Annotated in this window: 51 protein-coding genes (2 of these 51 running past the window's edge); 12 read left to right on the forward strand and 39 right to left on the reverse strand. The window is 48.2% G+C overall.

Annotated elements, in window-relative coordinates; genetic code table 11:
- From fabF to HP552_RS14265, 9 genes are all read right to left on the reverse strand, one after another.
- On the reverse strand, window positions 1–960 hold the 5' portion of the coding sequence (gene fabF, locus HP552_RS14225) for a beta-ketoacyl-ACP synthase II (protein ID WP_175396095.1). It extends 279 nt beyond the left edge of the window; the window shows 960 of its 1,239 coding nt (coding positions 1–960); it begins with the start codon at window positions 958–960; the stop codon falls past the left edge of the window.
- Between the two features lie 178 nt (window positions 961–1,138).
- The gene (gene acpP, locus HP552_RS14230) at window positions 1,139–1,372 is read right to left on the reverse strand and encodes an acyl carrier protein (RefSeq protein ID WP_024630176.1); all 234 of its coding nucleotides are present in this window, start codon (window positions 1,370–1,372) and stop codon (window positions 1,139–1,141) included.
- 151 nt (window positions 1,373–1,523) lie between these two features.
- Window positions 1,524–2,273 (reverse strand): 3-oxoacyl-[acyl-carrier-protein] reductase, encoded by a 750-nt coding sequence (gene fabG, locus HP552_RS14235; protein ID WP_175396096.1) that lies wholly within the window; start codon window positions 2,271–2,273, stop codon window positions 1,524–1,526.
- Between the two features lie 37 nt (window positions 2,274–2,310).
- On the reverse strand, window positions 2,311–3,243 hold the full coding sequence (fabD, locus tag HP552_RS14240; RefSeq protein WP_175396097.1) for an ACP S-malonyltransferase: 933 nt from the start codon (window positions 3,241–3,243) through the stop codon (window positions 2,311–2,313).
- Between the two features lie 27 nt (window positions 3,244–3,270).
- Window positions 3,271–4,260: a beta-ketoacyl-ACP synthase III gene (locus HP552_RS14245; protein ID WP_175396098.1), complete on the reverse strand. Its 990-nt coding sequence runs from the start codon at window positions 4,258–4,260 to the stop codon at window positions 3,271–3,273.
- Window positions 4,261–4,268: 8 nt separating this feature from the next.
- Window positions 4,269–5,264 carry a phosphate acyltransferase PlsX gene (gene plsX / locus HP552_RS14250; protein WP_175396099.1) on the reverse strand — a complete coding sequence of 332 codons (996 nt, stop codon included), beginning with the start codon at window positions 5,262–5,264 and terminating at the stop codon, window positions 4,269–4,271.
- Window positions 5,261–5,809, reverse strand: a complete 549-nt coding sequence (fapR, locus tag HP552_RS14255; protein ID WP_239299296.1) for a transcription factor FapR — start codon at window positions 5,807–5,809, stop codon at window positions 5,261–5,263. Before fapR ends, plsX begins: the two co-directional genes overlap by 4 nt.
- Window positions 5,810–6,225: 416 nt before the next feature.
- The gene (gene rpmF, locus HP552_RS14260) at window positions 6,226–6,399 is read right to left on the reverse strand and encodes a 50S ribosomal protein L32 (RefSeq protein ID WP_090923906.1); all 174 of its coding nucleotides are present in this window, start codon (window positions 6,397–6,399) and stop codon (window positions 6,226–6,228) included.
- Window positions 6,400–6,464: 65 nt separating this feature from the next.
- On the reverse strand, window positions 6,465–6,971 hold the full coding sequence (locus HP552_RS14265; protein WP_175396100.1) for a YceD family protein: 507 nt from the start codon (window positions 6,969–6,971) through the stop codon (window positions 6,465–6,467).
- A gap of 450 nt (window positions 6,972–7,421) precedes the next feature.
- On the opposite strand from HP552_RS14265, the gene hmpA reads away from it, so the two are divergent.
- Together hmpA and HP552_RS14275 are read left to right on the forward strand one after the other, a co-directional pair.
- Window positions 7,422–8,660, forward strand: coding sequence for an NO-inducible flavohemoprotein (hmpA, locus tag HP552_RS14270; protein WP_175396101.1), 1,239 nt, complete (start codon window positions 7,422–7,424; stop codon window positions 8,658–8,660).
- Between the two features lie 251 nt (window positions 8,661–8,911).
- Window positions 8,912–10,144 (forward strand): nucleotidyltransferase, encoded by a 1,233-nt coding sequence (locus HP552_RS14275; RefSeq protein ID WP_175396102.1) that lies wholly within the window; start codon window positions 8,912–8,914, stop codon window positions 10,142–10,144.
- Window positions 10,145–10,277: 133 nt separating this feature from the next.
- On the opposite strand, the gene HP552_RS14280 is transcribed toward HP552_RS14275, so the two are convergent.
- Entirely contained in the window at window positions 10,278–11,318 is a 1,041-nt protein-coding gene (locus HP552_RS14280) for a SepM family pheromone-processing serine protease (protein ID WP_175396103.1), read from the reverse strand.
- Between the two features lie 206 nt (window positions 11,319–11,524).
- On the opposite strand from HP552_RS14280, the gene HP552_RS14285 reads away from it, so the two are divergent.
- Window positions 11,525–12,781, forward strand: a complete 1,257-nt coding sequence (locus HP552_RS14285) for a nucleoside recognition domain-containing protein (protein WP_175396104.1) — start codon at window positions 11,525–11,527, stop codon at window positions 12,779–12,781.
- On the opposite strand, the gene coaD is transcribed toward HP552_RS14285, so the two are convergent.
- The 14 genes from coaD to HP552_RS14355 form a co-directional block, all read right to left on the reverse strand.
- The gene (coaD, locus tag HP552_RS14290; protein WP_175396157.1) at window positions 12,759–13,265 is read right to left on the reverse strand and encodes a pantetheine-phosphate adenylyltransferase; all 507 of its coding nucleotides are present in this window, start codon (window positions 13,263–13,265) and stop codon (window positions 12,759–12,761) included. The two genes, HP552_RS14285 and coaD, sit on opposite strands and share 23 nt — an antisense overlap.
- A gap of 1 nt (window position 13,266) precedes the next feature.
- Window positions 13,267–13,875, reverse strand: coding sequence for a 16S rRNA (guanine(966)-N(2))-methyltransferase RsmD (gene rsmD / locus HP552_RS14295; protein ID WP_175396105.1), 609 nt, complete (start codon window positions 13,873–13,875; stop codon window positions 13,267–13,269).
- 516 nt (window positions 13,876–14,391) lie between these two features.
- The gene (locus HP552_RS14300) at window positions 14,392–14,676 is read right to left on the reverse strand and encodes a hypothetical protein (protein ID WP_175396106.1); all 285 of its coding nucleotides are present in this window, start codon (window positions 14,674–14,676) and stop codon (window positions 14,392–14,394) included.
- A 110-nt stretch (window positions 14,677–14,786) separates the two neighbouring features.
- The gene (locus HP552_RS14305; protein WP_175396107.1) at window positions 14,787–15,092 is read right to left on the reverse strand and encodes a hypothetical protein; all 306 of its coding nucleotides are present in this window, start codon (window positions 15,090–15,092) and stop codon (window positions 14,787–14,789) included.
- Between the two features lie 156 nt (window positions 15,093–15,248).
- Complete coding sequence (lacZ, locus tag HP552_RS14310; RefSeq protein WP_175396108.1) at window positions 15,249–18,302, reverse strand: beta-galactosidase, LacZ type; 3,054 nt, start codon at window positions 18,300–18,302, stop codon at window positions 15,249–15,251.
- A gap of 161 nt (window positions 18,303–18,463) precedes the next feature.
- On the reverse strand, window positions 18,464–19,294 hold the full coding sequence (locus tag HP552_RS14315) for a carbohydrate ABC transporter permease (protein WP_175396109.1): 831 nt from the start codon (window positions 19,292–19,294) through the stop codon (window positions 18,464–18,466).
- Window positions 19,287–20,174 (reverse strand): carbohydrate ABC transporter permease, encoded by an 888-nt coding sequence (locus tag HP552_RS14320; protein ID WP_175396158.1) that lies wholly within the window; start codon window positions 20,172–20,174, stop codon window positions 19,287–19,289. The genes HP552_RS14315 and HP552_RS14320 overlap by 8 nt, the downstream gene beginning before the upstream one ends.
- A 147-nt stretch (window positions 20,175–20,321) precedes the next feature.
- Entirely contained in the window at window positions 20,322–21,614 is a 1,293-nt protein-coding gene (locus HP552_RS14325; protein WP_175396159.1) for an ABC transporter substrate-binding protein, read from the reverse strand.
- Window positions 21,615–21,975: 361 nt separating this feature from the next.
- Complete coding sequence (locus HP552_RS14330; protein ID WP_175396110.1) at window positions 21,976–23,745, reverse strand: cache domain-containing sensor histidine kinase; 1,770 nt, start codon at window positions 23,743–23,745, stop codon at window positions 21,976–21,978.
- Between the two features lie 18 nt (window positions 23,746–23,763).
- The gene (locus tag HP552_RS14335; RefSeq protein ID WP_175396111.1) at window positions 23,764–25,293 is read right to left on the reverse strand and encodes a response regulator transcription factor; all 1,530 of its coding nucleotides are present in this window, start codon (window positions 25,291–25,293) and stop codon (window positions 23,764–23,766) included.
- 363 nt (window positions 25,294–25,656) lie between these two features.
- The gene (locus HP552_RS14340; protein WP_175396112.1) at window positions 25,657–26,544 is read right to left on the reverse strand and encodes an SMP-30/gluconolactonase/LRE family protein; all 888 of its coding nucleotides are present in this window, start codon (window positions 26,542–26,544) and stop codon (window positions 25,657–25,659) included.
- Between the two features lie 14 nt (window positions 26,545–26,558).
- A complete protein-coding gene (locus HP552_RS14345) occupies window positions 26,559–27,221 on the reverse strand; it encodes an SGNH/GDSL hydrolase family protein (RefSeq protein ID WP_175396113.1) in 663 nt (220 codons plus the stop codon).
- A 47-nt stretch (window positions 27,222–27,268) separates the two neighbouring features.
- Window positions 27,269–28,057 carry an alpha/beta hydrolase gene (locus HP552_RS14350; RefSeq protein WP_175396114.1) on the reverse strand — a complete coding sequence of 263 codons (789 nt, stop codon included), beginning with the start codon at window positions 28,055–28,057 and terminating at the stop codon, window positions 27,269–27,271.
- Window positions 28,058–28,256: 199 nt separating this feature from the next.
- Complete coding sequence (locus HP552_RS14355) at window positions 28,257–29,093, reverse strand: AraC family transcriptional regulator (protein ID WP_175396115.1); 837 nt, start codon at window positions 29,091–29,093, stop codon at window positions 28,257–28,259.
- Window positions 29,094–29,241: 148 nt separating this feature from the next.
- Between HP552_RS14355 and HP552_RS14360 the strand changes: the two genes are divergently transcribed.
- The 4 genes from HP552_RS14360 to HP552_RS14375 all read left to right on the forward strand — a co-directional run bounded on the left by HP552_RS14360 (window position 29,242) and on the right by HP552_RS14375 (window position 33,367).
- Window positions 29,242–31,269 (forward strand): beta-galactosidase, encoded by a 2,028-nt coding sequence (locus HP552_RS14360; RefSeq protein WP_175396116.1) that lies wholly within the window; start codon window positions 29,242–29,244, stop codon window positions 31,267–31,269.
- 129 nt (window positions 31,270–31,398) lie between these two features.
- Window positions 31,399–31,701, forward strand: coding sequence for a hypothetical protein (locus tag HP552_RS14365; protein WP_175396117.1), 303 nt, complete (start codon window positions 31,399–31,401; stop codon window positions 31,699–31,701).
- Window positions 31,698–32,669, forward strand: coding sequence for a helix-turn-helix transcriptional regulator (locus HP552_RS14370; RefSeq protein ID WP_175396118.1), 972 nt, complete (start codon window positions 31,698–31,700; stop codon window positions 32,667–32,669). Before HP552_RS14365 ends, HP552_RS14370 begins: the two co-directional genes overlap by 4 nt.
- 17 nt (window positions 32,670–32,686) lie before the next feature.
- Complete coding sequence (locus HP552_RS14375; RefSeq protein WP_175396119.1) at window positions 32,687–33,367, forward strand: AlkZ-related protein; 681 nt, start codon at window positions 32,687–32,689, stop codon at window positions 33,365–33,367.
- A gap of 161 nt (window positions 33,368–33,528) precedes the next feature.
- On the opposite strand, the gene HP552_RS14380 is transcribed toward HP552_RS14375, so the two are convergent.
- Together HP552_RS14380 and HP552_RS14385 are read right to left on the reverse strand one after the other, a co-directional pair.
- Entirely contained in the window at window positions 33,529–35,043 is a 1,515-nt protein-coding gene (locus tag HP552_RS14380; protein WP_175396120.1) for a UxaA family hydrolase, read from the reverse strand.
- Complete coding sequence (locus HP552_RS14385; protein WP_175396121.1) at window positions 35,040–36,557, reverse strand: tagaturonate reductase; 1,518 nt, start codon at window positions 36,555–36,557, stop codon at window positions 35,040–35,042. The genes HP552_RS14380 and HP552_RS14385 overlap by 4 nt, the downstream gene beginning before the upstream one ends.
- A 194-nt stretch (window positions 36,558–36,751) precedes the next feature.
- Here HP552_RS14385 and HP552_RS14390 point away from each other — a divergent pair, with 194 nt between their 5' ends.
- The 3 genes from HP552_RS14390 to HP552_RS14400 all read left to right on the forward strand — a co-directional run bounded on the left by HP552_RS14390 (window position 36,752) and on the right by HP552_RS14400 (window position 40,403).
- Window positions 36,752–37,621 carry an AraC family transcriptional regulator gene (locus HP552_RS14390; RefSeq protein WP_175396122.1) on the forward strand — a complete coding sequence of 290 codons (870 nt, stop codon included), beginning with the start codon at window positions 36,752–36,754 and terminating at the stop codon, window positions 37,619–37,621.
- Between the two features lie 106 nt (window positions 37,622–37,727).
- Entirely contained in the window at window positions 37,728–39,707 is a 1,980-nt protein-coding gene (locus HP552_RS14395) for an elongation factor G (protein ID WP_175396123.1), read from the forward strand.
- A gap of 18 nt (window positions 39,708–39,725) precedes the next feature.
- Entirely contained in the window at window positions 39,726–40,403 is a 678-nt protein-coding gene (locus HP552_RS14400; RefSeq protein WP_175396124.1) for a tetratricopeptide repeat protein, read from the forward strand.
- A gap of 122 nt (window positions 40,404–40,525) precedes the next feature.
- Here HP552_RS14400 and HP552_RS14405 read toward each other — a convergent pair whose 3' ends face one another.
- From HP552_RS14405 to rpiA, 13 genes are all read right to left on the reverse strand, one after another.
- Window positions 40,526–41,584 (reverse strand): phosphotransferase, encoded by a 1,059-nt coding sequence (locus HP552_RS14405; protein WP_175396125.1) that lies wholly within the window; start codon window positions 41,582–41,584, stop codon window positions 40,526–40,528.
- 139 nt (window positions 41,585–41,723) lie between these two features.
- Window positions 41,724–42,350 (reverse strand): GDSL-type esterase/lipase family protein, encoded by a 627-nt coding sequence (locus HP552_RS14410; RefSeq protein ID WP_175396160.1) that lies wholly within the window; start codon window positions 42,348–42,350, stop codon window positions 41,724–41,726.
- Window positions 42,351–42,539: 189 nt separating this feature from the next.
- A complete protein-coding gene (locus HP552_RS14415; protein ID WP_175396126.1) occupies window positions 42,540–45,707 on the reverse strand; it encodes an MMPL family transporter in 3,168 nt (1,055 codons plus the stop codon).
- Complete coding sequence (locus tag HP552_RS14420; protein WP_175396127.1) at window positions 45,704–46,162, reverse strand: MarR family winged helix-turn-helix transcriptional regulator; 459 nt, start codon at window positions 46,160–46,162, stop codon at window positions 45,704–45,706. The genes HP552_RS14415 and HP552_RS14420 overlap by 4 nt, the downstream gene beginning before the upstream one ends.
- A 213-nt stretch (window positions 46,163–46,375) precedes the next feature.
- Window positions 46,376–46,813: a GNAT family N-acetyltransferase gene (locus HP552_RS14425; protein WP_175396128.1), complete on the reverse strand. Its 438-nt coding sequence runs from the start codon at window positions 46,811–46,813 to the stop codon at window positions 46,376–46,378.
- A gap of 56 nt (window positions 46,814–46,869) precedes the next feature.
- A complete protein-coding gene (locus tag HP552_RS14430) occupies window positions 46,870–47,856 on the reverse strand; it encodes an N-acetylglucosamine kinase (RefSeq protein ID WP_175396129.1) in 987 nt (328 codons plus the stop codon).
- Between the two features lie 104 nt (window positions 47,857–47,960).
- A complete protein-coding gene (locus HP552_RS14435) occupies window positions 47,961–48,674 on the reverse strand; it encodes a class I SAM-dependent methyltransferase (protein WP_175396130.1) in 714 nt (237 codons plus the stop codon).
- 20 nt (window positions 48,675–48,694) lie between these two features.
- Window positions 48,695–49,045, reverse strand: coding sequence for a hypothetical protein (locus HP552_RS14440; RefSeq protein WP_175396131.1), 351 nt, complete (start codon window positions 49,043–49,045; stop codon window positions 48,695–48,697).
- A 183-nt stretch (window positions 49,046–49,228) separates the two neighbouring features.
- Window positions 49,229–50,182 (reverse strand): alpha/beta hydrolase, encoded by a 954-nt coding sequence (locus tag HP552_RS14445; protein WP_175396132.1) that lies wholly within the window; start codon window positions 50,180–50,182, stop codon window positions 49,229–49,231.
- A gap of 123 nt (window positions 50,183–50,305) precedes the next feature.
- Window positions 50,306–52,012 carry a hybrid sensor histidine kinase/response regulator gene (locus HP552_RS14450; protein ID WP_175396133.1) on the reverse strand — a complete coding sequence of 569 codons (1,707 nt, stop codon included), beginning with the start codon at window positions 52,010–52,012 and terminating at the stop codon, window positions 50,306–50,308.
- Window positions 52,013–52,026: 14 nt separating this feature from the next.
- Window positions 52,027–53,115 (reverse strand): cobalamin B12-binding domain-containing protein, encoded by a 1,089-nt coding sequence (locus tag HP552_RS14455; RefSeq protein WP_175396134.1) that lies wholly within the window; start codon window positions 53,113–53,115, stop codon window positions 52,027–52,029.
- Window positions 53,116–53,363: 248 nt separating this feature from the next.
- Window positions 53,364–53,825, reverse strand: coding sequence for a MarR family winged helix-turn-helix transcriptional regulator (locus HP552_RS14460; protein WP_175396135.1), 462 nt, complete (start codon window positions 53,823–53,825; stop codon window positions 53,364–53,366).
- A 150-nt stretch (window positions 53,826–53,975) separates the two neighbouring features.
- Window positions 53,976–54,647: a ribose-5-phosphate isomerase RpiA gene (gene rpiA / locus HP552_RS14465; protein WP_175396136.1), complete on the reverse strand. Its 672-nt coding sequence runs from the start codon at window positions 54,645–54,647 to the stop codon at window positions 53,976–53,978.
- A 583-nt stretch (window positions 54,648–55,230) separates the two neighbouring features.
- Between rpiA and HP552_RS14470 the strand changes: the two genes are divergently transcribed.
- Both HP552_RS14470 and HP552_RS14475 read left to right on the forward strand, forming a co-directional pair.
- Window positions 55,231–56,973 (forward strand): methyl-accepting chemotaxis protein, encoded by a 1,743-nt coding sequence (locus HP552_RS14470; RefSeq protein WP_175396161.1) that lies wholly within the window; start codon window positions 55,231–55,233, stop codon window positions 56,971–56,973.
- Window positions 56,974–57,017: 44 nt separating this feature from the next.
- Window positions 57,018–57,671, forward strand: the 5' end (the start) of a protein-coding gene (locus HP552_RS14475; RefSeq protein ID WP_175396137.1) for a non-ribosomal peptide synthetase family protein. It continues 3,060 nt past the right edge of the window; the window shows 654 of its 3,714 coding nt (coding positions 1–654); it begins with the start codon at window positions 57,018–57,020; the stop codon falls past the right edge of the window.

Raw genomic sequence — 57,671 nt, forward strand, 5'->3', positions numbered from 1 at the left:
CGCCTTCTTGATTGCAAGCGTTTCGGATCTGTCACCCACCGGAGTTGAGGTACCATGTGCATTGATGTAGTCCACTTCTTCCGGTTCAATTCCCGCATTGCGAAGTGCCATCTTCATGCAGCGTGCCGCTCCATCCGGATCCGGTTCAGTCATGTGATGCGCATCGCCCGTAAGGCCGTAACCAATGACCTCACCATAAATACGTGCACCGCGTTTCTGAGCATGTTCCAGCGATTCCAGAACCAGGATACCTGCTCCTTCACCCATAACGAAGCCATCACGACCTGTATCGAAAGGACGGCTTGCCTTAGCCGGCTCGTCATTGCGGGTCGACATTGCACGCATTGCACAGAAACCAGCCAGACCCGTTGGTCTGATTGTTGCCTCGGCACCACCACAGATCATTGCATCTGCATCTCCATTAGCAATCAATTTGAAGGAGTCTCCAATGGAGTGTGTTCCTGTCGCACAGGCTGTGACTACGTTGATGTTCGGACCTTTTGCTCCAAGAGAAATCGACATTTGGCCAGAAGCCATGTTGGAGATCATCATGGGGATGAAGAATGGGCTTACCCGTTTTGGACCTTTTTGCAGCAATGCATTATGCTGGTCCTCCCAGGTTCCCAGTCCGCCAATACCCGATCCGATGGATACACCAAACCGCTCTGCATCAATGTTCTCATCGATCTTCAAACCGCTGTCTTCCACAGCTTTGAATCCGGCTGCAACGGCAAACTGAACAAAACGGTCCATTTTGCGGGCATCCTTACGATCCATATATTCATCCGGGTTGAAATCCTTAATTTCGGCAGCAATTTGTGTCGTGTATTCACTCACATCAAAGGCCTCAATCTGAGAGATCCCGGACTTACCTGCCATTAAACTTCCCCAGAACGTTTCCAAATCTTTTCCGAGCGATGTCATTACGCCCATTCCGGTAATTACTACTCTTTGTTTCAAACCGACTCACCTCTATATCGACTGCTTTACGCAATTATTTTGTGGGAATATCCGCAAGCGGATGTTGACCAATCAGGATCCGAAAACCTCGTTTGGCCAGCATCGCTGCGGAATGAGAAAAACCAATGAATGATGAGAAGTCCCGCCTGTTCGAAAACAGGTGCGGGACTGAATGACTTTAGGTATGAGATTGTATGTAGTTTACAACTTCACCTACGGTCGTGATTTTTTCTGCATCTTCATCAGAGATTTCCAAATCGAATTCATCTTCCAATTCCATGACCAATTCCACTACATCCAAAGAATCAGCACCCAAATCTTCTTTGAAAGATGCTTCAAGTGTAACTTCAGCTTCGTCTGCGCCCAAGCGGTCGACGACGATGCGTTTTACACGCTCCAATACATCGGACATCCGGTTCACCTCCTCCTTGGTATTATACGAGAATCGCAGGCAAAATGCCATAGAAGACATATGCGGCTCCCGGCCGGGGAATCCGGCCTTTTTCCGGCATTTCGGATCGTCCAGCGCCTGTTCCCCGACTGTTGTTCAAGTCCGGGAAGAATTACATGTACATGCCGCCATCGACATGCAATGTCTGCCCTGTCATATACGATGAAGCTTCCGAAGCCAGGAACGTAACAACTCCGGCGATTTCATCCGGCTGTCCCAGTCGGGACAGCGGAATGCCACTCAGCATACCATCCACCAGCTCCTGTGACAATTCCTTGGTCATATCCGTCTCTATAAACCCTGGTGCAACACAGTTAACCGTGATGCCCCGGGAAGCCAGTTCACGAGCGGATGCCTTGGTCAAACCGATTACCCCCGCCTTGGCAGCAACATAGTTTGCTTGTCCGGCATTACCCAGAACACCCACAACAGAGGATATATTGATGATTCTGCCAGAGCGTTGTTTCATCATAGGCCGAGTTACAGCCTTAAGACAGTTAAATACACCTTTGAGATTAGTCTCAATAACTTGGTCAAACTCTTCCTCTTTCATGCGCATGATCAGATTGTCACGTGTAATCCCTGCGTTATTAATCAGAATGTCGACGTTGCCCCATGCTTCAAGTGTAGCCTTTACCATTTGTTCAGCTTCATCCATTACACCAACATTGGCCTGGATGGTCATGGCCTGAACTCCTTTGGCGCGAATGGCTTCCGCCACTTCTTCGGCTGCAGCCTGACTGCCTGCATAGTTTACCGCAACATTGGCGCCGGCTTCAGCCAAAGCGAGTGCAATGCTGCGTCCGATTCCACGGGATGCACCAGTAACCAGCGCGTTTTTACCTTCTAACGGTTTAGACAACATAATTCCTCCTTTCCCCAAATAACCTGTGATTCAATCACTTCAATGCAGCTGCAGTAGCTTCAAGCGTTTCAAGACTGTTTACATTGTACAATTTTACGGATTTATCTGTTTTTTTAATCAACCCGGTCAGTACACTTCCGGAACCAATCTCAATGAAGGTGTCTACACCCTGCTCAATCAACCATGTCACACTGTCTTCCCATAAAACCGGAGAATAGACCTGTTCTGTCAACAATTGTTGAAACTGTCCATTTTCAGCAGGTCTTGCCGTCACGTTTGCGACTACAGGAACCTTGGCTGGAGAGAATGTTACGGTTTGCAGCTTGTCTGCAAGTTTCTCAGCAGCCTCCTTCATCAGAGAGGAATGAAAAGGACCGCTCACTTCCAGTGCAATGGCACGCTTGCCGCCAGCTTCCTTCACCCGTTCCGCTACGGCAGCTACACCTTCTTTGACACCGGAAATAACAATTTGACCCGGACAATTCATGTTGGCAAGTTCAACCGTATGACCGCTTTCGGATACGTCCCGGCAAAGCACCCCCAGCGCTTCCCGATCCGCTCCCAGTACTGCAGCCATCGCCCCTTGTCCGCCTGGTACAGCCTGCTCCATATACTGGCCACGTGCCCGGACAATACCCACAGCATCCGCAAACGATAGAACGTTCGCTGCAACGAGAGCACTGTATTCACCCAGACTGTGTCCAGCCGTATAGTCAGGCTGAATCCCTTTTTCTCTAAAAGCTTCAAGCAAAGCGATGCTTGCTGTCAACAGAGCCGGTTGAGTATTTGATGTCTGTTTCAACTCGGCCTCCGGACCTTCAAACACGAGATTACTCAGCGAGAAGCCTAGTGTTTCGTCTGCTGTACGAAAAATTTCAGTTGCCGCAGGCACGGACTCATACGCGTCCTTCGCCATGCCTACCGCCTGTGATCCCTGTCCGGGAAATACAAATGCTATTTTACCCATCAGATTCATCTCTCCCAGCTGTCTAGTTTACCATACGAGTACAGATGCACCCCAAGTCAGTCCGCCTCCGAACCCAACCATTAATATGGTGTCTCCGGCTTTCATGCGGCCTTCCTCAGCAGCTTCCACCAGAGCAAGCGGGATTGACGCTGCTGAAGTATTTGCGTATTTGTCTACGTTAACAACCACTTTTTCTTCAGGAAGCTCAAGACGCTGCATGGCGGATTGAATGATTCGAATATTCGCCTGGTGAGGAACAAAAAGATCCACATCCGTACGATCCAGACCAGCCTTGCGCAGTACTTCAACTGTAGCTGTGCCCATCACACGCACCGCAAATTTGAATACTTCACGGCCGTTCATGTAGATGTAGTGCTTTTTGTTTTCAACAGTCTCCGCGGATGCAGGCAAACGGGAACCGCCGCCTTCCAATTGAAGCAGGCCGCCGCCTGCACCTTCTGCCCCAAGGTCAAATGACTTGAATCCACGGCCTTCCGGCACTTCTCCAACGACTACCGCGCCTGCTCCATCTCCAAACAACACGCAGGTGTTGCGGTCTGTATAATCCGTGATACGGGAAAGACAATCCGCGCCAATAACGAGTGCATTGTTATACATGCCACTCTGGATAAAGCTGGTTGCTGTTGCAAGTCCATATACGAAACCTGAGCATGCAGCAGACAGATCAAATGCCGCTGCCCCTTTGGCACCAAGCTTGTCCTGCAAAATGCAGGCTGTAGAAGGAAAGGCGGAATCCGGCGTGATGGTTGCAACAATGATCAAATCCAGATCACTGCCTGTCATTCCTGCGGATTCAAGTGCCTTAATGGCTGCCTCGTACGCCAAATCCGAAGTCGCCTGATCAGGAGCAGCGATATGACGTTCCTTGATTCCCGTGCGGCTGACGATCCACTCATCATTCGTATCAACCATCTTTTCCAGGTCACTGTTTGTCAAAATTTTCTCAGGTACATATTTCCCTGTACCGATAACCCCTACCGGGCGCAAATTATTCATGTCGTCACTCACTTCCCGCTAATTTCCTTAGATATGCTCTCCACCAGTTGGTTCTGAACTGCGATTCTTGCTTGGCGAACTGCGTTTTTGATGGCATTGCCATCGGCTGATCCATGACTTTTCACAACGAGTCTGCTCAAACCGAGAAGCGGCGCACCGCCATGCTCGGTATAATCCAGTTTCCGTTTCAGACCGCGCAGCTCAGGCATGAGCACGGCAGCGGCCAGTTTGCTTTTGAGCGACGATGAGAACTGCTCCTTAAGCAGCGCGAAGATGGCACCGGCTGTGCCTTCCAGCGATTTCAACAATATGTTACCGGCAAACCCGTCACACACAAGCACATCACATGCACCTGTCAGTACATCACGAGCTTCCACGTTACCAACGAATTGAATCGGAAGCTGCTCCAGCAGCGGATAAGCATGCTTCGTAAGCTCATTCCCCTTGCCCGGCTCTGTTCCAACATTGAGCAAACCCACTCTAGGAGAGTTTACGCCTTGTACCTTCTGCCGATACAGGCTGCCCATAAGTCCATACTGTGCTAAGTGCTCGGGCTTCGCATCCATGTTCGCTCCCAGATCAAGTGCAAGCACGCCCACATCATCTATGGTTGGAATCATCGGTGCAAGCGCCGGACGTTCAATGCCTTCCATACGACCCACCACGAGCAGCCCTGTTGTCATTAGCGCTCCGGTATTGCCTGCAGAGATCATGGCATCTGCTTCGCCTTCCTTCAGCATGCGGCCCGCGACCACCATAGAGGCATCCTTCTTGCGACGAACCGCCTTCACAGGTTCATCATCAGAACCAATCACCTCTGAAGCGTGACGCACAGACAGGTTGGCTGGCTTGACGGCTGACTGATTCAAAATCGGCTCCAGCTTGGCTTCATCGCCAACAAGCACGATCTGTGTATCCGCCCATTCCGTAGCGGCAGCAATTGCACCTTCTACCGTTGCCTTGGGTGCATGATCGCCTCCCATAGCATCAATGACGATTTTCATTCCAGATGACCTCCCTCTAGGCTGTCTTCTCCACCAGAACGGTAGATGACAAAGTTGCCTTGAAACACCATTTCCTCACCTACATAGGTGAACACTTCAACTTTCGCTTTTCCCTTTTGACCCGAGATCGATCTGACATAAGCTTTCGCAATACATTTTTCAGCCAGATGAACCGAACGGACAAATCGAATATCGGCCGAAGCCGTTAATGCAATCTCATCATTAATGACAGCAACCGCCAGGGAGTTGGCCTGGGCAAATACATAGTGACCACGAGCAATTCCCGTTCTCGAAAATACATGCTCTTCCTTGATCTCAAACAAGGATATCCCACTTTTGTCCAGCTGCAAATCCACAATATCACCAATAATCTCATGCAGAGGCAGGGAGCGCACCTGATCATACGAACGTTCCGCCATCAGTTTCATTCGTTCCCGAAGCTCGGGAATCCCAAGCTCCAGTCGGTCGAGGCGAATCGTTTGAATACTCACCTTCAACTGCCGTGTAAGCTCCTGATCCGTCACAAATGGATTGTCTTCGATCATTTTGGTCAATTGCTGCTGCCTCTGTCTCTTCGGTACACGTTCGATGTCTGACACCCCCGCTGTATCGTTTAAGAAAGCGTCCCATGCCGGTCCGTTCTATCGTCTTATATTAATCTCTATAATTACACCCCTGATCGCCAGAGGTTTCATCACACGAATTATGGTCCTTGTCTATGTAACCCCAAATCTTAGAACCTGGTACTAAAGTACAGTATATCTCATCCTGTGTCAAAAAGAAAGGCTGGCGGGCAAAAACCATTCTGCCCGGGATCGCCAGATCCCTGCTTTCTATCAAACTTTCTTTTACATAAAGAGCATCCTTCGCCTTTGAATCTGCGGATACTAACAGCATCATATTTGAACATTCAAAAAAAGTAGTACCTCATCGAAATGAAGTACTACTTGATGTCTAGCTATTATTGAGAGATGATCTCTCTTGCTTTGTACGTTCCGCACACTTTGCACACGTGGTGAGCAAGCTTCAATTCGCCGCATTGTTCACATTTCACCATGCCCGGTACAGCCAATTTAAAGTGAGTGCGACGTTTGTCGCGACGCGTCTTGGACGTTCTCCGTTGAGGTACTGCCATTATTCCCACCTCCTTATCAAAATCAACCTTTGCAGGTAGTTGTTACACTAGATTTTCATTTATGCTCATTTAAAAAAATCCTTGAGCCCTGCAAGCCGCGGGTCGATAACTTCATTATCACAACCGCAGTCACCCTCGTTCAGCTCATGGCCACACTTAGGGCACAGCCCTTTGCATGTATCGCTGCATAGCGGTATAAACGGCAGGTGCAGCAGAAAAGCTTCCTCGGCATATAGCTTCAGATCAATGTCCTCTCCATCCACATAGACAGTGTCATCATCTTCAGGCAAGTCCTCCGGCTGTTCTCCCTGCTTGAATTGCTCATGAAAATCAATATGAAGATGTTCACTAATCGGCTTGAGACAACGTGAGCACAACATGTCCACTCCTGCTGTCAATTTGCCATGAACATCCACCACGCCCCCCGTTGCTTGTTCTGCAGATAAATCCGCAGTCAGCGGGGTAACGGCTGTGATATCTTGTCGGTTAGAAATCAGTTCTTGAATATCCCACTGTTCATTAAACTGCAGGGGCCGATCACTGATAGCCACTTTGCGAAATGGCAATAACATTTCCCATCACTCCAAACGAAACCAATTTCATAATTCATGTCAAATGCATTACGGCAGTTATACAGATCAAGTCTGATGGTTGTGCACTTCATATCTTGACTGTATGTATTCTGACGCTTCATCGTTAAAAGTATTATGAAATTGACTTAACAAACAAAAATCATTATACCGATTTTCCAAGACGTTTGTCAACACTTTTAACTTTACACCCTTTTTGAAAAGAAAGATACCCGGACGACAAAATCTCTCCTCCGCATTATAAACTTTCTTTCTAACATACGACAAGGTATTCGTTCCGAATGGTGTTTTCGGACACATTTCTTTAATGATTAGTGTGATGTAGATCACACGAACCCTTTTTCACCCTACCTATACTTGTCATATGCCGATACGGCAGAAGGACGGCGCAGGTTATCCAACTAGTCAATCCATTTATGGGAGGAAATATCCATGTTAAACGAAAATACAATTAAAGTAATCCAATCTACTGTACCTGCACTTGAAGTCCATGGTGAAGCCATTACAAGTCATTTCTATAAAACGATGTTTACAAATCACCCTGAACTGCTGAATATTTTTAATCACGCCAACCAGAAACAGGGACGCCAGCAGGCCGCCCTGGCCAATATGGTTTACGCTGCCGCCCTGCATATCGACAATCTTGCCGCAGTTCTGCCTGCCGTCCGACAGGTCGCTCACAAACATCGCAGTCTCGGCATTGCCCCTGAGCAATATGAGATCGTTGGCACGTATTTGCTGAAAGCCATCAAAGATGTGCTTGGTGATGCTGCAACCGACGAGATTATTGCAGCGTGGGCTGAAGCCTACGGTGTCATTGCGAGTGTTTTTATCGATATGGAGAAGGAATTATACGAATCGACCGAAAACCAAAGCGGTGGCTGGGAGGGTTTCCGTTCCTTCCGGGTTGCGAAAAAAATAAAGGAAAGCGAAATGATTACTTCCTTTTATTTGGTGCCAACGGACAGCAAACCTATAGCCGCATACCAACCCGGACAATATATTAGCCTCCGGATGAAACCTGAAGGGAGTACCTACACCCAGATTAGACAATACAGTCTCTCCGACGCTCCAGGCAAGCCTTATTACCGTATTTCGGTTAAACGTGAGAGTGCGCTGGCTGATCGGCCGGATGGCGTTATATCGACGTATCTGCATAATCATATTCCGGAAGGGGATGTGGTCGAGCTGTCTGCTCCTGCGGGCGACTTCACACTCGAAACGGAAGATTCACGCAATGTGGTGTTACTAAGTGGCGGCGTTGGACTCACGCCGATGATCAGCATGTTGAATACCCTTGTCGCCAGCCATGCCCAACGTCAGATTACGTTTATCCATGCAGCCCTAAATGGTGAAACCCACGCTTTCCGTGACCATGTAAATACATTGACAGAACAACATGAGGATATACAGACATTTTATTGTTATACGCAGCCTACTGATGATGATCGCGCAAAATCGCGTTTTCACAAAGAGGGTTACATTGATGAAGCCTGGCTGTCCCAGATTATCCGTCAACCGCTTGACTCCAATTATTACCTGACCGGTCCCATCCCTTTCATGCAGGCTGCTTATGCGGCTCTATGTGAGATCGGCGTTGCACCTGAGTTTATTCATTATGAGTTCTTTGGTCCCAAAACAAACCTGATTCCTGTAGCGGAAGGCATTTAATTTTACTCGAAGCAAATGATGAAGGATCAATAGAAGTCCTATCAAAGGCACTGTGCGTATTCATTGAATGCGACATGGTGCCTTTTTTGGCAGCTTCTTATCCCTACTCATTTGAATAAGGATGCCCTTATCCCCTATTATTGAACAAGACCCGCTGCTTGACGAAGCAGCAATGATGACAGCCGTCTACCCGGTATACATACCAGGACGTATTGTAGATACTTCATTTTAAGCGAAAGGAGCACCTGCTGATGAAAGCCGTTGGTGTCATTGTTGAATATAACCCGCTGCATAACGGACATGTCTATCACTTGAGTGAGGCCAGGCGGCTTAGCGGAGCAGACGCCGTTGTGGCCGTAATGAGCGGCCCTTTTCTCCAACGCGGGGAACCCGCCATTGTGAGTAAAAGGGCTCGCACCGAGATGGCGCTGCATGCAGGCGCCGATCTGGTCATTGAGCTGCCGGTTGCTTATGCAGTACAACCGGCGGAATGGTTTGCCTTCGGTGCGGTCTCGCTGCTGCACCGCACCGGGGTCGTGGACTCGCTCTGCTTCGGCAGCGAGTCCGGCGACCTGGACAGCCTGCAGCGCATTGCGCGCGTGCTGGCTGTGGAGCCCGCAGGGCTGCGCGAGGACATCGCGCGCCGCCTGCGGGACGGCGCCAGCTACCCCGCCGCATACGCAGGCGCGGCGGCGGCGCTGGCGCCCGGCGGCGTCGATGCGGATGCCGCCGCTGCACTGCTGGGGCAGCCCAACAATTCGCTTGGGCTGCACTACCTGATCGCGCTGGAACGACTGGGCAGCGCGATCCAGCCCTTGACGACGGCACGCACAGGTGCCGCGTATCATGAGGCGACGCCAGGACCGGGGGCGATCGCCAGTGCAACCGCCGTCCGCCGCCTCCTGATGGCGGACGGGCCCCAAGCCGCCGCACCGTATGTGCCGGCGGCAACTCTTGCCATTTTGCAGCGCGAATGGCAAGAGAGGCGCGCTCCCGTGCACTGGGAGCGCTTTGCTCAGCCGCTGCTGCACATTGCGGCGACCCGCCGTGCCTCCGAGCTGGCAAATATCGCCGAAGTCACGGAAGGACTTGAGCATCGGCTGATCCGCACTCTTGCTCAGCTCCCGGAACCATCAGTCGAAGCATTGCTGAACGCGCTTAAGACCAGGCGGTACACACGCACCAAGCTGCAGCGCATGTTGACCCATGTTCTGCTTCATCATGCCAAGGCAGAACTCTCAGCGGAGCAACTAGCCGAAGGCCCGGGCTATCTCCGTGTCCTTGGATTTAATGCACAAGGCCAAGGTCTGTTGAAACACATGAAAACTGTCTCATCCCTGCCTGTAGTGCTCAAACCGTCCAACTTCATACACAACCAGCTGGAACTTGATGTACAGGCACAGGCAGCCTATGCCCTTGCATATGAACAGAGGGACACACGAGCCATGTATAGTGACTATTATGAGCCGCCTGTCCGGTGCTAAGCTTTATATGAGTACCCTATCTATTATCGTTACACCAAAAATCCCCTATGTCGTGTCGTTTATTCAAACGACCGTCATAGGGGATTTCATTTTCTTTACTCGGACTTCGTATATCCAAATTATAAAACAACCTTTATGATTTGGCAGACAAGGTTTTCAGATATGCCAGGGCATCATCCACCGTACTCACAGGAACCAGCTTCATCTTGGTGCCAATCTGCTCCGCTTTGGCTTCCGCTTCCTTGTAATTCTGTTTTGGAACAAAGAAAATTTCTGCGTCTTTGCGGTCCGCAGCCACGATTTTGTGCACCACGCCACCAATCGCGCCGACCACACCTTCCTTGGTGATGGTACCCGTCCCGGCAATTCGGTGACCTTGAGTCAGATCTCCGGGAGTAAGCTGATTATAGATCTCCAGCGTAAACATTAATCCCGCCGAAGGGCCACCCACCTGCGTATCCGTGAAGGTAATCTGTTTATCCGGATCCTCAGGTTTCACTTTCTGAACGGCTCCGATCATCACACCCAAACCAGGTCTGGTTTCACCCGTTTTGCTATCTTTCACTTCGATCAGCTTCACTTCACGGCTAATGGTTTCGCCTCCGCGTTCCAATTGCATTTCTACCGTATCTCCCACTTTTTTATCCTTCAGCTGGGCAGATAATACAGTATTGTCCGGTGTAGCTGTTCCGTTCACACCCAAGATAATGTCGCCAGGGACGATGTCTCCCTGCGGTTTCGGATCCTCCGACAAGCCAAACACAAAAATATGTTCGGGAACAATGGAATACTTCACACCCGCCTGCTCATAAGCCGCTTCCATGGCGGAGGATTGGGAATCGCTCATAAACCACACCTGTTCGGCAGAATACTCCGCTTCGCTTTTCCCTTGCAGCCGATCTTCTTTTTTGTCAATTTGAGTATTCCGATTAAACAAGGATGTTCCAAGCAAAAACACATTGGCATACGTTGCCGACACCGTCGTCATCATGAATACACCATGTTCCTCCTGGTCCCCATCCTTTACCGTGACCATCGGTTTTACTTCATCAGCACTGCCAGGCATATAAATGATATACGGCGTTGGCATATAGACTGCAACATAGACAACCAGAGCCACCACGATCACAAAGATCGAAGCTCTGAATCCGCCAGATTTTCGAATCCGATTCATCGCATGAGCCCCCGTTCTTTGCGTTTATTCCATAATTATAAGTCTAACACCCTCATTCTCCAGCATACAATGGTACAGGCCGGATAGGCCTCATTATTCAGTCGCTTGTCCGGTCAAGGCCGAACCGTCCCCCGGACGTCATTCGGCCGTCCAGTTCGACTACGAAGCAGCCGAAAAAACGGCGCTATTCCATATGAGGTGAAACAATGTCAATGCAGACTGAGGTTACAGGCTCCAATCCGATGCGAACGGTACTGCTAAGTGCCGGCGCTTTATTACTGGTCGTCGCTGTCGTTGTATCTCCAAAGGATGCCTTCGATGCCTCAATTCAGGGATTGGACATCTGGTGGAAAATTATTTTCCCGGCGATGCTTCCGTTTTTAATGTTGTCGCAAATGCTGACTGCATTTGGTTTTACGGACGCTTTCGGCGTCTTGCTTGGACCGTTAATGCAGCGGTGGTTTCGCCTCCCCGGCCAAGCTGGACTGGCCATTGCTGTTGGCATGTGCGGCGGATTTCCTGCAGGGGCCGACACTGCAGCCCGTTTGGTACAGGATCGACAAATAACCGGCAAACAGGCAAGTGTTCTGGTCGCTGCAGCACATTTCGCCAATCCGATGATGATCATCCTGGTCTTGGGTGCCGCTTTTCTTCACCTGCCTGCTGCCGGATACTTCCTGCTTATGGTTCACTGGATCAGCGGCTGGATTGCCGCAATGATTGCCATCCGGCTCGTCCCCGGTCATCCGAAAGGGGGCGCCGAACTTCATCATCCAAAGACTAATCAGCGCCATGGGCTCTGGTTTCAAATGATGACCGCAGCCAGAGAAGCCCAGGCCCGTGATGGACGTGGATTCGGCAAATTGTTGGGTGACACTGTGTCCCATGCTGTACAAACTCTAATGATGACCGGGGGTTACATGATTGTTTTTGCGGTTTTTGTACGACTGTTAGGTCTATATATAACGCCCGGCACTTCAGTAGCCCTGTGGCCTGCTGTGCTCGAGCTGCATTTGGGCACATACCATTTAAGCCAAACCCCGTGGGCACCCGTGATCATCATCTCCCTGATTGCCGCCGTTCTTGGCTGGGGTGGATTGTGCTCGCATTTGCAGGTTTCTGCTGTTCTGAAATCGGCCGGGATTGCCTCCAAGACCATGATCTATTTTGCAGGTGTCCGGTTGATTCATGCATTGATTGCCTTTTCTCTAAGTGTTTTCCTTTGGGCACCCTTTAGTCGCTACGGCACAGAAGTGTTGAACACGTTCTGGCCCTTTAGGAACACGGATGTGATAACTCCAACCCTGCTGCCGATGCAATCCCAGCTTGATGGGAACCATGCTTCAGTGGAGACTCTGTGGAGCAGCTTCCCGGCAGTCTGCATCGGACTTGCCATGATTGTTGCCGTTATGATCAGCCTGTCCGGCCTGACCTTTTGGTTTAACCGCCGGTTTTCTCGCTGATTTTCCGGCGAAGTGCAGTTTCCACCTCAGGAGACACCAGATCGGTTACGTCTCCATGGTAATGGGCAATTTCCTTAACAATACTGGAACTCAAATACGAATATTTGGGATTGGTCATCATAAATATCGTTTCCGCATCCGGATTCAGCTTGCTGTTGGTGGAAGCGAGCTGCAGCTCATACTCAAAATCAGTCACGGAACGTATGCCGCGTACGATGACTTGAGCTTCCTTTTGCCGAACATAATTAGCCGTCAGATCACGGAAACTATCCACTTCCACATTAGGCAGATGACTTGTTACTTCCGTGATGAGAGCCTTTCTTTCCTCCACCGTAAACAGCGGATTTTTACTCATATTATTCAATACAGCCACGATGACGCGATCAAATTGCTTGGATGCTCTGGCGATAATGTCCAGATGGCCCATCGTTACGGGATCGAAACTTCCCGGGTATACGGCAATCCGTTCCTGCCTGTGTATCATTTCAGTCATGAGGAGCCTCCTCTTCTTCTATGCTGGTTTCTCCATCTTCAGTTGTACCGGGTACATATTCATAGATGGATACAGCCGTCTCCCCATACACAGCCTTGCGCGTTTGTTCAAACGGGCCAAATTGCTCAGGGTAACTATATTTGGATTCATATTCAAGCACGATCGTCGCTTCCGGTTCAAGCAGTTCCAGTTCATGCATGGTCAGCATCAACTCATCCCCGTTTTTCATCCGGTAAGGCGGATCTAGGAACACCAGATCAAATCTTGTGGTTCGCTTAGCAAGTGCCTTTAATGCACGACCTGCATCATTACGATATATGGCTGCCTGATCCTCCAGCTTGGTCGCTTTCAGATTGGCACGAATCACTTCATTACTTTTGGATTCCAAATCAACAAAAACAGCCTTGTCCATGCCGCGGCTCAGCGCCTCAATTCCGAGACCACCACTACCCGCAAACAAATCCAATGCTGTGCCGCCCTCAAAATAAGGGCCAATCATGCTAAACAGCGCTTCCTTCACCTTGTCGGTGGTCGGACGTGTTCCATTGCCAGGAACAGCCTTCAGCGGTCTGCCTTTCGCACTCCCAGATACCACTCTCACTGATGAGTCACCTTTTCTCTCTATGTAAGTTTATTGATACAGCTATCGTACCACACTCCAGTTCAGTTTGAAAAATAGTCCGTCTCCATCATTTCAAAAAATTGTTGACCGATTGTTTACGCATATGTATAAAAAGGAAACATTCCGGCCATTCTATAATTATCGACATCACAAGTGTCGTAGACAACCGCGGAGAAGACTTACGTTTCCCCATAAGCTCTTCGTCCGGTTTCTCCTCTCCCATGAAAAAGAAGCTCTCGAAAGAGGGCTTCTTTTTGTTTACTTTTAAATATGTATTAGAACCGATAACCCAGACTGTATACCTTCCTCAAAAAGGTGCAACAGCTTACTCCACCTCATCGTCTAAGTCGGGCTCCAACCAGCCTATTTTCTTCAGCCAATCTTCCATGTCACTCAGAAACTCTCCGGTTCCAGATGTGCTATCTTGTATTTTTTAAAATTCTCACTCAAAAAAGCAACCCAGCTTCAAAGTAATCCTCCTCCTTGGTCCTCCGGTTATCCATTGTTGTTCATCTCCCGGTATTTCCGATTGGAACGCCGCAAGTTAATCATTGAGACCAACAGAAGAACTACGGGTAGCAGCAGATGCCAAGTCTGCTTAACAATCATCACAATGCCGAAGAACACAATCGCCAGCCAAACCAGAATTTCAATAGTCTCAACTTTGGTTATCGTACGCCTAAACGCTTTTTTGGAGATGAGACGAATCAGGTAATACGCGAGCAAAGCATAAAACACGCCCATGCCAAGTATCGCAATCAGAGCGATCAGCATCTCCATGAACATTCTCCTCTCACCTCCAAATTCGTTCACATTTGGTTTCTTTATTTTACCTTATAAGAAAAAGAGTGTCTTATCTTGGACTCCAAGAAAAATTTTGCGTTTCCAAGTTATTTTTCTTCCGTAATAACCGTTGCGTTGTAAATCACAACACGTTTCCCATTCAGATCAAATAGAACCTTATTTCCATATTCTGTGTCCTGCACATCAATTTTCCCCTCATACGTCTGAATCATTTCCCCGGAATCGCTATACACCTTGACAACACGTTCGAGACCACCGGAGTTGTTGGATCTCATCGTTTTCAACGCCCGTTCACCTGAAGCCGTATTGAAATACCAGATGAAACATCCCACAATGATGCCCAGTACAGCCAGTATGCTGACCCATACACCCGTTTTAGCTTTTCTGCTCATTAAGAGGCCCCCTCTTTCATTTCATGTTCCGTACAATACGAAACAGGTTCGATAGCGGTTTCATGGAATTACTCTTGCGCGTCCATTTCTCCATAGCAAAACAGAGGTCATCCGATACACGGAGACCCCTGTTCTACATTTATTAGGATACGACTGTTACAATGAACGAATGACAAATTCGAATTCGAGTTCGCCGTCGGATGAGATGCGATATTCCGGATGAACCGGGGCACCCCAGCTATCGTCACCGCCAACACCCATCTGTTTGCCTGCTACCGTAACCACCGTGTAATGTACTGGTGGCAGCTCGTATGCATGCTGTGCGTTCTCCAGTTCAAATGCCGTATACGGAGATACATTCAGCTCCACCGGAGCTGCAGAAGCTTCGATTTTAAAGCCGCGTCCTGCATCATCCGTCAGTTTTGCCCAGCGTACTCCCGTACGGTTACCCGATTCCTGTGGCACCAGATATGGCGCAACGGTATCAGCCACTTTGCTGCCGTGGATCCCCAGACGTGCACCAAATGCACGATCCGCATAGTTTTCTTCAGGTCCCATCGCCAGCCATTCCACGTTCCCGAATTCCGGTGACGTCTTGAAGGACAGGGCATGAATCGGAAGATTTGGCAATCCAGCCGTTCCTCTGTAGGCGTTATGAACATGCACACTTCCGTCCGCACGTACGGTATAAGCCACTTTTACTTGCACATCTGACGAAATGTTGAGCTTGTACGTGAATTCGATTCGATATTGATCCGGTTTCTGTTCCGCCTTCCACTCCACACATCTTGGCAGCAGACTAGCCGCATACCATGCACCAAGCTCGAAGCCCATGGCTGTCCCTTTATCGTTATCCGTCGTTGCCCGCCAGAATAATGGTGCCGGAGGCTGAGCAATCGTCTCCAGGCCCGACAGCTTGAGTGATACCAACGTTCCGAAGGCTTTGGAGAATAGAACATGGGTATGGCCTACACGAACACCAATATTCACGTCTCCTTCAACCACTTGAATCTCATTCTTCAGATTCGGATCATCTCCAGCTGCTGCATTTGAATCAACCTGATCCTGGGTGAAAATATACTGGCCATACGCAACCTCGTCACCTTTATCTGCCCACAGCGTAGCCACTTTTAGCACAAAAGCAGTATTGACTGCATATTCGCCGCCAGCCAGAGATGCTGTACCCAGTGGAAGTTTAACAACCTTCTCGCTTTGAGCAGGCACATTTACTTCCAACGTTCCGCGCAGTACTTCATGGCCCTCGCGTTCCAGGCTGTATACCAATTCCAATGCAGATGTATCTGCGAACAAGTTGCTGTTGACGATTTTTACCCCTTCACGATCCGGGAACAGCTTGATATTTTGATACAGGAATTTCACTTCCTGCATTTTGGCGGTTACCTTGCGATCTGCGTGCACGATGCCGTTTCCACAGAATGAATAGTCGGAAGGACGGTCTCCGAAATCTCCGCCATACGCAAGGAACTCCTTGCCATAACGATCTTTCTTGTAAATGGATTGATCGATGTAGTCCCAGATGAATCCGCCCTGATACATCGGGTACTTGTCTTCCAGTTCCGTATATTTGTGCATGCCACCGATGGAGTTTCCCATGGCGTGCATGTATTCGCAGCTAATATATGGTTTCTCCGGATCAGCATTCAGGAATTCCTCAATGTCAGCCGGCTTGGCATACATACGGGATTCCATATCACTCGTCTCGTTGAAGCGACGGTCATGGAATACCCCTTCATAGTGAACGAGTCGAGTAGGATCGTATGATTTGAAATACTGCGACACTTTATAGATCACTTCGCCACCATGAGATTCATTACCACAGGACCAAATTAGAATGGATGGATGGTTTTTATCCCGTTCCACCATGGATACCGCACGATCCATAACGATATCATGCCATTCCGGACGATCTCCCGGGATAACCCAAGAAGGTTCAACAGCACCCAGCTTCTGCCAGGAACCATGGGTTTCCAGGTTCATCTCGTCAATGACGTACAATCCATATTCGTCACACAATTCATACCACAGGCTTTGGTTTGGATAATGTGACGTACGAACCGCATTCATATTGTTTTGCTTAATGGTACGCACATCCCAGAGCATGTCCTCTTTCGTAATGGCACGACCCCGGCGCGGGTTGAACTCGTGACGATTGACTCCTTTGAACACAATGCGCTTTCCGTTAATATGCATCACTTTATCGATCATTTCAAACTTGCGGAAACCAACGGCCTGAGGCACCACTTCCAGCAATTCTCCTGCCGCGTTATATACACGGATATAGAGACGGTACAAATATGGAATCTCTGCACTCCACAGATGGACTTTGCCGATTTCCTCACTGATATTCACCAGATCATCGCTAACCTTTGATCCAAATGTTTTTACCGTTGTTCCTTCGGCATCCCGCAGCTCGGCTTCCACTCGTGCTCCGGCCGATGCTTTACCCTCCAATTTCAGATCCAGGTTCAGCGTACCGTTTGTATAGGACTTGTCCAGGTCCGTTACGACCCGTACGTCCCGGATATGCGCTGCGGGTACCGTATATAGATATACGTCTCTGAAAATGCCGGAGAAACGCCAGAAATCCTGATCTTCCAGCCAGCTGCCTGTGCTGCGTTGATATACTTCCACAGCCAGTTTATTCTCTCCATCCTGAAGAAACGGAGTCAGATCGAAGTCCGATGGCGTGAAGCTATCTTCCCCGTATCCGACAAACTGTCCATTAAGCCATACATAGAATGCCGACTCTACCCCCTGAAAGGAGATATATACCGGACTGTTCTGCCACCCTGAAGGCAGATGGAATGTACGAATGTAGCTACCTACTGCGTTCTTGTCCTGTGGCAGTGCCGGAGGACGCAGTTCATTCAGTCCATCCCAAGGGTATTGAGTATTTACATATTGGATCTGGCCGTAACCCTGAAGCTGGATGTGCCCGGGAACTTCAATGTCATCCCAGCCTTCACTGGAGAAATCTGCTGTGTAGAACAGTTCTGGTCTGCAATCGGGACGAACAGCATAATTGAATTTCCAGGTTCCGTTCAGGTCATAACGCATCTTCATGGTACCCGAAGCCTGCGCCTCCTCCATAGTATGGTAATAACGATGATCCGAGTAAGCGTTTAAACGATTAACCTCAAAAACGCTTACATCTCCCAACCAGTTGATATCTGCTTGTGTTGCTTTCATCGGCTCTCTCTCCCTCTGGTACGAATGTATAGTATGAATTATTCAAGATCCAATCCCCTATTTCCTCTTCCATAAACAAATAGAAAGACAGAGGTACACCATCGCTGGTGTCCTCCTCTCTCTTTCTGCATCAGTCTTTTCAGATGACATCCACTATTCCACTATTTCACAGAACCAACCATACCTGCGACAAAATGTTTCTGCATAATGAAGAACACTAGTGCGGTTGGCAGTGTAGCAATGACAATCGCTGTCATGATTACCCCATAATCCGGTGAGTAACTTGAACCCAGGTTGGAGATCAACAGCGGAATCGTCTGTTGATCCGGTGTCTGCAGCACAACGAGTGGCCACAGGTAGTTGTTCCAGCTGCTCATGAATGTAATGATTGCAGCTGCCGCATATGTTGTTTTCATTGTAGGCATGTAGATCTTCAGGAAAATGCCCAGTTCGCTCAGACCATCAATCCGGCCTGCTTCAAGCATCTCTTTCGGGAACATTTTGGTGTTCTGACGGAAGAAGAAGATCAGGAACGCAGTCGTAATGGTTGGCAGAATGACTGCAGCCATCGTGTTAATACCGATAAATGGTGCAAATCCGGAGATCGTCGCAAACATCCGATAAAGTGGAACCATCAATGCTGCGAACGGAATCATCATGGAAAGCAATAGAATGTTGAAGACGATATCACGGGATTTTGTACGATACACTTCAAATCCGTAACCTGCCATGGAACCAATCAACAGGGCAAGCACGGTAGAAATAATGGACACAATCGCCGAGTTCCCCAGTGCCTGTACCAGGTTCGTCGTATCCAGCAATTTGTTAAAGTTATCAAGGAATACCGAACCAGGAAGCAGTCTGCCTTTGGTTACGTCTACCGAAGCATTCGTCGAGCTCACCAGCATCCAGAAGAACGGGAAGATGGATATGAAGGCCACGATGGATAGGAACACATAGGTAAAGATCCGTTTTACTTTGTTCTTAGCCATTTTTCTCACCTGCCACTTTAAACTGGATGATGGACAATACGATAATCATCAGCACGATGGAATACGAAACGGTTGCCGCATATCCAAAGTCCGGTGAATACTTGAACGAAAGGTTATAGATGTATTGCGAGATAGACATCGTTGCATTACCTGGTCCACCCTTGGTGATGTTCATAATCTCATCGAATATTTGGAGTGTACCAATTGTCGATGTAATGGATGTGAACAAGATAATCGGTTTGAGCAATGGTACGGTAATTTTGAAAAATTGCGTAAATGCATTTGCACCATCAATTCGTGCTGCTTCATAGATGGATTGATCAATATTCTGCAGAGAAGACAGATAGAAGATCATGTTATATCCGGTCCAACGCCAAGTAACGGCGATTATGATCGTAATTTTAGCCCAGAACGGGTCGGTAATCCATTGAATCGGTTCGGCAATCACATGCAGATTCATCAGGAACTGATTGACCATTCCATCTGCAGAGAACAAGTACTTGAATACGACCGAGTATGCAACCAGCGAGGTTACACAAGGTAAAAAGATGGCAGTACGGAAAAAGCTGCGGAAGCGCAGTGTGCTGTCATTCAATAAAACGGAAATAAACAATCCGAGAATGATCATGACGGGTACTTGAATGATCAGATACAAAAATGTATTCGATACGGCCGTACGGAACGTTGTATCGATGAACAACCTTTTATAGTTATCGAGCCCCGTAAATTCAAGATTGGCACCCACGCCAGACTTGAAAGATAAGAGCAGTGCCTGCAGCATTGGATAGAAGTAAAATGCAACGATCCCAACGACAGCGAGCAGAATAAAAGCCCATCCAGTCAAATTATTTTTCTTTTGGAGACTGTCTCCTGTACTCATGGCTTTCACAGTATGGCTCCTCTCTCTCCATGCAACATGGATAGAACCCATGGAGCCTTCCACCGATGTCCGGTCGGCTGTTTGCTTCGCCAGACGGTGGAACGGCTCCGATGCTTCCTTGGGTTCTATAAGTTACCGTGGATCATCTTAGTTTAATTGAGCTTCAGCTTGTTTTTGTGCATCAGCCAGAACGTCGTCGATCGCTTTGCCGTTCAGGAAGTTTTGCATTTCAACAACCAGAATATCCTCGATTGCATATGTGTTGATACCGTAATTTACGCTTGGAATTTCTTCAGTCCATTTTGCAAAGTCTGCAAAGACTTTTTGTCCACCGAAGAACTCGTCAGCTTTGTCAAAAGCTTCGCCTTCAGTAGCCGGTTTGTATGTTCCGATTGCACCGATACTATTCAACAGATCTTGATACAGTTGTTTGTCAGAACCAAATGTTTTACCCAAGAAATCAGCTGCTTGTTCTGCACCAGGAACGTTGTTCATGACATAAAACGAGCTGCCACCCAAGTTGGATGCATGTACGGAATTGGCTTGCCCCGCCATTTTAGGAAGTGGAGCTACTGCCCATTGTCCGGACTGGGATGCTTCTTGACGAACCGATGGTGTAATCCAGTTTCCTGTTGGAATTGTAGATACGTCTCCGTTGTTAAACGCTGCCACGAATTGGCTCCAGTCAGAGTTCAGTTTAACCACGTTTGCATCCATCATTGCTTTGTATGTTACAAATGCTTCTTTCAGTGCTGCATTGCCAGCCAGGTCAGGTGTTTTACCATCTTCCTTGGAGTACCAAGAACCTGCGGATTGAATCATCATACGGATCAGACCCAGGTCATTGGGATCAAGCGTAATCAGATCTTTGCCTGTTTTGGCTTTTACGTCTTTACCGATTTGGATGTAATCATCCCAAGTGATATCTTGCAGATCTTCAGCTTTGTAACCTGCTTGCTCCAGCAGATCTGTTCTGTAGTAGAGACCTGTTACACCAGAGTCAAACGGAACACCATATTGTTTGCCATCAAAAGCCGTTGGCCCCAATTTGTAATCTGCAAAATCAGAAGCCGTAAAGTTGGAAGACAAATCTTTGAAAGCATCAGGATAAGCGTTAAGGAAGCTTTGTGAACGGTAATCTTCAATCAGTACGATGTTAGGAAGACCGTTGCTTGTTCCCGAGTTCAAACCTGTGTTGAGCTTTTGGATAATATCATTTTGCGCATATTCAACAATGTTGATTTTCAGATCAGGATGATCTTTTTGGTATGCTTCTTTTGCTGTATTCAATGCAGCAATGTTGAACGATGGGTCCCAAGCCCAGATCGTAATCTCATTGGATGCTTGCTCACCCTCGCTTGCCGTGTTGCCTCCCCCACCGGAAGAACATGCGGACAACAGCAGGACAGTAACGAGCATCAATACCCACATTTTTTTCAAATCATTCAACTCCCCTTCAACCTCTTTGTGTGTAATTTGTTTGCGTTTTCTGAAAGCGGTTGCTTTCGATGTAATCATCTTATCATTCCCAAATCGGCATTCGTTAGTAATAATTTTGTACGGATTTGTCATCTTATTGTCACAATGAAAACCTTTACAGAAACCGCTTGCATTAAATTTGGTTTTTTGTAATTCCTTTTGATTTTGAATTTTATTGAGCCAAATATTTTACCATTTAAGAAAAACTACGCTCTTTTCACAAAACAAAAAAGCCTTTCTGAAGGAGGGCAGCTCCACAGAAAGACTTGATCTATTGGTTAACGCTATGGATTTCCGTCATGATCTCCTGATCGGTTTCTCCTCAGCTTGTAATTAATGGGAGTGTAACGGTAACTCTGGTCCCTTCTCCCGGTGTACTCATGATTGTCACACCATAGGGCGCTCCGTACAACAGTTCAATCCGGTCATGCACATTGCGAATGCCAATGCCGCTGAACAGCTGCCGGTTGTTTTTCGGATTAGGCAGGGATTCTCCCATGGAAAACCCTTCAATTCCGTCCCCATTATCCATGATTTCGCAAATAAGCGATTCTCCTGCCCGTGAAACCAGAACATGAATCGTGCCTGTCTCTTTCCTGTTAAATGCGTGGAAGAAGGCATTCTCAATAAACGGTTGAATGACCAGTTTCGGGACATGGTAGTGATTACAATCGGGCGCGACATAGAAGGCAGCTTTAATACGTCCTCCGTAACGGACATGATTAATGAAAACATAGTTCTTCAGATTCTCCACTTCCTGCTCTACCATGACCGTTTCACTTACATCGCTGATTGTATTCTGCAGCAACGCAATTAGGGCGTTAATCGTCTCGGCTGCCCTGTCCTTGTTCCCTTGCTGTACCAGTACCTTCACCGAAGCCAGCGTATTATACAAGAAATGAGGATTGATCTGGCTTTGTAATGCTGCGAGCTCTGCATTGCGCTGTTCCCGCTGCGTTAATACAAGTTGGTCCACATAATCATGAAGTTCATCCAGCATGTAATTGTACGCATGACCAAGCTGCCGGCTCTCGTAACTTCCACTGACCGGAATGTAATTATCCAGATCACTTTTCGTAATATTGGACATTTGCTTCACGAGCCTGCGCAGCGATTTCGTAATCTGGTTGGTGATCAGGAAGACCAGCACAAGGGCACCTGCCACAATGGCTGCACAGATCAGAGCGATGGTTTTCATATCAAGCAACTGCCCCATTGCCAGATCCTTGTCCACAACATTAATAATATAGAACCGATAAAACGGCAAATACTCAGACAGAACTACGCTGTCCTGCTCCATCACCTTGGCGTTAATTCCATTGCTGCTTTTCATGCTCATTTGTCTCGCATAGGACAGCAGATCCAGCTGCTTCGTACCAATCCATTCCTCCCGGTTGGAGGAAACAATCTCGCCACCTTCATTCAGGATGACCACATCATTGCCCCTGCTTGTGAAGCTGCTGTAAAACTGACGAAACACATTCTCTCTCATGGTCACATAGAGCGTTCCGTAGATCCGGCTTTGGGTCCGGTCTGTCAGCGCTTTGGTAGCCGAGATCATCTGCTGGGTGCCCACGTCGGTATCGGTCCGGTAATCGTCAAAAATCAGTCGATTCGGTGTATCAACAGCTTCGATCGTAATCGGCAGTTCTTTCAATTCCTCTACCGACATCTTCAGATGGGATCGATCCGTAGAATAGGTGCGCCCGTTAATTCCACTAATCGTAATCCCTACCTCGTAGGATTCAGTAATGGATTGGATGCGATCCATTGATTCTCTCATATTGTAATAGGACTTCGCCATCGTGAGGGAATCTCCCTCTCCTTCAGACAGATAGCCGCGAATCGCCCCGCTTTGGCTTACATTGTTGGAAACCGCTGCAATCGCATCATTAAAGGATTCAAAATTGGTTTTAATCTGGCTGAGCACCTTGGAGTTCGTGATGCTGAATGTCTCGGTAAACAGATTCGTCGACATGTGAATGGTGGTCCATAGAATAAGTACGGAAACGAGAATGATACTAATCACCATGACGAGAAACAGTTTGGGAAACAACCCGAGACGCGATAATCCGTTCATCCATTTCTTCATGAGATTTTCCTTCTGACTTTATGCCCAGAACTTCCGCCGGTATCGGCTTGGTGACAGTCCGGTAAATTTTTTGAACACCTTGCAGAAATAGCTGTGGTCGGAATAACCCACCATACTGCTGATTTCGGAAATGGTAACATCATCCGATCGTAAGAGTTCCTCTGCCTTCTCAATGCGGATTTTATTCAAATATTCATTGAATCCTTCCTTTTTGTGGGATGAGAAGTAACTGGATAGATACGATGGATTGAAATGAAAATGCTTGGCGACTTCAGCAAGACCGAGCGGCTGGTCATAATGCTCATGCATATATTCAAGCAGCATCTTCATATTCGGATCACTGCGTTTTCCTCCATCTCCGGCCGTGCATTCCTGAACCTCAAGCATAAACTGGTCCAGCACATTCATGACTTCACCCAGACTGGCTGCCCCATCCACATTTTTGAAGTAGGTATACTTGCTCTCTTCCAGCGCCGAAGACTGTACATCCATATCAGCGAGCGTAATCGTTACGTTGAAGATCAGATTGCCCAGAAAGGATTTGATTTCAAACACATCCGCAATATAATCACGTCCGAGAGTGAGCGCATGCTCTCTCAGATAATCCCTCGCCGCTTCAGTGCGATTCCGTTTCACATGCTGCAAAAACATATTGACATTAAACTGATAGCCAGCTGTATGCAGCGGCGGAAGTTCACTATAGACAAGTATGGAGCGGTCCTCATAATAAAAGCGATATTCCATTAACTTAATCAAATGATTCCGGTACACGTCACCCATCTGGTTGAATGAATTAAAGCTATCACTTAGAACCCAGCTGGGTCCTGTAATGCCAGCCTCATTTTCCAATGCCATCTGCTTGATCCGCCCGACCATCCAGTCATCTTTGGCAGGGTCTACATTCAGGAGAAATATAGGCAATTCACTCTCAGCCGGTACCATAGCGCATTCCACGTCGGCAAGGTAGCTTCGCAGCCTTTTTTCCATCTCATCCTTGTCCGAAATCGATTGTGTTCCGCATACGAGGAGACGAAAGCAGTCATGTGGAAACGTGTCCCTGACCATAGCCATATCGTTTTCGTCTTCCAGCGCAAATCCGGATATCATCTTTTCCATGAACTGTCCGAGCTTCCAGCCTTCATGAGAAGGCTCGTATTGTAATTCGGGAATTTTCCCTGCCGTTCGCTGCAGCACCTGAAGCAGCTCGTTGGTATCCAGCTTTGGTTTCAAAATATAATCCGCGGCTCCGTGCTGGAGTGTAGAACGTACATATTCGAATTCACTGAAGCTGCTAAGTACAATGACTTCAATTTGTGGCTGACTGGCTTTTAGCGTACGCACAAATGCTTCACCGTCCATAATCGGCATCACGATATCGGTAATGACAATGTCAGGCTTCAATAACCGCACCTGTTCCAGCGCTTCTTCACCATTGGACGCTTCTCCGACAATCTGGAATCCTTCCGACTCCCAGTTCATATGATGCTTGATCCCCTGTCGTACCAGAAATTCATCGTCAACAATCAGCACCTTGCACAACCGGTTCATGATCGCGACCCCCTTGTCTCATCTTTCCTCTATGTCTCTACAGGTTATACCTTTTTTATATCGGATATAACGGGACCCCAGTGTTAGCGGTTACAACAATTTTAAAGTTTTGTACCTCTCTTTATATCCCATAATCATAGTTAAATCAATGGAAATTGAAAGCCAGCGTCTGCTCTAAATTAATCGACTCCCTCATTTTACACGATTACTCGACAAAAAAAGAAGCCATGGCCGCCCAGAATCATTCGGCGCACCAGGACTTCTCTTCTGATCTGACTTGTTATCCGGTCAAAGTTCAATTCTCTTCAAACGAATAAAGTCAATCTGCGAACTGCATGACAAATGATGCCCGTATTAATTCGTTTATGCCTGAGAGACCCTGCCATACGCATGGGTTTGCTGTCCCTTTACACCAGGTCTGATCACGAATACGGAGCCAGCGTTCGGGGTTTCTGCCAAACGTTCCTCACTGATGCCTGTTCGTGCTGTTGTAATAAAGAGATCCTCCAAATCAGGCCCGCCAAAACAGCAGGAGGTGACCTGATCCGCAGGCACTTCAATCTGTTGCAGCAGTTCCCCGCTATGCGGATTCCAGCGCGTCACTCTTCCACCGCCCCAATGGGCAACCCACAACATCCCTTCGCTGTCCACAGTCATTCCATCCGGAAAACCGAAATCCTCCGGTACTGAAATAACACTTGTCCGGTTCGAGATGTCCCCTGCTTCCAGGTCAAAATCAAATCGGTCAATAGAGCGTGTAGGCGTGTCAATATAGTACATGGATTGTTCATCGGGGCTCCAGCCTAATCCATTGGAGGTGGATACGTCCCGAAACATGGTACGGACAGGCTTGCCTTCCTCGAGGCAGTAGAATGAGCCAGCTTTACTTTCATTATTCATGCTCATTGTGCCTGCCCAGAACCGGCCAAGAGCATCACACTTTCCATCATTGAAGCGATTCGTGTCCTTATCACTTTCGGGATCTTCAATCGCTTTCATTTCTCCTGTGAGCAAATGGCAGGTATGAAACCCGCTGCGGAGTGCAACAACCACCTCATCACCGCGATAAGGTACAACGGCACCCACATGTTCACCTACATCGTAAGCCTGATCTCGTCCTGTTTCAGGATCATACACGTGAACCTTGTAGCTCTCAATATCCACCCACAACAGGCGATTGTGTTCAGCGTCCCAACTTGGACCTTCTCCCAGCAGGGCCGGGGTATGTACTGCAATGTTGAGATTGCTCATGCGATCACGTCCTTTTATGATTTGACGCCGCCTGACCATTCAAATCCGATGGCATCCAGGAATGCTTTGGACAGGATCATATGGCCAGTTGCATCTGGATGGACACGGTCATGAGTCAGAACAGACGTATAATAATGATCCCAGAACAGGGCAAAGGCAGCTTGGGTATCCACAAAGATGGCATCATACTCATTCGCTACTCTGCGAACGGCTTCTCCATAGATGTCCATCGTTGCCCGCATAGGGTCCTCGGCATTGGCTTCCAGGTAATATGGAGTCATTAGAACTAGCCCTTTCACATTTGGACGAACGGAAGCAACAAGCTCTCTCAGCGTTGTTTCGTACTCTTCCAGAAACACATGTGAATCCGCGGACAGCGGATGGTCGAACTGACGCCATACATCATTAATGCCGATCATTATCGATAACCAATCAGGCTTCAGATCAATCACGTCACGATCCCAGCGCTGCTTCAAATCGCGAACGGTATTTCCACTATTACCCACGTTTTGGATGCGCAGCATCAATTCCGGATAAATGGAACGTAAAAGTGCATATACTTGTGCAACGTAACCGTGTCCGAGTCCTGAGCTTCCTTCACCTACAGGGTGTTCACGACCGCAGTCTGTGATGGAATCACCGATAAAGAGCAGCTTGTCATTTTTTTGCAGTTTCATAGTCTTCTTCTCCTTCGCCCTATAGCACATTTAAAGTGGGTAAACGGTTACCATCCTTGATTTTTAAGCCAGGTCAGACACAGATCCGACCACGGTCGCACGGCATGATGATCTTCAGCAAGTCCCAGACCATGTGATCCTTTTTCAAACACGTGCAGGTCGTACGGAATTCCGTGCGCACCCAGTGCAAGCGCGTAACGCAAACTGTTTTCGACCGGTACTGCCTGATCGTCACTCGTATGCCAGATAAATGCCTCAGGTGCATCTGCCTTAACCTGCTGCTCTGCGCTGAATGCTCTAATCTGTTCAGGGGTGGCATCCGGTCCAAGCAGATTTTCGCGTGAACCTGCATGTCCATAAGACTCCATCGTTATGACCGGATAACAGAGAATCACCCGATCCGGGCGTGAGCTTTCACGTTCAATCGGATCCTCGTGATCCGGCTGCCCCGCATCATACAAGGTGCCAAGTGTTGCTGTAAGATGTCCACCTGCCGAGAAGCCGAGTACTGCAATTTTGGAAGGCTGAATGCCAAATTCCTTGGCATGAGCACGCACATATCGAATGGCACGCTGACCGTCAGTTAATGGCGCAGGATGCTGATGTGGTGCAACCCGGTATTTCAACACAAATGCACTGATTCCCGCACGGTTGAGCAGTTCCGCAATGGGAGCTCCTTCATGATCTGCAAGAAACCCGTAACCCCCGCCAGGACACACAATGACAGCGCTCTCGGAACCAGGCTGAATAAAAGGAATGAGGTGAGGCATTTCGTCCTCATGGCCTTGGGCCGCAAATGGTGCTGCATGATCCCATAATGGAATGGTTGTTGTCAATTTCAATCATCCTCTCTAAGTAGAACGGATACAATTTGCCCCGTTTGAGTTTTCCAATCTAAGGAATCGATATCATCATAACGGCAACTGCCCTCATGCATCAATACCTTCCTGGCATCACTTTTTGTTCAATTTGTCACAGATGTCAGCATGACAGAGCCGCAAACCTTGAACCAACGCAGCATTTAGCTACACTCTACTATAAGTATAACGTTCGAAATTGCTCAGGTGTTATACCTTCGATTCTCCGAAATGTAGCCACAAAATGACTCGCATCCCGAAAACCAACACGCGCCGCCGTTTCCCTCACCGTCATCTTGCTGTCCCCGGTCATCCATTCTTTTGATTTGCGAATGCGCAGGAGAATGAAATAGCTGTAGGCCGTCATGCCAAACGATTGTTTGAACAGGGTATTTAAATGTCTTGGTGTGATTCCTGGCACGGCCGCCATCTGTTCAAGACCAATGTCAGGATCCGCGTAATGCTGATCCATAAATGCGATTAGCGGTGCCAGCCGTTCCACGGCATGCGAGATGGATGAACGACTGCCGGTCATGCCATGCTTTTTGAGCAAGATCAAGAACCGGTACATATCTGCCGATGCTTCCAACCCGGACAAGTCCTGGTCGCTGCTGATTGAACCCAGCACCTCCCTGCCGTAATTCTCCAACGGGCTCCCTGCTTCCCATTGATGAAGCGCTGGTTCTCCCAGGCTCAGGGCCTCGGTAATCGCGGGACATTGTGACCCCCCAAACGTAATATAGAGCGTCTCCCACTCCCCTAGTGAAGGCACATATTCATGCGGTTCGTTCGGCGGCAGCAAAATCCCAGAACCTTCACTGAGGACTACGGTTGACCCGGCAAATCGAAATTCCCCCTCCCCCTTCACGGTCTGAAGCCAGTGATAACAGGGATATCCTGCAGGCCTGAACACATTCTCCTGATTGCCATTGTAACCAATGCTCTCGATGTATAGCGGAAGCGGCTCTTCACGCGGAGTCATGAAATATCGTCGGTGCTTCGGTGAGATTAACATGATGTTCTCCTCTCGGTGTATGACTTTTCAGCCATTGGACCACGTTTATCCATTTCCATATTCTTATATGGATCATTACTTTTCTTATATTTTAAAAGCTATATGAATCATATAATATACAATTATTCTTATACAAGAGGTGAATACATTGATTAGCAGCAAACTACCCAAAATGTTCTATGGCGGTGACTACAACCCTGAACAATGGGATCACGAAACCCATCTAGAAGACCTGCGCATGTTCAAACTGGCAGGTATTGATATAGCCACCATTAACGTTTTCTCCTGGGCTCTGATTCAGCCTGATGAAGTAACCTATAAATTTGAAGAACTGGATCAATTGATTGACAGCCTCTACGAAAACGGTGTTTATGTTTGTCTCGCTACAAGCACGGCTGCCCATCCAGCATGGATGGCCAAAAAGTATCCGGATGTACTTCGTGTGGATGCCGACGGACGCAAACGCAAATTCGGGGGACGCCATAATTCCTGTCCAAACAGCCCAACGTATCGCAAATATTCCGAGAAAATTGCCGACAAACTGGCGGAACGTTATAAAGACCACCCTGCTGTGCTGGTATGGCACATCTCCAACGAATATGGCGGGGACTGTTATTGCGACAATTGTGAGAAAGCGTTCCGTGTGTATCTGAAGGAGCGTTATCAAACCCTGGATCAGCTCAACAAAGCATGGAACACCAATTTCTGGGGCCATACGTTCTATGATTGGGACGAGATCGTTCTGCCAAGCAATCTGAGTGAGCACTGGGGCAACAACAATTCCACGTTCCAGGGCATCTCGCTTGATTACTCCCGTTTCAACTCCGACAGTATGCTTGATTGTTACCGTCTGGAGTATGATGCGATCAAAAAACATGTCCCGGATTCCGTCGTAACGACTAACCTGATGGGATTCTTCAAACAGCTTGACTATTTTAAATGGGCCAAATATATGGACATCATTTCCTGGGACAGCTATCCGGGTCTTGCCACGCCGTTCAGCTTCACCGCCATGGCACATGATCTGATGCGCGGACTGAAAGACGGCCAGCCATTCATGCTTATGGAACAGACACCAAGCCAGCAAAACTGGCAGCCATACAACTCCCTGAAGCGTCCAGGCGTTATGCGCCTGTGGAGTTATCAGACAATTGCGCACGGTGCGGACACGATCATGTTCTTCCAGCTTCGCCGCTCCATTGGCGCATGCGAGAAGTATCACGGTGCAGTCATTGAGCACGTTGGTCATGAGAATACACGTGTATTCCGTGAAGTTGCCCAGCTTGGCAAGGAATTGCAATTGCTTGGAGACAAAACACTCGATGCGACTGTTGAGTCCAAAGTGGCAATCGTGTTTGACTGGGACAACTGGTGGGCGATTGAGAAATCCAGCGGTCCTACCGTAGCCCTGAATTATGTGGATCAGATTCACAAGTACTATGCTACCTTTTTCCGCCGGAATATTCAGGTGGACATTGTCAGTGTGGATACCGATATCAGCAAGTATGACATCGTCCTTGCTCCGGTACTCTATATGGTCAAACCAGGATTTGCTGCCAAGCTGGAGAAGTTTGTGGAAGCCGGCGGTACGTTCCTGACCACATTCTTCAGCGGCATTGTAAACGAGGGCGATCTCGTGACGACAGGTGGTTATCCAGGAGAGCTTCGCAAGCTGCTTGGCATCTGGGTGGAAGAAATCGATGCTCTGCTGCCTGAGCAAAAGAACAGCATTGTATTGAAAGAAGCCTATGGCGATCTTCAAGGTAAATACGAATGCGGCATGCTGTGTGACCTGCTGCACAGCGAAGGTGCTGAAGTCATTGCCGAGTACGGAGACGACTTCTATCAAGGCATGCCTGTCCTAACCCGCAACACGTTCGGTAAGGGCGAAGCATGGTATGTAGCATCAGATCCGGAAGATCGCTTCCTGGATGGCCTCCTTGGACAGCTTGCGGCAGCCAAAAACATCAATTCCTTGCTCGAAACACCTGATGGTGTGGAAGTAAGTGCACGTACGAAGGACGGCAAGTCATTCCTCTTCGTCATGAATCACAACTCCTCCACTCAGTCTTATGACTTGGGGAATGGCGTGGCACAAGATCTGCTCACAGATCGCGAGCTCTCTGGTCATGTGGAAATTGAGGGTCGTGGTGTCCATCTGCTTGAGATGAAATAAGCCTAACTGTGTTTGAAACATAATAGGGACGAACTGAAAGATAACCACTTGATACAAAGTGTTACGAAATGTCTGATAAACCAAGCTTTTCAGTTAAACGCTTCATTTTTTTCTAATGGAGTGATGTGAATGAGAGCTTTAAAAATGCAAACTGCTACTTACCGTATCCGTTTAACCGGATACGGTTTTTTTGCCATCATTTGTGGGAATTTGATGAGAAGGAAATACTGCTTCACAGAGCGAATTGGACGAGACACACATTTTATGGCGCATGCCGGAAAACGCTCTCTCCATTCGCCATTACACAGCATATCAAATAATCCATATAATATTGGTGACATCCAAGATGTCACTAATCGGCTGTTACAATGGCATTATCACTCCGGCATCCTTTCCGGCGGCGTAACTCTCGAAACGGAGTGGCTGACATGAATAAAATAAATCGGCTTGCCGCCATCGTCATGGCCTTACAACACGGACTCGAAACAGCACATTCACTGGCAGACAAGTTTGAAGTATCCCGCCGTACCATTTTGCGTGATATCCAGTCCCTATCCGAAATGAACGTGCCGATTATAGCTATTTCCGGGCCGGGCGGTGGCTTTAGGCTTATGGAAGGTTATGTGCTGCCTCCCTTGCAGCTGGATCCGGTAGAAGCAGCAACTCTCATTTTCGCTCTTGAGGGAATCAGTCATTATGCAGATACGCCTTTTCAAGAGAAACGCTGGACGGTTATGGACAAAATCAAAGGCATCATTCCGGATGACGTCATGGCACGAATCGATCCGATGCTCCAACAGCTGAATCACTGTATTCCCGAGCGCAATTATATTCTTCATCATCTGGAACCGCTCCTAACCTGTATCCCTGAACACGGCTGGTTGCGTATCCTGTATCGCTCGGCCGCACGTCAGCGCTGGATTCAGATTTGTCCGATTCGCATTTATGCTTCTGCAGGATTTTGGTATTGTGAAGCATATTCGGAGGAGCATGGAGAGCAGCGCTTGTTTCGAGTGGACCGGATTTTGGAGGCAGAGACCATCGACTCTTCTCAAACAGAACAATTGAAGATAGAGGCCGAGCGTGTGTTGAGTCAGACGAGCCCATCGGTGCAGTCTTCCGTTCGAATCAAAGCCCGTTTGAGTTATTGCGCCATGGTTGAAGCAGAGCAAGACAGGCATATTGGTGAGAAATTGACGGAGGTTGCTCCAGATGTCTGGGAGCTGTCCTTTCTCTGTCCAGCAGACCAATGGGAGTGGGCTGTCCGCTTCTTTTACCGTCTGGGCCGCGAGGCAGAAGTGATTGAACCCGAAGAACTCCGCAGCGAGATCAGGCAGCATGCCGAGGACGTGAGCCAAATGTACACGAACACTACCCCAAAACCTTGTACAACAACTTAAAAGGAGCTTACCTAACCATGATCACTGAGCCGATTGTAACTTATGAAGAAGCTGTCCAGCGCATACAGTCTCTGGGTTTGCTTCCGCTGGCACCGTTATTTCCCGACTTCCCCTCGCTCTCTTCGTTGACCCCCAGAGAGAATTGGCATACCGATACGGATCTGGATCCCTGGCTGTGGCGTTCACGTCTTGCTGAAGAAGGTGTTGCTGCATACGGCAAGTTTGTCAAAAAGAAAGCGATCCTGATCTCCCGCGAATATTTCCCCTGGGTGCACCGATTGTTGTCTGACAGCCGAACCATCCAGGAACAATACGATGCAGGCTTGCTCTCCCGTGACGCATTCAAGCTTTATGAGAAAATAGAGGAACAGGAAGGTATCGACGGGCGTGCTTTGCGTGCACAGGCTGGATTTGGTGCCAAGGAAGATAAAAAGGCATTCGATCAGGGGCTTCTGGATCTCCAGAGCAGTACAGCCATTGTCATCAGTGGGACCAAGGAAAAGGAAGGCCTCGCGGAAGGCAAGGTAGCCTGGAATAGCTCCTCCTATGAGACTGCTGGACACTGGATGAGCCGTCAGGGCATTGAACCATTTGAAGGCAGCATTCCAGAAGCTCGTGACCTTCTGCTGGACAAGCTCAAGGAAAACGCTACCGAAGCTGGATTGGTAAAAATCAAAAAAGCCTTGGGCATGGTGTAAACCATTAACGGAGGCTCAAATAATCTGCCAGAGTAGTCAATGGATTATCTTTGTTTACATCTGGTCACAACAAAAAGTCCCGGAAGCCACCGCACGATTGGCAACCGGGATTTTTAGTAACGGGTTTATATAAACATGATAAAAATTTGAAGGTATATCAATTATAGAATGACACCATCCTTGAATATGGCGATTTCCCTAAATCCATGCTGCTCACTGAGTGTCTGTGCACGTCCTGAAGCAATGTCGATCAACTGGCTGAACAGCTGAACTTTTACGTCATCCATCGTCCGGCCTTCAAGCAGTTGACCTGCATTGAAGTCAATCCAGTGCTTTTTTCGATTCGCCAGATCCGATTGTGTTGCAATCTTGACGGTAGGGACAGGACCTCCAAACGGTGTCCCCCTTCCTGTGGTAAACAGAACAATATGGGCACCTGCAGCTGACAATGCCGTGACGGACACCAGATCATTACCGGGGGCTTCAACAATATTCAATCCCGTTCTTGTTACACGTTTACCATAACGAAGCACATCGACGACGGAAGAACGACCGCCTTTTTGGGTACAACCCAGCGATTTCTCCTCCAATGTAGTGATTCCACCGGCTTTATTGCCGGGAGAGGGGTTCTCATAAATATTTTGGCCATGGTTTACGAAATACTGCTTGAAACCGTTAACCAAGTCCACCAGATCGTCAAACACCTGTTCATTCACAGCACGATTCATCAGAATGGTTTCCGCTCCGAACATTTCCGGCACTTCGGTCAGAATGGCGGTCCCTCCTGCGGCCACCAGCATGTCTGCCACTGAACCCACTAACGGGTTGGCTGTGATGCCGGATAAACCGTCTGAACCACCACACTTCAGGCCAATTTTGAGCTTGCTGAGCGGAAGCGGCTGACGCTGTTCCAGCTCGGCGATTTCCACCAGTTCCTCCATAAGGCGCAGTCCCTCTTCAAGCTCATCGTCTGCTTCCTGAGCCTTGAGAAACCGAACTTTTCCCTGATATTCAGGTGCAATGCATTCGCGGAACTGGTCGACCTGATTATTTTCACAGCCCAGACCAATGACCAGTACACCGCCTGCGTTCGGATGTTCGACGAGGGAAGCCAGCAATTGCTGGGTATATTTCAGATCATCGCCAAGCTGCGAGCAGCCAAAAGGGTGCGGAAAATGGTACACGCCATCCACTCTGCTGCCGAACTGGGACTGCCCCATACGAGCCAGTGCTTCACATACCTTGTTGATGCAGCCAACGGTATTGATAATCCAGATTTCATTGCGTATACCTGCTTCCCCATTAGGGCGCATATAGCCTTCAAAAGTCCGTAAGTGTTCCGGAGGCATATCTGTCTGAACCGACGCACCAGGCTTATATTCGTATTCCAGCAAGCCATGCAGCCCTGTCTTCAGGTTATGGCTATGAATCCAGTTCCCCCGCTCAATCCGTTCTTTGGCAATGCCAATCGAGAAGCCATATTTCAAGACGTCATGGCCTGGTTCGATCCCATGCACAGCGATCTTATGCCCTTTGGGCACATCATCAAGCAGTGCAAAGGAAGCCCCGTCAGGCAGTGTGATGGTCTCCCCCTTGGTATAATCACGAAGGGCTATGATCACGTCATCCTGCGGTTGAATGGCAATCCAGCCATGAGCTGCACTTGTTGTATTCATTCCATCTCACCTTCCAGTAAAACCATTTCGTTAAGAAGCGCTTCACGCAGACCTTTTCGCTCGTCCAGATTCTCTCCCCATAGGGTTGAATCCGATAATACGGCAGTCAGCCTGTCGTTTAACTGTTCTCGATCTCTATTAATCGAATCATAATGGTCCCAATGCGCAGTTAATGCAGCAAGCACATCCGGATCATCCCTGAGCAAAACAGCTTCGCCGTCCAAGCGCTGCCCTTTGTACCCCTCCGATGTGTTCACCGGACGGTACAACCACAACAGCCCGGAAAATCCGCGCACCAGGCGTGTTGGCCAATTCCCCTCGCTTTGATCATAGGACAGTAATGTAGGCAGGACACGCACCTTGAATTTGCCAATCGTATTTAACGCGATGTCCTGCAGCTTGTGATCAATATACGGATTGAGGAACCGTTCGAACACCTCTTCAGCGTACTGGTCCAGATTATGGTCCGGCATATCAAGTGCAGGCACAATCTCCTCGTGCACCGCTTCTCTGATCCACGGTCCGAATTGCGAATCTTCCATCGTTTCTCGCACATGCTGCTTGCCGTGGAGAATGCCAAGAGAGGACATCAGGGTATGCGCACCATTCAAAATGCGAACCTTGCGCACCTGGTAGGGCTTCAAATCTTTGACCCAATGAACGTTAAGTCCGGCCTGTTTCAGAGGCAGTTTTTTGTCCAACCCCTCATCACCCTGAATGGCCCAAAAATGATAAGGCTCTGCTGTATTAATCAGTTGATCCTCATAACCCCAGCGTTTCGATAGCGCGTCTGCTTCTTCCTTGGTTGGCGCACCCGTAACGATCCGGTCCACCAGATTGTTCAGGAACAGATTATGGTCGGTAATCCATGTGCGAAATGCTTCGGAATAGCCAAAATCCTCACTGTGACGCAATATGCAGCTGCGCAGTACATCGCCATTTCCTTCGAGCAGTTCACATGGCAAATGAATCAATCCTCTGGATGGATCGCCTTCAAACCGGAGATAACGTTGATGAAGAAACACGGTCAGCTTGCCCGGAAAAGAAGCAACAGGTTCTCCCTCCACAACATCCGATTGAATATATTTTAATCCCGACTCCGTCGTATTGGAGATGACAAACTCCAGCGAAGGCAGCTCGGCCAGCTCCAGAAACGCCTGCCATTCTTCATAGGGATTCATGCAGCGGGAAAAAATCGAAATCATTTCCGTACGTTCCACAACTTTTCCTTGAGAGAGTCCTCTGGTAATCATTGTATACAGCCCATCCTGATCCTTGATCTGCTCCAGCTTCGCCTTACCGCCTGGACGAGGCTGAGTAACCACCACGCTGCCGTGAAATTTACCTTGTCTGGCGCTCTCATGGAGCATCCAGTCCACAAAACCCCGCAAAAAATTGCCTTCACCAATCTGCAGTACCTTCACGGGACGTTCAATAATTTCCTTGCACTTGCGCTGTCCGTCACTTCCCAACAGATTCAGCTTCAGTCTTGGTCGTTTGGTGCTCGCCGACATGAACACTCACCTCATTGTTTATTTGTCAACATCCGAGTGCATATTCTAAGCTGCCATTTCCCTCAATTGAAAACGCTTTAAATTCATTGTATCATCAATAAAAGGAAATTAAATTGCTTATATTGCGTTAAATATACTCTTTCATGACCAAGTAAGGTCTCCCTTGCATTGAATATGTTTAGAAAGGGGCCACCATGGTACACTCACCCGTTCGCACAACCATTCAGGCGGAATCAGGCATTCCTTTTCGACTGGTGTATGCAGACACGAAAGCTCCTCAGAACGAGCTGCCGGACCATCTGCATGATTGGCATGAAATCATATACGTATATCGCGGTCAAGGGACCATTTTTATAGATACTGGCCTTGAAGATATGCAGGCTGGGGACCTGTTCATTATTCCGGGCAGCACGGTACACCGGGCTTTACCAGATGAGGTTAATCCAGTCACCTCCTCGGCCCTGTTTTTCAGTCCCGGTCTGCTGGCATCCGCAGCGGGAGGAAGTGCTTCCTTCCTGCTGTCCCTGTTCGAACGCTGCCGCAGACGCAGAGTATACAAAAGGCAGCTGGCAGTGGATGAACAAGCCAAGGTGCGGACGTTCATCGACGAGATCCATGCCGAATTGGAGTTGGGGAACCCGTTAAGCGCCCATGCTGTCCTACTTCACCTACAGCTGCTGCTTATATTTCTCGAGCGTCTGGAGGATGCTGACCCTGCCAGCTCAGCGCACTCTTCTTCTGGACCGGGCTGGCTGTCAGCCATTTTGTCCAATATCGACGACAAACTGCGCGGCGGCCTTTCCTTGTCCGAACTCGCTGTGCAGGCAGCGGTATCTCCTGCTCATTTCAGTCGGGCGTTCAAAAAATATACAGGCATGACACTAACCGATTACGCCCTTGCCCGCCGGGTGATCATGGCGAAGGAACATCTGCTTCGGAACGATGACACGATGGCTTCGGTAGCTGATGCCTGCGGCTTCGAGAGTCTGCCCCATTTTTATCGGCAATTCAAAAAGATCACTGGCACCACGCCCGCGGCATACCGCAGAACAATGAATGCTTAATGAGTCAAAGTGTAACATATTCTTCCATACAGTCGTGTGGTATGATAGTACGGAATAACAATGTCAGAAACGATACGTTTCTTCGTTCAGAGGAGCTTTACATCCCATGCAAAACGAATTCAATCGCCGAAATATCGGTATCTTCGCTCACGTAGATGCAGGCAAAACAACCACAACAGAACATATGTTATTTCATGGCGGCATAGTACGCAGTCCCGGCCGGGTAGATGATGGCACCGCAGCCACGGATTCTCTGGATATTGAGAAAGAACGGGGAATATCGGTGCAGGCTGCCATGACCTCACTAACTTGGAAAAATACCGTAATTGACCTGGTCGATACCCCGGGACATATCGATTTCAGCTCTGAAGTGGAGCGTTCGCTGCGCGTGATGGATGGTGCCATTCTGATTTTATCAGCCGTGGAAGGCATTCAGTCCCAGAGCGAGACTATCTGGCATGCCCTGCGCTCCCTTCGTATTCCCACCATCATCTATATCAATAAAATGGATCGCATCGGTGCTTCTGCAGCAGCAATTATGGAACAGATTCGCTCCACATTTTCCCCCTCTGCATGTGCAGTACAATCCTGCTTGATGGAGGAAGACTTGTTTATTGGCGTTCGTTCCTTATGGCATGAAAACTCCCTTGTGGATCAGCAAACGCTCCCCGGGCTCGTTGAAATCATTGCAGAACTGGATGAAGACATTATGGAAGCCTATATTAATGAAGCACACCTTCCACCAGAGCAGATCGATTTGGCATTCCGTAAACTGGTGCATCAGGGCGAAATATTCCCGGTTTGTTTTGGGGCTTCGGGAAAAGGGATCGGGGTATCGGAACTTCTTGATACCGTCATCCGCTTTCTCCCGCCTCCTGCTCAGATAGAGGATCTCGCAGTATCCGGGGTTGTGTTCAAAATTGAGCGGAATAAAACAATGGGTCGTACAGCTTATGTACGCATGTATGGAGGCAGCATTCACAACCGGGACACGATCTACAACACCACCAGAGGACTGGAGGAAAAAGTGACGCAAATCCGCCAGATGGATGGGCGCAAATGGATGGATACCGGTTCAGTACACAGCGGTCAGATTGCAGCCCTTTACGGCCTGAGCGAAACGCATGTTGGAGACATTATCGGGAGCCCGGATGCAGTCCCCCCCATGCCGCAAATGGCTGTACCTTTGCTGACCGTACAAGTTCATGGCCAGGATCCGGCACGTTATCCCGACCTCGTCGCTGCATTACAGGAATTGACGGATGAGGATCCTTTGCTTGATCTGCAATGGCTGCCTGAAGACCGGGAATTGCATCTCAAAGTTATGGGAACCATTCAGCTTGAAATTCTGTCCAGCCTGTTAATGAGCCGGTTTGGACTAGATGTGGTTTTTGACCCCCCTTCCGTAATCTACAAAGAAACACTGAGCGCTCCAGGTGAAGGGTTCATCGCCTACACCATGCCTAAGCCTTGCTGGGCCATTCTTAGATTTAAAATGGAACCTTTGCCTCGGGGCAGCGGTCTGGTCTACGAATCTACAGTTCGAACAGACCAGCTGCTGCTTCGATATCAAAACGAAGTCCAGCGCCGGGTCCCAGAAGCACTCTCACAGGGCATGTACGGCTGGGAAGTAACCGACCTGCGGGTAACGCTCATTGAAGGAGAGCATCATGTCTGGCATACGCATCCACTGGACTTTGTCGTTGCCACACCCATGGGAATCATGGACGGCCTGGCTCGTATCGGTACCAAACTGTTGGAACCGCTGCTGCAGTTCCGGCTGACAGTACCGGAAGAATACGGCGGCAAGGCGCTCAGTGATCTCGTACATATGCGGGCAACGTTCGAAGCGCCTGTCATTGGCGGAGGAAGATGCATCGTGGAAGGGCAGCTTCCGCTAGCCACCTCCATGGATTATCCGGTAAAACTCCGCTCGGAAACGGGCGGACGCGGTGTACTTGTTACCTCTTTTGCCGGATATCAGGATTGTCCTCCAGACGCGAATCCAACGCGCAAACGCAGAGGTGTGAATCCACTGGACCAATCCAAGTATATTTTAAGCGTTCGTAACGCGATTACATCATAAACGGAGTTGAATCTTGTCGTGCTGATTAAATTTTTGATATTTGGCCTGTTATGGCGGATTGTTGGCAATCCGTTCGTAGCTGTCCTGATTTTCCTCATTATTTTGTATTTCCTGGATCGCCGCTATGTCGGAGTATTCCCCAGTTTCATGAAGCCGCTCAAGCGCATGCGCACGATCTCAAGGCTGCGCCAGCAGATTGCGCTGAGTCCCAATGAGGTTTCTTCCAAACTTGATCTGGCCAGACTTCTGATTGAACGCAAACGTTATAAGGAAGCCTATGAATTGCTGCTGGAGCTGGAACGCCCGTATGAGCAATCTGCTGAATACTGGGAGGCACTCGGGACGACAGAACTGCACCTCGGTAAAACCGAAGATGGCGAGCGTCATATCCTTCAGGCTCTGGATATTAATCCAAGGGTAAAGTATGGTCAGCCCTATTTAACGCTAGCCAATGCCTTTAAGGAAACACATCGGGACAAAGCATTGTTCTACGTCCAACAATTCCAGGACATCCACTCTTCATCGAGTGAGGCTTACTATTTGCTGGGCTCAGTCTACCGTTCGCTTGAACGCACTGCTGACGCCAAGCATGCCTATGAGCAATCCCTGAACGTCTATCGTTCTCTGCCAAAATACAAAAAACGCCAGGAACGCCGCTGGGCAGTCCGCAGTTGGTTCCGCAAACGCGGATTGTAAAGCGCACGCTGCAAGATCTGTTTTCCGATCGGGTATGTTCCCAAACGCAAAAGAACGCTGGTTTCTGTCCAAAACAGAAATCAGCGTTCTTTTGCAATCCAATGATAAGCTCAGAAACACGCTTAAACCCATAACAATTGTCGTAACCGTTCCTCATTGCTATTCATCCATTCAATCCGTTCTCTAAGTTTAATGATCTGGTTCACTGCAACTTCCGGTTCATCCGTACCTTCGAACATTCGGCTAATAAAATGCATGACCACATCAAGACTGCGCAGCAGAATAAGCTGCGGGATGGCCCGCAGTTCCTCCGTCTCCAGTCTCACCTGTTTCTGAAATCCGCGAATCAGTCCCTCCAGTGCCTGCCACATCCATTCATCACTCTTGTCCATCGTCAGCAGGTCCGACATGGGGACAGCAAGCTCCATCACCCGCAAATCCCATGTGGCAAACTCGAAATCCAGAATAGCACAGATGCGGCCATGGTCATCCGACAATACGTTTGATGCATTCACATCCCCGTGAACCAGTTGATGCGGCAGATCATCCATGCCATTTAGTGCCTCGAACAGAGCTGGAAGCACCGGCAGCAGTTCCTGCATTTCTTCAGCGCATTCCTTCAACTCATCAGGTGGTGACAGACACAACTGTATCAATTTGTCTGGTGGACAGAGCGGGTACGCCTGTTGAATCTGATAATAAGGCGGGTATACCGGTTCAAGAGATACTTCCAGTTTAGCCAAAGCCGAGGACAGCAGCCCCGCTGCCTTACCTAATTCAATGAGCTGATCCGGCGTATTCCAGACCGGATTCTTGCCCCTGCAATACGTGAACATCGATACAATTTTGTAATGTCCATTATGGGGATCATTGACGGAAAGAAACGTGGGTCCCTCACCCTTGTTCACCTGGACAGGAGATGGCACCTGAAGCTCGAATTCCGATTGATTCAATGCGGACAACACGTGATGTTCAAAAGCAATTTTCACGGTATCCGTATGTGTCTCATACAGTCTGAGCACGTATCTCTCGCCATCCAGTTTAAGCAGGTACGTCGTGTTGTTCATGCCGCCGTATCCTCGTTCTGCTTCCCAGCGTGACTGAGGTGAACATAGGGATATCACTTCCTGTATCAGCTGTCGTTCCGCATCCTCTTGAGGACGTAAATGAATGTTGTGCACCGATTATAGCTCCTTCATTTGCAGTATCTATATGGGTCGATCAGGAAAACATCTCATTCCTCTCATCTTAACGGAAGGCCGATCTCTGGTCCAGTCTGGATCAGCTATCCCATTGACTTGATATCCTATTGAGATTTCTTCAAACAAAAGGTTTGTACCCCGTACGGTTTAGTTGATCCGCAATGACACGATATCCTCTGGCATTGGGGTGAACACGATCCCAGAATAACAGTTCCCGTTCATGACCCTCAAACCGGTCATATACCTGAGCACAGGCATAGTTCCCCGAACCTGCACCATTTAGAAATGAATTATACTGCCTAACCCAATAGGCTGCCTCAGCCGCCTGGGGATACGGGTTGTACAATCCGATGGATCGGACCATGTATACACTATTTCCTTTTAGCTGCCGGATGTGCCTCATGATCTGGGACACATTACTGCGGGTGTCTCCCAGTACCTGTGTCATTTTACTGGCGCTTGGAATGCCGCCACTCGCTTTGAAAGTCCGAATCAGATCATTTCCGCCAATGGACATCGTGATGATATCGGCTTCTCGCAGGGATTGCCGTACTCTTGCATGAGAAGATACCATTTGCAACAATTCACCTGAGGTTAGTCCGTTGACCCCCATATTATCCATCGAAACAAATGTACGAACATTCGTTTCTGCCATTCTACGGTACAAAGGAACAAACCCGGTGCCCAGCAGTGCGCCTGTACCTACCGTCAACGAGTCCCCAATGGCCGTATATCGATATACCATCACCGTCGCCCCTCTCTGCTAACTTATGAATGACTGCTATATCTATATGAGAGAACCGGATACAAGGCGCGGGATGATGTCCGTAGGCGTAAACCTTTATTTTTCTGCTATCCGTGTATAGCTCAAAATGAAAAGAAAAGAACCCCTGCGGTATTATAAAATTCCACAGAGGCCCTCTACATCTTTCAATTACATGCTAATGGTACGATCTGAATCCGTTGACTCATTCTGTTCCTTGTTGGGGAAAGGCCACCAGTTGGCACGGCCGAACATCTTCACCATAACAGGCACGAAGAACGGCAGGAACAACAGCGAATACAGGACCAAACCACTAAGAACAACTGTAGCAATCTGCATCATTGAGAGAACGCCGGATGGATACATGGCAGCAAATGTTCCGCTGAGAATAACAGCTGCCGACAGAATGACCGTACCCATGTTCTTCATCGCGTACAGCATCGCATCCTGAACTCTCATACCTTTGTTTTCATTGAACCGATCCATCAGGAAGATACTGTAATCCACACCTAGTGCGATCAGCATCACGAATCCGAAGAACGGCGTAACCCAGCTGATGCCCGCAAATCCAAGGATATTGACGAAGATGGCTTCTGTCAACGCCATGGACGTGAAATACGCGAGTAACAGGGAAACGATCAGATACAGCGGCATGATCACTGATCTCAACAACAGGACAAGGATGATAAATGTACCTGCAAGCATGAGCATTACCGTGCGCGTATAGTCGTTGTTGGAGATCTCCTGCAAGTCTGCGAACGTACTTGTTACACCGCCAACGGCAATATCCGCTTTTTCCAAGGCACTTCCCTGTACGGCACGGTGAACGGCTGCTTCAATATCCGGCACACGATCAATGGCTTCAATACCATATGGATTCTCGGCAAAAATAACATCTACCGTCATCGTCTTCCGATCTTGAGACAGATATGTGTCAAATACCTGTGCGAAGTCTTTGTTGCTCAGTGCTTCTTCAGGTACATACCAGCCTGCCAGGTCGGAGTCCGGTGAATTTTGCAGCTGTGTCAAATAGTCTTGTGCTGAATCGAGACCCCCTGATACCTGCTCGATCCCATCCACACTTTGATTCAGACCATCGGTTAATTGTGTCAGTTGACCACTTAGATCCGAGAAGCCTTGACTAATCTTCTCCTGACCGCCCTGAAGCTGATCCAGACCATTCTGGATAGAAGGAATCTCGCTGATCACTTTACCTTGACCGTCAGCTGCCTGCTTGAGCCCTGTTTCGAGCTGGCCTATTCCCGTCACAATCTGACCCAGTCCCTCTGCGAGAGCCTTTTGTCCAGATGCAGCTGAAGCATACCCTTCATTCGCCTGATTGATTCCAGCAGCAGCTTCACCCAGCTTGCTTACAATCTGATCCAGTGCTTGAGCCAATTGGGCTGTGCCTGTTCCCGTTTCACCAAGTGTACCTTTAACCCGCTGATAATCCGCATCTTGCTGCAGTTCGGGGTACCGTTCTTCGAGAGCAGCAAACGATTCATTCAGACTGGTCAGTGCCATGGAGACACCTGTGAGCTGCTGCTGCAGTTCTCCGGCTCCCTCGCCCAGTGCAGCTACACCTGCTCCAGCCTGACGATATGCTTCAAGCAGCTGATTATTGGCCTGTGCAAGTTGGTCCGCACTTGTTCTCGCCTGCTGAAGACCAGCTTTCAGATCACCAGCTCCTGACGAGCCATCACGAATTCCTTTCTCAATCTGCTGAAGGCCTTCGGACAACTGGCTAATTCCCGATTGCAGCTGGGACGTGCCTTTGCTCAGTTCTCCTGCACCACTTGCTGCTTCTTTGATCTGGGGTTCGTTTTTGCTTAATTGATTGCTTGCCTCACTCAGCCCATCACGGATTTTATCCAGACCCGTCTTGCCTTCACCGAGTCCATCCGACAATGTCCCCACTTGCTGAGTCACTTCGAAATCCTTGATCTCGTCACCCGTCGGTCTTGTCATGCTGCGTACCCCGGAGATTCCCGGCACCTTCTCCACTTCGCGACTGATTTTCTCGGCAACCGCCATATATTTGGCATTGTCCATTGGTTCATCGTTCTGGATCACGATCTGACCCGGTAGGGATTCACCCGGACCAAAACTTTCGGAGATAATGTTGAACGCTTTTACCGAGTCATACTTCTCACCAATCTCATCCAGACTGTTAAACGAAAGTTTGCCATCGTAAGTGGCCAGCAGTGGCACACAGACGGCGGCAACGATGAGCAGCGCAGCCCATGGACGTTTTAGAGAGAAGCGACCGGCTGCTCCATAGATCTTGCTCTCCGCATGGTCCAGTGAACCTTTGGAAGGCCAGAACAGCTTTTTGCCCAGCACCGCCATGAAGAATGGAACAATCGTAACCAAAGCAAGCATCATTACAGCTATGCCGACAGCGACCGCCACTGCGGAACGATAGAGCATAAACTGGGCAAAACCGATTGCGATAAAACCGACCAGCACGGCAAGAGCAGAGAAGAATACCGTTTTACCTGCTGTACGATAAGTTGCAATAATTGCTTCCCAGGTCGTCTCATGATGTGCCAGCTCTTCCTTGAACCGGCTGATGAGCAGAATGCAGTAGTCGGTACCAATCCCGAACATGACTGCCACCATGAAGATCTGCGTAAAGGTTGAGATCGGGAAATCCACCCCGTCCACCAGGAACGCTACGATCTGCTGCGATACAATATAACTGATGCCCACGGTAAGCAGTGGGACAAACGGTGCTACAAACGAACGGAATACAAGGAACAAAATAAGCAAAATAAAGACAACCGTAATGTATTCCGATTTCTTGAGTCCCTCTTGGGAGCTCTCTACCGTATCTTCATCAATTAGCCCTTTACCGGTTATGTAGTGTTCCACATTGACCGATTCCAGTGTTTCGTTCAGATCTTCACGCATTTCCTTAACCGTACGATCCCCTTGGTCAACGGACAGAGACGTCAGAATCGTTTTGCCATCAGCAGAGATCATCTTTTCTGACAGTTCAGGTTGTGAGAAAGGCTCCAAAATGGATAAAATACCGAGCTCTTCTTTCTTCGCTTCCAGCTGTTTCACAGCCTTTTCCGCCTCTTGTTTGCCTGCTGTACCCAAGCCATCTGCATTGTAAAATACAAGGGCAAGCTGGCTGCCCTGCTGTTCGCCTTTCTGTGCAGCCGCTTCGTCCAGAATGGCCGCTGCCTGGGTTGATGAATACCCTTCCGGGACCGAAAACTGCCCCTTTTCCCGAATCAGTTCACTCATATTAGGAGCAGTGAACATTAATACGGCGGCTGCAACAACCCATAGCCCCATCAACCACCATCTTGCTTTCAGAATCGTTCTCATTCGTTCTCCTGTCCTCCCTCATTCGTTAGCAAGGTTGCCAGCTTCTCAAAGGATTCAATAAAATTTTGTACCTCTTCCGGCTTAAAGTGGACCAGGTAAGGCTCCAGAAGCTGCTGTATTTCCCGCTCAGTCTCGCGGTATTCCTGGCGCCCCGTATCTGTAAGTGTCAGATAAACCACTCTGCGGTCCCGCTCATCCCCGGCCCGATCGACCAAATCCCGATCAACCAGCTTGTTGACCAGTGCGGTGATGCTGCTTTTGCCGACACAGAGAAGTTCTGCCAGATCCGACGGTGTGCAAGAAGGCTTCTCTTCGATCAAACGAAGAGCACAGAACTGATCCATTGTCATGGTTTGCCCCACCCGTTCACGAATCCGTGTATCAAACTGTTTGGTTACCAGAAAAGAGGCATCCAAATAGCGGTTCACCAAGCTTTTGGCATCTGGCGTGTTCATGTTCATTCTCCTTTCCGCGAATATAGTTCACTTATCGAACTATTCTCCAATGAAACTATTCTATATGGAAACTATAATGCAATGCAATACTTTATTCCTGTTTTTTTATGTTTTCACGACAAAAAAACAGGACGTAAGGCTCAGCTGCCGCTAAGTCATACGCCCTGTTAAATGATATGCTTTCATCTTCACCTGTAGAAACTGTTTCATCCACTATTCTTCGATTGCATCCTCGTCTTTTTCGAGTACACAACGGAATCGCTCCACACCCGGATACAGCTCACCCAGACTGTACACGACAAAGCCGGTATTGTGGTAAAATTCTACAGCTTCCTGATCCGTCTCTGCGATCAGCCTGTCCGGGTTATACTTCTCCAGCAGCTGTGCAATCATGCCACGGCCGTAGTTCTTGAATCGGTTTTCAGGCAGCACTGCGATATGTTGGATGGTAATTTCACTGATTCCCGTTTGCTCATATCCAATCAAGCCGATTAACTGCCCTTCATCTTCGTATCCATCCAGCAGAAGCTCGTCCTTCTGTACATATTGTTGTAACGCACGACCCACTTGCTCCGGGTCCGGAAAGACCGAGTAGGACAGCAGTTCCTGCACTTCCGGCTCCTGTATGCGTGATTTTAGATTGATCAACACTCTTATTCCCCCTATATAGATCCGTTATCGTATTGTAGCCGTTAGCCTGTCTAAGTTCAAGTCGTATACCGTTTTAACTGCTCCTGAAGCAGAATAGCAGTACCTTCCTTCACGTGTATACCAGCCAGATGATAAGCATCCAGCAGCGCACCTCCAACGGCCGGCAGGTCACTGGTGATATATTGAAACGTCCTCCCTGTAGTTTGATTATTTTTGGCTAGCCTCTTCTGAACGGCAGCCACCATATAAGGTGAAGTTAGACAGCTTCCAGTCAGTGTGTAAGAAATCTGCCCAGATCGAAAACAGCCAGACAGCATAAGAATCCCCACAACCGCTGTGTCCGCTGCGGAGTCACATACTCTCATGGCAAGTGGGGTTTGCCGGATAGCAGCTTTCGTTACCAAAGGACCCATTTGGCTGAATTTGCGGTTCATTTCCTGCTTATTCTCAGCAAACCCTGCTGCTCCAAGAGCCGTCAACTCTTGTACGGAATGTACATTCCAATAAGCAAGAATTTGTTCGATAAATGGTTGATCCTGCTGCACATAACGGCCTGCAAGAACAGAATGCACGGCATCATAAGACAAAAAACGCGCTGCCGTCGGAGCATAATGTCCCAATTGGTCGTTTCGGATCCATGCTTCTAGCTCCGTCCTGGCAAGGATCAGAGACCCCGTGCCACCTATCGCCACTATTCCTGGCTCACCGTTAAAGGCAGCCGTATGGGCAATAAACGTGTCGTTTACGGCACTTTTTCTACCTGTGATGCCCGTTTTGGCGAGCACTCCCTTAGCCCATGCGAATTCTTCATCCCGATCGAGACCCGCCATACCGGCTTGGATGGCAGCCACCTGTTCTGGTCGAATGCCTGCCTGCTCCAGCGCTTCAGCAATGCCTCCGAGCACATGCTGCTCTGCATGGGAATCGTGATAACGATTACAACCTCCCTTTTGCACATAGGACAGCAGCTTTCCACAATCATCAGCTACAACCACCCGTGTGTGGCTTCCCCCACCATCGATACCTATTACATATGTACTCATCTTATCCCCCACTGTCAATAATGAACTGCTTCCACGTATACTCCCTGCCCTGTAAAGGAACGCTGTGCCGGGCTGTACTACTTCATACACCCGGCAGAACCATTCTATTGCTTCTGTACGGCAAAACGAAGCAGTTCGCAGCGGAACTGTGTCGGTTCATCATACTTTTCCTCCTCGATGGTCTGGGTTACATGTTCCTGAAGCAGTATATTCCAGCCAGCATATGCCTTCTCGAGCAATTTAATGGCTTTCGCTGTAGGCAGGTTGAGCTCAATTAAAGGCTCGATTCGCCGTCCAGTGCTGATTTCCTGCTCTTCCACACTCGTACTCATCGTGATGCAATGAATACCTCCTGCGCGTGTCCCGGCCTGAAGACGATCCAGTGCTTCAAGGAACGCACTCTCATTCGATACATGTTCCAGGCAGGAACATGCTGCAATGAAGTCATAGGTATTCGGTTTGATGGCGTAATGTTCTACATCCGCTTTTTCTGCCTTTACCAGATGATCTACCTGATACTTTTTCGCATATTTTCGAAGTCCTTCTACCGCTTCATCAAGCAGATCGACACCAATGACCTCACTGTTCGTATGCTGCAGTCGCTGTGCAATCGGAATGGTATGCCGCCCCACCCCGCATCCCAGGTCAAGAACCCGCAGTTCCGATTGGTGAGCAAGCAAACGTTCGAGCATCTCCATCACCATCGGCATAGGCCTCGCCATCCATGTACCGGATGCGAATAGTTCGTTATTCTGATAGAAATTGGAATGGTAACCTGCCTCCGCTTTGCGCGCAGCCTCGAATTGTTCATTTCCCATGAATGGCACCTCCATAAATGTTAAAAGCTGATTGACAGTGTCCCTGAGCCTGCGATGAATATGAAGACTAAGATGACCAGCATTACCAGGGCACCTGTCATAAGTAATTTCCCCGTATCCCTTTTGTACGGAGCATCATTAAACAACATTACCCCGCCAATGGCAATCGCTATCGGAGGAAGGATAATGGCTGTTAAAACCAGCAGACCGATGGAGTAGCGATCCAATGTCGCCTCTTCATATTCTTCTATCTGCGCACGCTCAACAGGGACTGTTTTCATCGCAACAAGATTGCCGCATGCTTTACATTTAAACTCGTCTTCACCCATCTCCTCTTGACAGTAAGAGCAAACTCTACGTGAACGTGGCAAATGCTGCACCTCCTTGGTATAGGCATCTACATCTAACTACCCAACATCCGTGTGCGGAATCAGGAAACGGGAATGTACATGCGTTATGAGTGCATCCCTACAATGAGATAACGCTTTCAATATATGCATTCCCTTAAAGGGAATGCAACATAAAACAGTACTCGCTAACCAGCACAACCAATTTTAATTCGCTTGCTTTATTGGCACCTTGTTTAGGAAGGATTCAAGGACCTCCACATATCGGGATCGATCCACTTGAAAAGCTGTGCCGTGCCCTGCACGCGGGATGATCAGTAGTTCTTTTTCAGTGGGACAGGCTTCATAGAGTCTGTAAACCATTTCTGTAGGGACGAAGGTATCTGCCTCCCCATGAATAAAAAGGACCGGCACCTGAACCTTGGCGAGCTGTTTCAGCGCCGATGCCTCCTTGAAGGAGTAACCCGCCTTCCATCTGGAAATCAGACTGGTCACAGGTATAAAAGGAAAGGCTGGCAGTTTGTATAATTGTTTAAGCTGGAACGTGAGCTCATCCTTCACTGAAGTATAGGCGCAGTCCGATACGATCGCTTTCACCTGAGCCGGAAGGGGCTCTCCACCTGTCATGAGGACTGTAGCACCGCCCATGGAGATCCCGTGCAGCACAATGTCTGTCTGTTTCCCCACCTTATCAATGACCCAATTGACCCAATCGACATAATCCTTCCGATCCAGCCAGCCAAAGCCAATCACATGACCTTCACTTTGACCATGAGCACGATCATCAGGCATCAGTACGCTGCAGCCTCTTTTCTCCACGTAGAACCTTGCAAAACCAGCCATCTCCCTGCCTTTTCCCGAATACCCGTGCGCGAGAATCACCGTTGGACGAGATTTATCCGCTGAAGCAAGCCATGTCCCCTGTAATTTCAATCCATCATGGGATAGGATACTTACCGTTTCACAATGCTGTTTGTCCAACCACTCCTGGTCCGATGCACTACTGATGAATTCATTATCCGGTTCTGGCATCAGGTTGGGATTATCCACTAAAAAGGACTTTGGTGCGCGCCTGATCGCCGTTTTGAAGAAGTACAGTCCTCCAATCCAGGTTGAAGCAAGAATGACCAAAATTAATGCAGCTGTTCCGTATAGCAACATATACGTTTCTCTCTCCTTCTCACGATCCTCTATCCATAACACAGCACAGATTAATGCAATTCAAAGTTCAGGCGAAAAAACAGGTTTGCCGCCCTAACCTCTTTCGTTAAGACAGCAAACCTTTTAAATGATGACTTTTTCCAAAGCCTGGCAGGCCTCTTGATATGCTGGCATCAAAGCATCGAGCAATGGCTCAGCCTTCATCACCTGACCTGTTTTGGCAAACTGTTCAATCCTTGCAAAAAGGGTTGAACAGTATTCAATTCCAAGGCTCAGACTTCCTGATTTCAAATCATGAGCACACTCCGCAGCAGCATTATGGTCTCCCGAGACGACATGCCTCCGCAGAACCTCAATTTTGCCAGGTGTTTCGGCACGATACATGTCGAGCAGCGTTTCTAGCAGCGTCTGATCACCATCGTTGTTCAGTTCGGCAATCTCACTCACAATGCTCATATTTAGTATTTCACTGGATTCCATAGGATGCTGCCATTTTTGGATTACACCTCTCAACGATTCCAATGTAAATGGCTTGCCAATAAAATCATTCATTCCGGCTTCAAGACATTTTTCCTTCTCTCCATCCATGACGTTGCCTGTCATTGCGATAATCGGAATGGCATGACGCATTTCATCCTGTTCCATAGCCCTGATTTTACGTGTAGCCTCAAGCCCATCCATAATTGGCATCATATTATCCATCAAAATCATCCCATATTTTTTACTGAGAAAAGCCGAAACCGCTTCTTCTCCATTGGACACGTAATCAACCTGTGTTATCCCTAGTTTCTTAAGCTGCATTAGCACGACCTGACGATTAATACCATTATCATCGGCCAATAAGATTGGCCAGGAATAGGGTTCTTCAAAGGGAGAGTCCATCATATCCGAAGGTTTTTCCACTGGAGAAACTTCAGTTTCTTCCGGTTCCGACTTGCGTCCAAGCGGCAGTTCGAACCAGAACGTAGAGCCTTCACCTTCCCGACTGATTACCCCGATTTGTCCACCCATTAACGTAACCAGCGATTTGCATATCGACAATCCAAGACCCGTTCCTTCATATTCCTTGGAACGACCCTGTTTCGTCTGTACGTAAGGCTGGAACAGCGTTTTTTGATCTTCTTCCGCAATGCCGATTCCCGTATCTTCTACCTCAAATCGGATCAATTGTGAGCTCTCGCTTTCCTTAACGAGGATAACCCGAATGCTTATCAAACCATGGTTTGTGAATTTATTGGCATTTTGGATCAGGTTAATCAGAACCTGAGTAATCCGCGTAGAGTCCCCTTCGAGAACAGGAGAAATTCGCGAATCACAGTCGACAGCCAACTGATTCCCATTTTGGATCACCTTGGGTTCAAGCAAACGAGCGATATATTTAAAAGTAGGTTCGAGCTCTACCTCACCAATCTCAAGACGCATCTGGCCTGCTTCCAATTTGGAAAAGTCAAGAAGATCCTGAATCAGCTTCAGCAGAAGTCTCGCTGCCTCTTGAATCACTTGAACCGAATTCTGCTGTTCCTCCGACAAGGAGGATAGCTGCAATAGTTCAGCCATGCCCAATATCCCATTCAATGGAGTGCGGAAGTCATGACTGATTACGGCAATAAAGGAGCTCTTCGATTCCCCTGCAGCCACTGCTTCTTTTCGTGCGGCATCCAGACTAGCGTTGTTCTTGGCCAGCAGACGCTGAAGTGTCACCAATTCATTATTCATTTCCGAGAATTCATTTAGAATTCGCTCTTCCTGCTCTTTGCTGCGAATGATCTGATCCGATAATTGCTCAATCGTTCTGCGCAGCTTTTCGATCTCACCATTATCATTAGACATTGCGTCATTCCTCTCTATTCGCGGATCATACCAACATTGCTGTTGGCAGATCGCTGGGCCAGCAGATTTTCTGCAACGGCAACAGCTTCATCCGCCCCGGGGGCGTAGCCGTCTGCCCCAATCGTCCTCCACAACTCTTGATCAATGTTAAATGGATAACCGCCTACCATGATTTTCACATGAGAGGTTGCCGGGTGATTCCGAATCATTTGTATAAGTTCTTTGGCAAGATGAAGATGATAGGTCATGGTCACTGAAATGGCAATCACATCTCCCTGATGGCGCTCAATCGCCTCAAGCAGACTGCTATTCGGAACATTGGCTCCCAAATAGTACGTATCCCAGCCCTCCATCTCGAACACATCAGCAAGCATGCGCAAACCAATCTCGTGCTGTTCACTGCCCACACATGCTGCCACCAGCCTTTTCTCCTGTGCCTCATGGATCAACCAACGAGGATAGAGTCGCGATATGATCGCCTGAGTGGCAGCCGTGCAGAAGTGCTCCTGTGCGACGCTAATCTGGCTTAACTGCCATAAACGGCCAATTTCATATTGAGTAGGTTGAAAGATGTAACGATAGATATCCCGAATGCTTGCTCCGCCTTCCAACTCGCGCTCAATAATATGGAATGCCTCTTGGCGTTTGCTGTCCAGCAAAGCCTGCAAATAGGACTTGGCTGCTTTGCCATATGGAAAAGTTTCATTGACGAAGCCCTGAATTGTCTCAGGATGCTGGGTTTGATAGATCCCCATCTCCAAATAATCAAGTACAAGTGTTTTGGATGCATCGTCCAACTCTTCTTCGAGCGTCTCTTTGATCAGCTGCAGATTGATGGCCAGATCTTCCGCCGATACGTGATAACCCGCCAAAAGTGTTTTTAGCCATGATATATAATGTGTAAAAAGGTTAGGGCTCTTCACGAGCACGCTCTCTGCCAGATAGTTCAAACTATAATGTGAATCCTGTTGGGTACGCATTCTCCCATTTTCGCCAAAACGTTCTATCAGATCCGGTTGTAACGTGTACTGCTTTTCCGTTATTTTATCAGCTAGCCCACCTGCCGCTTTTAGCAAGCGTTCCCCAGCTTCCTGATGAGTCATTTTGTTATCCCTCCTCTTGCTGTGCTGTGCATTCGTCTCAACCATCATGTAATCTCTACGCTGCGGTTCGATTCGATCTCAGTCAGCTAATGATCGGGATATACGTTTTAAAATACATCAACTCCAAGAGAACCATCCCATTCGAATCTTCCTATTACAACAATTTTCCTATATTATGAGCAATCCTGCAAGTCACCTAGCCAGTAATGTCCATGTCCACTATTTCCAAACAAAAAAACCGGCCTGCGTTATGAACGCAAGTCGGTCTTTCCTTCCGCAGCCAGCCCCAATTTCTTTAATAAACGAATGGCATCCGCTTTCTCGGATGGCTCCAGGCCTTCCATCGCATCAATGATAACCTGGTGATGCCCAGGGAATATTTGAGTGAACAAATTTCTCCCCTTCTCCGTCAGTTCCGCATAAATGACACGGCGATCTTCCTTGGATGCACGTCGAAGCAGCAAATCCTTATTTTGCAGCTTGTCCACTACATAAGTGATGTTCCCGCTGGACATTAAAACTTTCTCTCCAATTTTCTGCAAGGCCTGTGGGCCCTTATGATATAACAAATCCAGTACCCCGAATTCTGTCGTATTCAGTCCGTGACTCTGTATGTCACGATTGGACCTCGATGTAACGGAATTGTAAGCTCGGGCGAGAACCACGAATAATTGCAAAGACAGTTCCCGATTGTCCTCCGTGTTCGGCATTTCCATTATCCTCCATCAGTTGTTTGCAAATTCAGACTGTGCTTTTAAGGCAAGCATCTGTATCATCACTTACGAATATATCCTATTCAATGAATCCTACGGTTGAAACTAATGCGACTATGCATACATGTATTCGATCCGCTAACGAATTTAGGAACGATGACGCTCATCAATGCTGCCATCATCCTTGGCCAGAATCACGGTGTCCGCCATGTCAACAAACAAACCGTTATCCACCACACCTGGCAGCATGTTTAGTTTTACGTTAAGTTCAGCCGCGTTTTCTATCGCTTCCATTTGGCAATCCGCGATCAGGTTTCCGTTGTCCGTAAGATAGCGCTCATCGCCATTCATGCGCCATTTCGGTCTGCAGCCCAGGTTCTCCAATGCCTGAAAGGTCCATTCAGACGCAAAAGGAACCACTTCTACCGGCAAGGGAAACTGACCCAATTGCTGAACCGCTTTGCTGCCGTCTGCAACAATGATGAGTTTATCACTGTTCGCGGCCACAATTTTCTCACGTAAAAGAGCCCCGCCGCCACCCTTGATCAGGTTAAAATCTGGATCCACCTCATCTGCACCATCAATGGTAATATCCAGCCTTCCAATCTGGTCGAACGGAATAATCGGAATCCCCCACTCCCGGGCGAGCTTGTCCGAAGCTTCCGAGGTAGCCACCGCCTGGATTTGCAGTCCGTCACGTACACGTTCTCCCAATCTGCAAATCGCGAAGTATGCCGTTGAACCCGTACCGAGTCCAACCTTCATTCCATCCTTAATGTATTCTGCCGCCCGCTCTGCTGCAATTTTTTTCAGATTCATCTAAAATAAACCCCCGCCTGCTTATGATTTGAAAAATGCACACTGTCTTTATTATAGATAAAACCGCTTCCGATGTATATCCATGCCGAATGCCATGCAGCAGGAAATTTGATCTAACGACAAATCCCGGATTTCGCCAATTCCAAAATATTACACTACATTCAAACAATCAACTCTTTTAAGGTTCCATGGTGTTTTTTTGTACGTTCCTGTTATAGAATACAGATGGAGACTAAAAAATGGGAATTCCTCCAAATAAACAGTTCTAAATACCTATGTATCAAGTGACATGTCCGCAAATACGTAAATTATTAAAAAAGTTTTAACAAAACTATTCAATTTGACAACATTTCATACGACATATTAAGTATAGATGTGTTTTAATAATTAGACACCTATAGAATTTGAGGTGCAAAAGTCTCTACTTTACGACTGTGAAATTAAGACCATGGTCGCATACATAAGCTTTGGAGGAGGAACAACAAATGACTTGAATGGCTGCATTCATGCAAGCAAATAAAAGGTTTGTTAATTACAAGAAGATCAGGAGTGGAAATTAGTGAAATCATTCAGTTGGAAAAGTATGTCCTTTTTCTCAAAAAACTTATTACTTTCATTTACGAACATCATTATTATCGGGGTTGCACTTATTGCAAGCAGCTATTACTTCCAAAAAACGGTTCTCGTAGAGCAGCTGCATGGACAAGTAGAACAAATCACCAAAAAGTGGGCTGAAGGAATTAACGCTGCCGACGTAGAGGCTGCCATAGCAGAAGGTAGTTATGACGGAAAAGTACAAACTCAATTACGTGCTTATTTCGATGAAATGCAAGAATATTATCCTAACATCGCCCAGGCTTATATCTTTGGTGTAGAACTAGGCGGGGATACGAAAAGAGAAACCTCCCTCGTAGCCATGCCAACCAATCTGAGAGAAGCATTCCAAAGCGATAATGTTAATATTGGCGACATGTATGAGCAGCCTGTTGTTGTAGCCAATGCACTGAAAGAAATGCTTAACACGGACCGTCCAACCTTTACTACTTTCTATTCAGATGATTTTGGAACGTGGACAACCATTGCTTACCCGATCAAGGACAGCAACGGCAAAATCTTCTCTTACTTTGCGGTCGATGCAGATGCAACAGCAGTACCAACCGGATTGAAATCTCTCCTTAAAAACGGGATCATCATTTTGGTTGCATTCCTTCTGTTGTTCCTGATTATTCAATATCTGGTTGTTAAAAATACCCTATCCCCTATCCGTCACCTGATTAAAGGCATTGATGACGTTAGCCGGGGTAATTTGAATGTCAACATTCCGACAGGAAAAGATGACCTTGGACTTGTCAATGAGAAATTTAATACGATGGTTCGCAAAATCAATGACACGATCGTTAAAGTGCAAGTCACTTCTCAAGAGGTGAACCAATCTGCCAAAGAGTTGTATGAGGTATCTGAGAAAAACAGTGAAAACGCGGATTCCATTAACAGTAATGTTACACAAATCACCTCTAACATCCGTGGGCAGGAACAGGCAAGTATCGATAGTGCCCGCGCCATGGCTGAGATGGCAACTGTCATTCAAACGATTGCAAGCAGTTCCTCTAATGTAGCGGATGAAGCTTATGAGATGGAGCGTCGTTCCCAGCAGGGGAACACGGTTGTTCGCCAGGTGTCCCAGCAAATGACGCTGATTACCGAATCGGTAAAGAATACGGCTTCTGCAATCCAGGTTCTAGAGAGCCGTTCACAAGAAATTGGAGATATTCTGAATATCATCTCCGGGATCTCCAGCCAAACCAACCTGCTTGCACTGAACGCATCCATTGAGGCAGCACGTGTTGGTGAAGAAGGTCGAGGATTTGCCGTTGTCGCCGGTGAAGTTCGTAAGCTTGCCGAGCAATCCGAACAGTCCACAAGCCAGATTGCCGTATTGATTGATGAGATCCAAACCGAGATTAAACAAGCTGTCCGCGCAATGGAAAAAGGTACTGCAGAAGTCGATACCGGGCTTGACGTTGCCGATCAGACAGGCCAGTTGTTTGAAGAGATTCTGGAAGCTGCGAAGAAAGTATCGAACCAGATTCAGGAAGTTTCCAGTGCTACCGAAGAAATCTCTGCAAGTACAGAGGAAATGACCGCAACTGCGGATGATCTGTCCGCCAGCGTCAGCAAAACAGCAGACAGCAGTGAGCGGATTGCCGCTTCCGTGGACGAACAGAAGGCTTCCCTGACCACCCTTGTCGATTCCTCCACCCGTTTGAACAGCATGTCCGAGGAATTACAGGAATTGATTTCTCACTTTAATGTTAGCAAGTCATAAACAAAATACAAAAACGAACGTTTAAATCAAGGAGGAAAATAGACGTGATCGATAATCACTCTTCATCTTCCCAGACAGTGGAATCTGACCTGCCAGTTCTCCAGATTCCACTGGATTTTGGGCGCCGTCAACAAACCTTTTCTTATGAGTCAGCTCATATAGAGCTGCAGCCATCACAGAGCCGTGAACTTACACAGAAGTATGGCACAAAATCAATCTATACCGCGTTGTTGTCCGCATATGCTGCCCTGTTGTTCCGGCTTTCAGGAGAACAGGAATTAGCTGTAGGTACCCTTGCTCCCGATCAGGCTGCATCTGTTCTGCTCATGCAAGTCCATGGCAAAATGAGTTTCCGTGAGCTAAGTGATCAGATCTCTCTTCTGCAACAAAAAGGAGATGCTGCACAGCCAGGTGCTTATCCGGAAACCCTGTTTATGTTTAACAGTGTTCAGCTTCCTCAGGCTCCGCAGGTTTTAAACTGGAATATTCGTGAGGATCAGGGTGTACTCATCCTGGATTTGTTCTTTGATACATCCCTTCTGAATGAAGCGACAGTGATGAGATATGCAGAGTACTACCAGACCCTGCTTCTCTCCATGGTTCGCGATGAACACATGGCTATCGGCTCAGTAGATATCCTGTCTGCCTCCGATCGAACGTTGTACCGGGAGATGAATGATACCTGTGTGACTGAACCT

Source organism: Paenibacillus xylanilyticus (genome assembly GCF_013359935.1).
Taxonomy (GTDB): Bacteria; Bacillota; Bacilli; order Paenibacillales; family Paenibacillaceae; genus Paenibacillus; species Paenibacillus xylanilyticus.

What these genes read in the sequence shown, in the direction of transcription:
- acpP (WP_024630176.1), bottom strand. Translation starts at nt 1,372, where the DNA reads ATGTCCGATGTATTGGAGCGTGTAAAACGCATCGTCGTCGACCGCTTG.
- fabD (WP_175396097.1), bottom strand. Translation starts at nt 3,243, where the DNA reads ATGGGTAAAATAGCATTTGTATTTCCCGGACAGGGATCACAGGCGGTA.
- HP552_RS14245 (WP_175396098.1), bottom strand. Translation starts at nt 4,260, where the DNA reads ATGAATAATTTGCGCCCGGTAGGGGTTATCGGTACAGGGAAATATGTA.
- plsX (WP_175396099.1), bottom strand. Translation starts at nt 5,264, where the DNA reads ATGAAAATCGTCATTGATGCTATGGGAGGCGATCATGCACCCAAGGCA.
- fapR (WP_239299296.1), bottom strand. Translation starts at nt 5,809, where the DNA reads ATGATCGAAGACAATCCATTTGTGACGGATCAGGAGCTTACACGGCAG.
- rpmF (WP_090923906.1), bottom strand. Translation starts at nt 6,399, where the DNA reads ATGGCAGTACCTCAACGGAGAACGTCCAAGACGCGTCGCGACAAACGT.
- HP552_RS14265 (WP_175396100.1), bottom strand. Translation starts at nt 6,971, where the DNA reads ATGTTATTGCCATTTCGCAAAGTGGCTATCAGTGATCGGCCCCTGCAG.
- hmpA (WP_175396101.1), top strand. Translation starts at nt 7,422, where the DNA reads ATGTTAAACGAAAATACAATTAAAGTAATCCAATCTACTGTACCTGCA.
- HP552_RS14275 (WP_175396102.1), top strand. Translation starts at nt 8,912, where the DNA reads ATGAAAGCCGTTGGTGTCATTGTTGAATATAACCCGCTGCATAACGGA.
- HP552_RS14280 (WP_175396103.1), bottom strand. Translation starts at nt 11,318, where the DNA reads ATGAATCGGATTCGAAAATCTGGCGGATTCAGAGCTTCGATCTTTGTG.
- HP552_RS14285 (WP_175396104.1), top strand. Translation starts at nt 11,525, where the DNA reads ATGTCAATGCAGACTGAGGTTACAGGCTCCAATCCGATGCGAACGGTA.
- coaD (WP_175396157.1), bottom strand. Translation starts at nt 13,265, where the DNA reads ATGATACACAGGCAGGAACGGATTGCCGTATACCCGGGAAGTTTCGAT.
- HP552_RS14300 (WP_175396106.1), bottom strand. Translation starts at nt 14,676, where the DNA reads ATGGAGATGCTGATCGCTCTGATTGCGATACTTGGCATGGGCGTGTTT.
- HP552_RS14305 (WP_175396107.1), bottom strand. Translation starts at nt 15,092, where the DNA reads ATGAGCAGAAAAGCTAAAACGGGTGTATGGGTCAGCATACTGGCTGTA.
- lacZ (WP_175396108.1), bottom strand. Translation starts at nt 18,302, where the DNA reads ATGAAAGCAACACAAGCAGATATCAACTGGTTGGGAGATGTAAGCGTT.
- HP552_RS14315 (WP_175396109.1), bottom strand. Translation starts at nt 19,294, where the DNA reads ATGGCTAAGAACAAAGTAAAACGGATCTTTACCTATGTGTTCCTATCC.
- HP552_RS14320 (WP_175396158.1), bottom strand. Translation starts at nt 20,174, where the DNA reads ATGAGTACAGGAGACAGTCTCCAAAAGAAAAATAATTTGACTGGATGG.
- HP552_RS14330 (WP_175396110.1), bottom strand. Translation starts at nt 23,745, where the DNA reads ATGAAGAAATGGATGAACGGATTATCGCGTCTCGGGTTGTTTCCCAAA.
- HP552_RS14335 (WP_175396111.1), bottom strand. Translation starts at nt 25,293, where the DNA reads ATGAACCGGTTGTGCAAGGTGCTGATTGTTGACGATGAATTTCTGGTA.
- HP552_RS14340 (WP_175396112.1), bottom strand. Translation starts at nt 26,544, where the DNA reads ATGAGCAATCTCAACATTGCAGTACATACCCCGGCCCTGCTGGGAGAA.
- HP552_RS14345 (WP_175396113.1), bottom strand. Translation starts at nt 27,221, where the DNA reads ATGAAACTGCAAAAAAATGACAAGCTGCTCTTTATCGGTGATTCCATC.
- HP552_RS14355 (WP_175396115.1), bottom strand. Translation starts at nt 29,093, where the DNA reads ATGTTAATCTCACCGAAGCACCGACGATATTTCATGACTCCGCGTGAA.
- HP552_RS14365 (WP_175396117.1), top strand. Translation starts at nt 31,399, where the DNA reads ATGAGAGCTTTAAAAATGCAAACTGCTACTTACCGTATCCGTTTAACC.
- HP552_RS14370 (WP_175396118.1), top strand. Translation starts at nt 31,698, where the DNA reads ATGAATAAAATAAATCGGCTTGCCGCCATCGTCATGGCCTTACAACAC.
- HP552_RS14375 (WP_175396119.1), top strand. Translation starts at nt 32,687, where the DNA reads ATGATCACTGAGCCGATTGTAACTTATGAAGAAGCTGTCCAGCGCATA.
- HP552_RS14380 (WP_175396120.1), bottom strand. Translation starts at nt 35,043, where the DNA reads ATGAATACAACAAGTGCAGCTCATGGCTGGATTGCCATTCAACCGCAG.
- HP552_RS14385 (WP_175396121.1), bottom strand. Translation starts at nt 36,557, where the DNA reads ATGTCGGCGAGCACCAAACGACCAAGACTGAAGCTGAATCTGTTGGGA.
- HP552_RS14390 (WP_175396122.1), top strand. Translation starts at nt 36,752, where the DNA reads ATGGTACACTCACCCGTTCGCACAACCATTCAGGCGGAATCAGGCATT.
- HP552_RS14395 (WP_175396123.1), top strand. Translation starts at nt 37,728, where the DNA reads ATGCAAAACGAATTCAATCGCCGAAATATCGGTATCTTCGCTCACGTA.
- HP552_RS14410 (WP_175396160.1), bottom strand. Translation starts at nt 42,350, where the DNA reads ATGGTATATCGATATACGGCCATTGGGGACTCGTTGACGGTAGGTACA.
- HP552_RS14415 (WP_175396126.1), bottom strand. Translation starts at nt 45,707, where the DNA reads ATGAGAACGATTCTGAAAGCAAGATGGTGGTTGATGGGGCTATGGGTT.
- HP552_RS14420 (WP_175396127.1), bottom strand. Translation starts at nt 46,162, where the DNA reads ATGAACACGCCAGATGCCAAAAGCTTGGTGAACCGCTATTTGGATGCC.
- HP552_RS14430 (WP_175396129.1), bottom strand. Translation starts at nt 47,856, where the DNA reads ATGAGTACATATGTAATAGGTATCGATGGTGGGGGAAGCCACACACGG.
- HP552_RS14435 (WP_175396130.1), bottom strand. Translation starts at nt 48,674, where the DNA reads ATGGGAAATGAACAATTCGAGGCTGCGCGCAAAGCGGAGGCAGGTTAC.
- HP552_RS14445 (WP_175396132.1), bottom strand. Translation starts at nt 50,182, where the DNA reads ATGTTGCTATACGGAACAGCTGCATTAATTTTGGTCATTCTTGCTTCA.
- HP552_RS14450 (WP_175396133.1), bottom strand. Translation starts at nt 52,012, where the DNA reads ATGTCTAATGATAATGGTGAGATCGAAAAGCTGCGCAGAACGATTGAG.
- HP552_RS14455 (WP_175396134.1), bottom strand. Translation starts at nt 53,115, where the DNA reads ATGACTCATCAGGAAGCTGGGGAACGCTTGCTAAAAGCGGCAGGTGGG.
- HP552_RS14460 (WP_175396135.1), bottom strand. Translation starts at nt 53,825, where the DNA reads ATGCCGAACACGGAGGACAATCGGGAACTGTCTTTGCAATTATTCGTG.
- rpiA (WP_175396136.1), bottom strand. Translation starts at nt 54,647, where the DNA reads ATGAATCTGAAAAAAATTGCAGCAGAGCGGGCGGCAGAATACATTAAG.
- HP552_RS14470 (WP_175396161.1), top strand. Translation starts at nt 55,231, where the DNA reads ATGTCCTTTTTCTCAAAAAACTTATTACTTTCATTTACGAACATCATT.